The following is a 43,116-nucleotide window of genomic DNA, read 5'->3' as shown; positions in this document are numbered from 1 at the left end:
TGTGGCACGGCTCTCGGTGGGTAATCGCGGACGAGGACGACCTCGCCGCCCGCGTCGCCCGGCTTGCGCTCGGTCAGGCGCGTCACGTCGCTGCCGTCCTGTCGAACATCGACAAGGCACCGCCGGCGACTCGCGCCGATGCCGCGGCGGGCGCGATCAAGCTGCTCGCGGTAGAGGCCGGCAAGCAAGTCTACCATCGCGACGGATGGGTCTTCCAAGCAATCTCCTGGATTGCCGCGCACCGCACGGAGGCTGGTGCAGTCGTCCGAGCGCCACACATGATCCACGCTCACAAGGGCTTCGACGGTTTTCAGCTCAAGCTCGATGCAGCCGGCGAGGAGGTCACCGCGGTCGTGATCTTTGAGGACAAGGCGACCGAGAACCCGCGCAAGATGATCACCGGGGACGTGTGGGACGGCATCAGGGATCTCGAGAGGGGCGGCCGCATGAACGAGCTGATCCCCGAAACCGGAGGGCTGCTCGAAGCGCACCAGCAGCGCTTCCCCGAACTCGACATCGACGAAGCGGTCGAGCGTATCGCCTGGGAGGAGGCGCGGCATTACCGCGTCGCCGTCACTGCCGACGACAGCCATGACGACGACGACGAACGGCAGGCTCTGTTCAAGGGTTTCGACCAAGTCGCGCCGGGTAGCACGCTGCGGCGACAGGCCGAGACGATGGCTATTCCAGAGATGCGGGACTGGATGACGGCGTTCTCGGCCAAGGCAGTGGCCTTGATCGAAAAATGGCGCGACGATGTTTGATCCCGTCACGATCGGGCTCATCGCCGATGCGCCTCCTCTGCAGAACCTGAACCTTGAGGAGCTTCCGCGGCGGTTCACCAACGCGTTCGCCGAGATCGTCGCGGCACGGGTGCGCTTGCGCGGGGCCGCGGGCGCCGAGCAGCGCAGCGAGGCACTGAACACGCTCTTGGCCGAGATGCGCCGGCTGGCGGCCACGCAGGAGCTACTCGTCGCCACCGCGCCCGAGCGCGCCGACCGCGCGGCGGCCGCCTTCGTCGCCGGTACCGCCCAGCAGCTATGCCTGATGGCCGAGATGGTGGTCACGGACGACGGGGAGCGGATTCCCTTCATTGATGCTGTCCACGCCGCTCCCGAAGTCTGCGCGACCTTGCTGTTCCTGATCGCGGACTCGCAGAGCGACGCAGCCGAAATGGCTAAGCGGCTCGATCGCGGCAGAGACGACCTCGGCGCCGAAGCTCGGCTGATCCGCGCGATAGGGGACCTCGCCGCAGGCCGGTTGCGTGCAGTGATCGCCGGCCAGGTCAATCCCGACAGGTCCGAGGGCTACGACGTACCAGCCGACGGTGGCGGCGCAGCGCTCGCGGTGGATGCCTTGTTCCGCCAACTGCACGCCGGCGTGATTCAGCTCGCCCGCGAGCTGCTCCAACGACCGCCTGATGATCCCGAAGCCGTGGCGGACTCAGAGGCTCAGCGCATCTTCGCGCAAGTGTGCGAGCTGTGCATCGCGCCGATCGAGGACGTGTTCGACGAGGGCGGGCCGAGCGTGGTCAGCGTCTTTCCCGGCCCATTGCATGTTGCCAAGTTGCTGCTCGCGGTGTCGCGTGATCTGGCAGACGCGAGCCTGTGCCAGGTACGCGCGCCTAGCGGCGTCGATGCCGACGATTGGTGGCGGATCGTCCGCCGCGCGGCCTACAAACGCCCCTATCTGTGGCGCAACCACCGCGAAGCCTTGGAGCAAGGCTACCTCGCGAAGGGCGTTTCCGCGACGGTCAGTTTCCCGACCGGCGGCGGCAAGTCCACGCTCGCCGAACTCAAGATCGCCGCGGCCTTGCTCAGCGGAGGGACGGTGGTGGTACTCGCGCCGACGCTCGCGCTGGTCGATCAGACCGCATTCACGCTCGACAGGGCGTTCGCCGACTTCAACGTCGTAGGCGACCTCGACGACGAGATCACCTTCGCCGACCTGCTGGTGCTGCCCGAGATCATCGTCACCACGCCTGAGCGCTGTCTTGTGCTGCAATCGCTCCAGCCGGAGGCATTTGCGGCGGTCTCACTCGTCGTGTTCGACGAATGCCACCTCCTGCATCCCCGCGAGTCCGACCGCAGCCGCCGGGCCGTCGACGCGATGCTGTGCGTGCTGAACCTCACCCAGTCGGCCCCCGACGCGGATCTCCTGCTGATCTCCGCAATGATGCAGAACGCAGACGAGATGGCCGGCTGGATCGCGGAGCTGACCGGCCGCCCATGCCTCCCGCTCGATCTGGCCTGGAAGCCGACTCGCCAAGCGCGCGGTTGCGTCGCTTACGGTGCCGAGCGCATCACCGAGTTGGAGGACCTGTTGAGGGCCGAGCAACTCACCGCGACCACCAGCGGCGTGCCGAAGGCTCTGGCCAGCCGCCTTCACGCTCGGCCGCTCGCCTTTTTCTGCCTTCGTCAGACTTGGGCGACCCGAAACCGCGAGGACTATGCGCTGATGGCGCTCCTCGACGACGACGTGCCTTTCGCGTCGAGCAAGGCGAAATTTACGGGCGAATGGTATCTCACGCCGAACGGCAACGTCGTCGCGGGTACGATCGCGGCCGCAGCGGCGCAAGACGGGCTGAAAACGTTGACGTTCGTCCAGAGCACGACGGCGGCCGAGTCCACCGTCCGGCACTTCCGAAAGCTGCTTCCCGATCGCCGTGTCGCGCTCACCGAGGACGAAAAGGCGTGGCGCAAGCTCGTCGAGGAGGAGCTGGGCGGACCGCAATATTGCTACCTTCAGCTCGACGCCGACGGCCAGGTGGATGGGAGCGCGACAAGCCATCACGCGCAATTGCTCAAGCCCGAGCGCGCGCTCCACGAATCGCTGTTCAAGCGTCGCGACGGTCTCGACGCTTTGTTCGCCACGTCCACGCTTGCCCAAGGCATGAACCTACCGAGCGACATCGTGCTGATCGCCGGCGATAGTCGCTGGGACGTGTCCGACGACAAGTTCAAGCAGCTTGACGCGCATGAACTCCTCAACGCCGCCGGGCGCGCCGGCCGAGCGGGCGAAGGTGGGCAAGGCTTCGTGCTGGTCGTGCCGAGCAAGATCATCAACATTGACGACGACGAGAACACGATCGCGAGCCACTGGATGTCGCTTCAGGGCATCTTCGCACAGTCCGACCAGTGTCTTACGATCGACGATCCGCTCACCGACCTGCTCGACCGCATCCACATGGGCACGGCCGGGGACAACGAGGACTACCTCCTGGCCCGGCTGCCGGTCGGCGACGACGAGGAGCCCGATGCTCTGGCCTCAACCATGCTTCGCCGGTCGTTCGTCGCTTACCGCAAGCGCCAAGCGGGTCAGGAGGCGTGGATCGAGAGTCGGATTGACGCCGCGCTCGCGCGTCGCGAGGAGCTGGCACCGGAAGAGGAACGGACCTGGCTCGAGCGCGTCGCGGCCGCGGCAGGCATTCCGTACGCGGTGGCGGAGAGCCTCGCGGCGCTCGTCGAGACAGGAGCCTTCGGCGGCTCCAGCACCGAATGCATGGACGTAATCTTCGACTGGATCGAAGCGCATCCCGCCTGGCTGATGTACCTGATCCGGCCTAGCGACATCGAGGGCCTGTTCGGGAAGGACTATCGCGCGCTCGACGGCAGCGTCGAGAAGGCGAAGGTCGCGCTGCCCCAGATGCGGCCGCTACTCGCAGCGTGGATGGCGGCCAAGCCGCTGTGCGAACTCGAGCGCGCCATCGGCACCAAGGAACACTTGATAAAGACTTGCGAGACCGCGCGGCACTTCGCCGTCCGGCTGGTGCCCGACATCGCGTTCGTCGCCGGCCTTCCCGCGCGCATCATGGCCGCCAAAGCCGTGGCCGACGGCACCGATCCCGTAATCCCGACCCTGGTGCAGACGCTCAGCGGAGTCGTTCGGAAAGGCTGCGCCAGTCCGGAGCTCCTCGCGAACGCCGTGCACCTGAAGGATCACTCGCGTCCCGCCGCGCGCGCGGCTTTCGAGGAGGTCGAGCATCTTATCGGCGTCGGCGATTCCGTCGAGAGCTTCGACGACGTGCTCGCGCGGGTGCGGCAGGCCCATGCGGTCGCGATGTTCGAAGACGATTGATCGGGGATTGCTCCGGACAGCTCGACCAGCATCTCCGCCCGTGAAGCCGGATCGACGCACGCCAGTGCTGTCGGGCCGCAGAGGAGCGCGTCCCGACTAGCGCAAATGGAACCCCGCCGCGCTGTTCTCGCCGTTGTCGAAGCGATCGCGGCCGGCGAGCACGTTCTCCAGCTCGCCCAGGTCACCCGCGATCGCGTCGCCGGCTTCGACGGCGAGTTCCTGCAGCAGCTCGGGCATGCTTTCGAACAGCGCGGCGGTCGCCTTTTCGATGCACTCGACGTCGGCAGACGTGAACTCGAGGTCGGCTCCGATGCCGAGCTCGTGCAAGTCGATGTCGCTGTCCTCTTGCGCCATGAGGGCGTTCGCGAGACGATCGGCGACCGCGTCGTCAACGGTCCCGATCGCCTTCAACTTTTCGTCGACCAGCCGCCTCATCGAGAGCAGCGGCAGCCCTTCGAGGCTCCGGTCGAAACTGTCCAGGAGGTCGCCCATTTCGGGACGCTAACACCGCCGACGCGGTCTCACCACAAATCGCCGCCCTTGTGGCGCGGCGGCCGATGTACCCCGCAATTTCCGACCGGCTCTCGCCGTCGGCAGGACGGCGCATGCTCCCCGTATCGCTCCGGCTACCGGCTCGAGCCGCGGGAACGGGCGTGTGCCGCCGCCAGTGCGGCTTGTCGCTCGTGTTCTTCGCGCTCGCGGTCCAAGGCGCTCTGCCGGTAGCCCAATCCCTCCAGCAGCTCTCGCTCCCGCCGCTCGAGGCCCGGTACGCCGATCCGGCAGATTACGAGCGAGCGGGCGAGCCGCTCGGTGTGTTCGGCACCGCCGACACGGCGTGGCGCACCCAGCGCCATGATGGCGTCGGCGGACGAGGCGTAAGATACGCCGCGCTGCGGCAGCACGAATCCCATAAAGGTCGGGAAGTCGGTCGCGTCGTCCACCACCCGCACCCGGCAGTGGCCAGGGTCTAGTTCGTCCGGACTTACCGTCTGAGCGGCCCGAGAAAGCCGCCGCCAGATGGCTTTCGCCGCAACGACCGTGACCGGTAAACCGGTCTCCGGGTCCTCGTTGTGGAACAGATAGTAGCCCAGATCCGGGATGCTCAGCAGCGCACGGAGCTGGTCGTTGCGCGAGCGCGTGACCGAACCGCCCTTGGTCTTGGCCGGCGTATGGACGGAGGCCAAGCCGCGACCCTGGCGCTTGGCCTGTAGCAGCGCCGCCCGAACCGTCCGTGTGCCGTCCTCCGCCCTGTGGTCGAGGACGATGCCGATGTCGGCGCCGACCTCCGGCTCGACGACGTACTTGTCGACGTCGAAGGTCCCGACCCAGCATGCCGCCTCTGGACCATAGCCGAGGTCGATGAACAACTCGCGCCCGAGCGACCTTAGTTGCTGGCCCAACGCCTGGGTGAGGAGCTCGCTGTCTTTCTCTTCCGGCCTATGAGCGGGCCGGCTCTCGATGTTGTCCGCCTCGGCCGCCAGCGCCGCCCAGTGAAGCAGAAAGCCGAGTGCAGGGTCCTCCTCGGCCGGCCTTACCAGCCTGGCAAGGTACTCGGCGTGCGGGTCGGCCCCGCCGGACGTGACGGTCCCGCCCAGCTCGCCCCGCAGCACGGCGACGTTGGCGGCGACCAGCGGTTCTCGATCGGGCGAGGCCTGGAACAGGCCGAGTCCGGCACTACGCCAGCGGTCGACCACCGCCGTCGCGCGGCCCTGGAAGCCAGACAGGGCCGCGTCGTCCGGAAGCCGTCTGATCGGCCAGCAGGCGACCTCGGCCCGGAACGTGTCGTCATTCGTTGCGTCGGCCAGACTACGCAGCTTGTCGAGCCCGATCAGGGTTTGCGGATGAAGCGCGTCCGCGTCGGACAGCCACGTCCTGCCTCGCAGGTTCGCGAGCAGGATCGACAGTCGCCGCAGGACAGGCTCGGCCGCGAGCACCGCGTCGAATTTCTCGATCCGACGCGCTTCTGCGGCGCGGGCCTCGGCGCATTGGCGCGCATGTCGGAGACGCCGGCTCCTTGCAAGAGATTTTCTAGGCGAGCGACGTAAACCTGTTTGGTCGCGGTCACGTCCTCCTCGGCGCATCGCAAGGCGGCCGCCCTCTTCCGGACGCCTTCCTCAAGCGCCTTGGCTTCGCTCCTCCGCCAGAGACGCGTCCACATTGGTAAGCGCTTGAACGCCTCGAGCGAGCGTCCAGCTTGGCCGAGAGCCCCGCTCGCTTGGTCGAAGCGCAATAGGGCGGATTGGTGGGCGGCATGCTCCGCGACCACCATGTGGCCGGCGACCCGGTCCTTCGAGGGTTCCGCGACCGGCGTGCGGAACTCGCCCTTGCGCGCGACGACCGCATAGAGACGCTGCTCCTGCGCTTCCAGTAGGGATTTTAAGTTCGCAAAGGTCGGCATACCACGCCAGCTTAGAGGCCTTCCCGCCCGTAACAACCGTTCGCGGCTCTATGTGCCGCGCTGCGCTCCGGCAGGATCGGGCCCGTTAGGCGAGACCCAGACATGACGCTCTGGCCCTTCCACGACATATCGCGGCGAAGGACGATCCGCCCGTCGCGGGTGGCGCCGCTCGACCCGGCCGGTATCCCGGAGTGGAATTTCGCGGGAACCACATCCGACTTCATCGGTCACGTGGAGCGCCGAACAACTCGATTCTTATCTCAGAGTCGCGCGCAAGTTATGGGACGAGTGGTGAGCTCCTGCATGTCCGGATCCAGCCAACCGGTTTGTCCAAAGTACCACCCGCGCTAGTCATCGTCCTTGGACGTCTCTTCGAGCCCTACCTGTGCCCGCATTGATCGCGCCGCCGTGCCCCAAAGCGCGTTGAGGTAGTTGGGCATTACCGACCAGCGCCCGCCCTCGGCGCCGCGCACCATCAAATCGTATTTGGCGTCGCCGTAAATAAGCCGCATCATCTGCTCGCCCGACCAGGCTGTTTCGCCATGCATGCCGCTGACGAGCGTCGTCACAACGCTGATCGCTGCGGCCTCGTCACGCACCCCGGTGATCTGCCAGGAGGTGAGCTTAAGATCACCCAGTTCTTCGCGATGCCTTCCGGCGCGGAAGCCTATAGACCGGCACGGATAATCGATCGTCGCTTTTGCAGTTTCTCCGAAGTTGCGGGCCATGATCGCCGCTAGATAGGACGCCGCAATGCCCTCCGGGCTATCTGGAACGAGGTGGTGCACGCCTTCGGACGTGGCGAGCGTCTCGCCCGCACGCTCCGGCCGTGCCTGCCAAGCATCGATCCGACGACCCATTTCGCGCGTGTTAGCCGTCTTGGTGGCGAGTTCCGACCAAGAGGCGGGGCGCTGCTCGGCTGCCGCCTTAGCGATGCGTGCTTCTTCGTCCTCACAACGATCAAAGTAGTCGACACTCGCCTGGAGAAGGTTGAACGCCTTCGCTGCAACAAGCGCATTGCCGAAATTTGGGTTCAGGCCGTGAAGGATGCCGTGCCGGTAGGGACTGCGGATCGGCTCCGGATCGAGCTTGCGGCGGGTTGCGCCAAGTATGGCCAGCCCCTCGGCTATTCCGGCCGGGCCGGAGGTTTGACTGTCGAACACCGGCGCGTCGGCACCGCCGGAGAAGGGATGTTTTCCCGTCTTGGTGGTGCAGATGCCGTCGATGACGATCAGTACCAGCGGCACGGCCGAGAGATAATCTTCGGCCAGTGCCCGCTCGACCGCGCGTTCGTAGAGCGCCTGCCAGGCTTCAAAGCGGGTGACGTGAAAGCGATAACTCAGGAACTGCAGCGTGTCGGGATCAAGATGATGGGCGGCGAGCAAGTGCTCAGCCGCGTCATCGTTTGTTTCTGCAACCGCGCGCGCGACGGAATCAACCGAAAGCCGGTCATAGTTGGTCCAGCCAAGCGGCCCGAACCGGGCGGCAAACGCTTCGCGCTCGCGGTGCATACGCTGGACATTTTCGAACTGCTCATTCAACGCCTTGGCCTGATGCGCAAGTTCGCGGCTAAATAGACCGGCCACCTTCAGAAGTGGCCGCATCTGCCGGTACTGCTTCATTACGTGCGCGGAGGTGGGAAGCGGGAGCTCTTCATCGTTCATGACAGGCCCACAAATCGGAACGAGCAAGCCGCTCGGCAACCCTTCAGTTTCGACGGAGCGCTTCGTTTGCCGAGGTTCACATATCCCGCTGATTCCGTTCGGTCAGCTTGCGGGGCACGAACAACTCCGAATTGTCATGAAGGAAGGGCGGCTTTTTCAGCTCGATGCTAGCACCCCCGATGTACAGCTCCCGCTTAGTCACCCGAGCTGCAGCTGCAACAATCTTCAGGGTGCTGCGGTATCGGGAAAAACCGTCAGCGATCGAGATGTGCTGCCCTCCGCCGTAGCGCCACTCCGCCATCTTCTGCCAATTGGGAATGTTCGACAGGAACGGGCGCTTGAAGGGCGGAGGACCGGGTATCCGGTCGTAGAGGTGGTAGAGATCGTGCGTGACCTCGAACGAACCTGCCCGCTGCTCGGCCACCAGCTTCAGCGAAAGCTCGCACGCCATCTGCATATCCCAATGAGCATGCTTTAAGTCCTCAGGACGCGCGCGAGCGATCTGAACCGCCGCACGATCTAGGTGCGGCAGGATGGCACCGCCGAACTCACCGACGCGATCGGACGTTCTCTCGATGGTGGCGAGCGACGTGTAGATCGCGCGGATCGCGCCGGCGACCTCGTTGGCCAGCCGCCGCGCCTTCATACCTTCCGCGCGGTTCAATGATGCAACGTTAGGTCCCTTCTTAAGCCAGGTGAGCGCGTCTTCGTCCCCCTCGACCTCTTTGGGAAAGTGGATCCACATCGTGTCACCCGGCTTGCCGGGACGGTGGGTGACCACAGGAATTTGGAGCACGAAGGGAGTGTCCAAAATCAACACGCAGCCGGCGACCTCACGCTCCGAGTTCCCGTCCAGCGCCTCTCCGTAGCGCCCGCGATACCAGGCCGAGGTTCGTGCAAAGATGAACTTGAACCACTCGCTCGCGAAATAGTCGAGGAACTTACCTGGCTTGGACTCGACGTCGCCGATGCGGATTTGCTTGATGGCGAAGCGCACGAATTGGCACGCTGCATCGAGCGGCCGGGTCGTCAGGGCCGTGCCGTCCAGAGCGAGATTGCGATCAATAACCTGTAGCCAGTCGTCCAGCATGTCTTCGAACTCTGGGTTGGCTATCATCGATTGTAAGCGCTCCACTTCTATCTTCGTTTCCTGTGTCGGCCAGCATGCTTCCTGCGGCGAAGAAGCGCTACCCCGCTTCATCCAGCCGCCTAGCTTTGCGCAGTTGCCGGACGATGCCGTTGAACGCGGCGGTCGTGCCCTGTGCCCGGCCGACGTCGTTCTCCTGGGCCGCAGCGTCCCAGAACATGATGAGCGGCCACCACTCGGGGCAGGAGCGCAGAAGGCAGCGCAGGGAGAGCTGCACCTCGCGCGTGTCCACTCGACTCGGTCACGGCCCAGGAGGCCAGGTGCATCGGGCGCTGGCGGCAAACCGTTAGTCCGGAGCGGAGACATGCGGACGAAAGACACAGCGCACCCGGCCTCGGCGACCATGCTCGTCCCTGGCTTGACAGATGCTCTGCTTGGACGCGAGATCGACCGCGGCTCGGACCCTGCTACTGTGGCGCAAGTCGATGGAGTTCGGCGGTGAAGGTCAGCGCGAAGGGCATGTGGCCGCTGCCCGACATAGCGAGCAGGCTCGCGGCATTCTTCGAGAGCATGTCGGCCAGCGGCATAGACGGGCTAACCAGCACGACGCTCTACGTGACGCCGTACAGCATGGGCAAGCCGACCCATTTCCTCGATGAGCGAAGAACAGCGATCGAGGCGCTCGACATCATGCCCACCCGGCGCATGGTGAAGAAAACTTTCATCTGGCAGGACCACCTGAAGGACGAGCTGGACGTGATCAAGTACCAAGCCAAGCTTCGGAAGGATTTCGACTGAGTTACGAACATCTTGTCCGAGACGGACGGTCACGACGTCTAGTCATGATCGTCGGTCTCGGCCGACCTCTCAATATAGCGTACGTTTCCGCACCAAGCGCAGAGTCTCCAGGACCCCTGGCGCCCGCTCCCGGAACTTGCCCGGCTTGATGCCCAGCTCGGCGTGGGCCGTCAGTGTCGCGAGTTGCTCTTCCGGGTTGGCGTGCAGATACGTCTCGATGCTCTTATAGCCTACGTGGCGGAGGTGGCGTGCCGCTTTTCGTGGATCCTTGGTCGCTTTCAGGACGGCCATCGCGCAGGAGTGGCGAAGGACGTGCGGGGTGACGCGCTTTCTCGCGATGGAAGGCATGACGCGCGCCGCGATGCCGGCGTACCTGGTGAGCAGGTAGGCGAAGCCGTCGCGGGTCAACGGCTCGCCGCCCCGGTTGACGAAGACGAGCTGGGACGCCGTCTGTGGCCTGGCGTCGAGCCATGCCCTGAGCACGTCCACATGCTCAGGCAGGAGCTCCATCACGTCCTTCGTGCCGCCCTTGCCCAGGATCGTCATGTTGGGATTGCGGCCGAGCCATAAGTCGCCAATTCCAAGCCGCAACGCTTCCGACACGCGCAAGCCGTTGGCGTAGGTGATGAGGAGCATGGCCCTATCTCTGAGCCCAAAGCGCGAGTTGGGATCGGGAGCATTGAGGACCGCCGTGACCTCCTCAGGGGTCAGGTAGGCGACGACTCCCTTGCTGTACCGCTTGCCCGCGATCGCCTTGACCCTGGAAACTTGGTCGAGGAGCGCCGGGTTCTTGAAAGCCGCATAGCCGAAGAACGATTTCAGGGCGGACAGACGCAGGTTACGCGAGCGCGCCGTGTTGCCGCGTTCCTCCTCCAGGTAGTTAAGGAACGTGAGCACCGTGTCGGGGTCCAGATCGCTGAAGAGCAGGCGATCCGGAGCCGTGCCCTTCTCCCTGGAGGCGTACTGCAAGAAGAGCAGCAGGGAATCCGCATAGACCTCCTGCGTTCTCGGGCTGAGGCCTCGCACGCGACCGAGGTGTTGGTCGAGGTAGCCCGACACAAGGGTCGGTACGTCGTTAGGCATGCGATTGCGCATGACGCATATCCTCTATGGCTCTGGCGATGGCGAGCTTGGTTTTGGGCAGGAGGCGCAGGTACCAGTAGGTGCTCCTCACGCCGACATGACCGAGGTAGGTGCTGAGCGCCACGATGTGGTTGGCGACGAGCTCCTCATCGTGCGCGCACGCGGCGAGCGAGTTGATGGCGAAGGTATGCCGCAGATCGTGGATGCGGGGCAGCCCGCTCCCATCCCGGCCCTTCATACCGAGGAGGTTTGTGCATCGACGGAATACCTGGTCCATCTGGACTATGCTGGGTGTGCGGTTCGTCCAGATCACGAACAGTTTGGGGGCGTCGAGTTTGGGGGGTCTGAGCGCCAGATAGTCACTCAGCGCACGCACGGTGCTGTCGTCCACGAAGACGAGCCGATCCTTTTTGAACTTTGACTGGCGCACGAAGAGTTCGGCGCCGTTCATGTCCGCGAGCCTGAGGTTCAACGCCTCGCTCAGCCTCATGCCCGTCGCCGCGATCAGCCCGATGATCGCACGATAGGTGGACGCATCGTATGGATGTCTTAGTCCCAACGACCCGAACCCGTCCATGATGCGCAGGATTTCCTCCTCGCAGTACACAAAGGGGGTGAGCCGGTTGCGGCGTCCCAGCCGCGACGTATAGTCCGGCGGCAGGATCTCGTGCCTGTCGTCCTCGGCGCGCAGGAACACGCCTAGATTCGCCAGCCAATCGAGGTGTGTACGCCGGGAGTTGGCACTGCCCAAAGATTCCGTCCAGGCGAGGACGTCATGGTTGCGGAGATGGCTCGCACCCCGCGCGGCGGCGAAGGCGGCGAACTTGCGGAGCCTGACCCGGAGGTCGGCGTCCTGGTACCCGAGCTGCTTGCGCAGCTCGAGATAGCCCTCCACGGCGGCGATCATCGCCCCGCTCCCGGCCAGGGGCAGGCGATGCCCTTGAGACCTGTCTCGTCCACTTTTGCGTAGAGCATGGTGGTGTCGAGCGACTCGTGACGGAGCACGCCGGAGATCGCCGGAAGACCGCTGCCTTCCTTCAGAAGTTTCCTCGCGAGGCCGTGCCGGAACAGGTGGGCGCCGCCGGCGCCGACCAGACCCGCCCTCGCGAGCGCACTGCGCACGACATTGGTTACAGAACCATGATGCGCCAGGCTGATATGCGGCACGCGCAGCCTCACGAACACGGAGTCGTCGTCAGTGGCGGGCCGCGCCCGCTCGAGCCAATCCAGGATAGCATCGCCGCTCGCCTGAGGCAGCGGCATCGCCGACGCTCGGCCGCCCTTGCCACGTACGACGATCTCGGCCCGATCCCAGTCGATGTCGCCAAGTTGGAGCCGGGCCACCTCGATGCTCCGCATGCCGGTCTCGAGCAACAAGGTCATGATCGCGCGGTCGCGGATGCCAGCCGGCTTATTCTGGTCGCAGCACGCAGCCACCATCCTCAGCGTCTCGAACGGCAGGCTACGCGGCACGGTGCCGAGGCTGTAGGTCGGGCGGGAAATCAGCGCGTCGGCCACCGCCGGCGAGCACTCGCCGCGACCCGCTCTGAAACGCAGGTAGCTCCTGACGACCGTGATGAGACGGCTCTGACCCGCGGGCGAACGTCCTTCAAGATGCTTGCGCGCAAGCGAGCGGATCCGTGCTGCCGTATAGGTTCCGGCGTCGTCGCCGAGTTCCGCTTGCCACTTCACGAGTTCGTTCATGTACGAGGTAATCGTCGACAACGCCAAGCCGCGATGCCGGATCAGCCAATCGCGGTACGCGGCTGCGCCCGCCGATAGCTTTCGCTTCGCGTGCCCGGTGACCCGGACCGAGACGCCATTCACCAGGAGGGCACTTCCGCCGTCCGCGAACCTGAGGAGGCGGACGGCTGCCCGCCTGCGTGATTGAACGTGCACCCGGTACATGTGACCGTCGTCGTTGACGAGACCGCAGCAACAGCGGTGCTCGGCGAAGCGTGCGATCGCGGAGGGGTCGATGGCCGTCCGATCCAGGCCATGAAGACGCGCCCAGACGATAAGGTGCGCTCCATGCAGCGCTTGCGAGTTGGCGTAGTTCAGGTGCAGACCGGCTGCGACTAGCGCATCTCGAAAACGGATGCACAGATCGGCGTCCTCGCCGCTCCAGCCATGGGAAGGGCTGAAACCCTGATATTGAAGGTAGAGGAGCAGGCGGGCGAGGTGGACCATACTCCGCGCACGATATTTGTTCGGGTGAGCGGAACGGGTGAACAGGCTGACGAAGTGAGCGCGGAAGCGTTCCAGCATGTCCGCGTCCGCCGCGAGCACAGCCGCAGGTTCGTCGCCAAGCCACCGGGCAAAGTGGTTTACGGCCGGCCTGACATACGGGAGGGATCGCCAACATCCACTCGCGTCAGCGAACGAGCGGAGGAAGAACCCAGACGTGATTGGAAGTTGCGGGCGTGTCGAAGGTTCGATTGCGGCGTAACGCTTCATGAGCCGGACGACCGACTCGAAACCTCTTCTGTTGATCTGATTAGAATGATCGATGGACATGGCATATTCTCGGCATGGCGCATCACCGGGCGGCGCGCGTGCGCCGTCCGCGATTGACAAAAGGATCGAAATGCCGGAGATAGGTCCTTAGCTGAGAGACTATCTTCACGAGCCCCGGGCGTTAGAGCGCTTCGGGGCTCGCTGCATTTCAGGCGAGTGAAGGTTGGTCGTTAGGTCATGGCTCGCCTCCTTTCGCCTGGGTGCGAAGATCATGCAGCCAGTCGGCTACGTCGCAGGTGTATGCGAAGTGGCCCTTGCGCGCGGGCGCCACGAACACGGGCACGCCGACGCGCTTCTGGCGCTTGGCCTGGCGAAGCGCCTCCATGCTGTCGAAGCCCAGCGCGCGGACGAGCTCCTTGCCTCTCAGCACGGGACCGAAGGCGGCGAGCATCGTGCTGCGCACCTCCGCCCGCTCCGGCGTAATCCCTTCGGCATCTACAACGTCGGTCACCAGCGCACCTTTTCAAGCCGTGATCACAAGCCGTTGCGCTACTCGGGCACGACAATACACAGGCAACATACATTTATTGTTTTGTGGAGAGCGTCATGGTCGACCGCCGGCGGAAGCATCCTGTTGATGAGATGAAGATCAGGGCGGTGGCGAGGCTCTTGCACTCGGTGTCGGGCGCTTGGAGAACGGGTCTTGGGCCGACCGGTCGACCACTCCGGTTCCGGCTTCTCAAGAAGTACGAAGCAGGCGACCATATCCCGCGTGATATTCCGGGCGGCGTCATCGACCAAATGGATCAGGTGGTGCCGGGCATCGCCGCCTTGTTCCGAAACCTTGTGTGGGCGATCCTGAAAGGGCTGCCGCCCGAGGTGTCCGTCCTTCGTGCACGACTCGGGCTGAACACTTTCGACCCTGTGCAACCGAGCGCCGCAGCGAGCACCTTCGCGGACCTGGAGGCGCTACTGACCTGGGTGGAGTTGGCGAGGGCGGAAGGACGGCACGACGCCTTCGCCCGCGCAGTAACGGCGGTGGAGCGGGCGATGCCGCAGGTCCGCTTCATCGTCGAGGTGGCGCAAGAGGCGGACGCGTTCTCGGCCTTTCTCGCCGACCGGCTGCTTGTCTGGCGGGCGGACGTCGAAGAACGACGAGTACAAGGTCTGCTGAGCTCCCCGGCTCACCCTCAGGCTGGCACGGACCCGGCGAGCCGGAAGGACGGCGGCCACATCGTCGCTCAACCAGGCTCACAATGGAAGCACGCCTTGGCAGGCTTTGTGTTCCTGACGATCAGCGCGCTTACGCGGGACCAGTTCTCGTGCGTCGCCGCTATGACGATGTGCGCCGCCTTCACGGCGTGCGCCTACTCGGCGGCGACGAGTCGCTCTCAAGGGCTAGTTGCGACTTGATGCTCACGATGTCCGCTGCTTCATAATCGCCGCAACACGCCTCGACCGGAATGGGAATCGCGGCCAGCGTCAGGGCAGCGTGTGGGAGTATAACCCGCGCTCCACCCTTGTCGTCCGCCTCCAGAACGGAACGTTGCACCACTATTGGGAATGAAAGCACGAGGGCCGCGCCCACTCCAGGTGGGGATGACTGCGTGCGGACCTAAAGAGGCGGTGCAGGAGGTCCGCTTTCAGCATGAAATCACACCTACCCCACGGGGGCGCGGACCCTTCCACAGACCTCCTCTAGGTGCCGACGAATGGCATTGTTATGCCAAGCGATCGGGTGGGCAGAGGCGCGGCTTTGAGCGATTTCGCGAGGACGGTCCGCTTAATCCCGGACTTGGCATAAGATCTTTTCGCGTGCGGTCTGAATCGTCGCTTGAATATCGCGGATGCCCGTGTCCTGATCGAACTGACCCATCAGTTCGAGTGCTTGCTGCATCTGATCGGCCACGTCCGGATCCAACTGGATACCGGGGCGGATACGCCAGAAGAGGTCAGGCGCGATCGCCAGATAGCCCGCTTTGGCCAAGGCATCGCACTTGCTGCGAATACCTGCGTTCACCCCGAAGATTTCCTGAATCACCACGATTGCTGCACGGGGCGTTTGCGCAGGTTCAGCGGAATAAGCGTCGAAGTGCGCATCGCCGTCCAATGTTTTGACCGTTATCATTCCCGTCATGGCCAGCATCTCCTTCGGTTTGGTCGTTGCGGTCGCGTGACACCCGCGGCCATATGTCCCTATGCGCCGCCGGAGCGGTCATGCTCAAGTCGGCGCGACTAGGGAGACAGGTGCAATGAAGGTGAATGTGGAAATCGAATGCACCCCTGAAGAGGCGCGCCGTGCGATGGGCCTGCCGGACCTGACGCCGATCCATGACCGATACACGCAGTTGATGCTGGAGACGATGGAGTCGGGCATCAAGCCCGAGATGATGGAATCGATGATGCGCAACTGGGCGCCGATGGGAGAGGCTGGCGTAACCTTCTGGCGCCGGTTGTTCGAGACGGCACAGCGCTGAACGCCATGGCGACCCCTTCAACGATCTTCGCCGTGTCCAGTGGCCAGCCCCCCGCAGCCATTGCCGTCATCCGGGTGAGCGGGCAGGGAGCCATGTCGGCTGCGATGCAATTGGCAGGTAGGTTGCCGCCTCCGCGTGAAGCACGCATGCGCACCCTGCGAGATCGCCGCGGCGGAATACTGGATCGCGCGCTCGTTCTGATATTTCCAGGCCCGGCGACTGCAACCGGCGAGGATCTGGTAGAGGTGCATTGCCACGGTGGACGTGCCGTGGTCGCGGCCGTGGAAGCGGCGCTGGCTGATCTTCCCGATATGCGCCGTGCTGAACCTGGTGAGTTCACCCGTCGTGCACTGGCACATGGCCGGATCGATCTGGCCGAAGCCGAGGGATTGGCCGATCTGTTGGAGGCGCAGACGGAGCGGCAGCGGGTTGCGGCCTTGGGTGCGGTCGAGGGGAGGGTCAGTGCCAGGGTGCGCAACTGGCTGGATCGTGCGACGGATATGGCTGCACGGGCAGAGGCGATGCTCGACTTTGCCGAAGAAGATGATGTGCCGGTCGATGCCGTATCGCTGGATCGGTTGAAGGCGGACATGGATGTGTTGGCGGTCGAGATGCTGGAGGAGGTCGAGCGGCCGCCGGTTGATCGGCTGTATGACGGCTTGCGCATCGTCCTGGGGGGGCCTCCGAATAGCGGCAAGTCGACGCTGCTTAACCTGTTGTGCGAGCGGGAGGCAGCGATCGTATCGCCCATCGCCGGTACGACCCGCGACAGGATCGAAGCGACCATCGTTCGTGGCGGCGTGGCCTATATCCTGGTGGACACGGCGGGACTCGCTGCGGCCACCGATGACGCGATTGAGGCGATCGGTATCGGCCGCGCGGAAGAAGCTATAGCAGCGGCGGACATTCTGCTGTGGCTGGCCGACACGCCGCCGCCGCGGGATGATGCGATATGGCTGCATACACGCGCGGATCTCGATGGGCGCACAATCTTGCCGTCCGGCAAGAATGTGGCGGTTAGCCAGGATGATGCTGGAAGCATTGCCGCCGTTTGGCGGTTGATCGCCTCACATGCGGAGTCCCTTCTGCCTAGGGCCGATGCCATTGCGTTGAAACGCCATCAGCAGGAGGAGTGCCGTGCGGCGGCGGTAGCGTTATCGTTGGCTCCCGCCTCTGATCTGTTGCTCCTTGCCGAGCATCTTCGTGTGACGCGTGCATGTCTCAGCGGTCTGTTGGGAGTGAGTGCTACGGAGACGATGCTGGACGCGTTGTTCGGGCGCTTTTGCCTCGGAAAATAGCAGCAGCGTTTCACGTGGAACATTCGGCAGATGCTTTCGCGGATGCGCAAGTTGCACTAAAGCGGCGGGATGTTCGATGTTGTGGTAATCGGCGGTGGGCACGCCGGAACCGAAGCGGCTGCCGCTTCGGCACGTCGTGGTGCAAAAACCGCGCTTCTCTCCTTTGATCGCCGAACAGTCGGCGCCATGTCCTGCAACCCAGCGATCGGGGGATTGGGCAAGGGGCATATCGTGCGGGAGGTGGACGCATTCGATGGATTGATGGGCCGTGCCGCGGATGCCGCTGCGATCCATTATCGGATGCTCAACCGTAGCAAGGGAACGGCCGTTCAAGGGCCACGGGTCCAAGCCGATCGGAGACGTTACGCCGCGGCGATACGACAGATGCTGGCGGCGCAATCCAACCTGAGCATCGTCGAGGGCGAGGCGGCGGCGCTGCATATTGAGCGAGACCGCATCGCGGGAGTCCGGCTGGCAGATGGCACTATCATCGCATGCCGCGCGGTCGTTCTGGCGACAGGTACGTTCCTGGGCGGTCGACTGTTTCGTGGAGACGAGCGTGATGCAGGAGGCAGGATAGGGGAAAGGTCTGCCAGTCGGATGGCGGAGCAACTCCGTTCGCTGAACCTGCCCATGGCACGGATGAAGACAGGCACCCCGCCCCGATTGGACGGGCGGACGATCAATTGGGCCGTCCTGCCCGAGCAGCCATCGGACAGCGAGCCATGGACGATGTCACCCATGACGCGTTTCCGTCCGCTTCCGCAAATTGCCTGCGCGATCACCCGAACAACGTCACAAACCCACGCCATCATTGCTGAGGCGTTCGATCGATCCCCATTGTTCACTGGAGCAATTGAGGCCAACGGACCCCGATATTGTCCGTCGATCGAGGATAAGATAAAGCGTTTTGCCGATCGCGACAGCCATCAGATTTTTCTGGAGCCGGAGGGTCTGGATGACGCGCTGGTTTATCCTAACGGGTTGTCCACTTCTCTGCCGACGGACGTGCAGGAGGCCATGATCGCGAGCATGCCAGGGCTGGAAAGTGCCCGCATCACCGTGCCCGGATATGCGGTGGAATATGATCATATCGATCCTCGCGCACTGGACGCACGCCTGGCCTTGAGCGCGATCGATGGTGTATTCTGTGCCGGACAGATCAATGGTACGACGGGGTATGAGGAGGCCGCGGGTCAAGGCTTGGTTGCCGGTCTCAATGCAGCAGCGCATGCCTGTACGATGGCACCGGTAATCCTGGACCGTGCGTCCAGCTATACCGGAGTGATGATCGACGATCTCGTGTTGCAGGGCGTAACTGAGCCCTATCGAATGCTCACTGCTCGGGCGGAATACCGTTTATCCCTTCGCGCCGATAACGCCGAATCCCGGCTGGGGCCGATCGCACAAACCGCAGGATGTTTGAGTGCCGAGCGGTTGGCGCATCAAGAGGTCCGATCGCAGCAGCGGGAGCGATTGCGCGATCAACTATCCGCGATGCGCACGGCAGCCGATGTATCGCGACGCGGTGCCAGCGTCGCACAAGATGGTACACGACGTGCGGCTTATGAGTGGTTGCGGTTTGAGGGTGTAACCTTGGATCATGTGATCGAAGCCGGCGCGGCCACGCAATTCGAGGCAGCGGTCGTGACAGAAATGCTGGAGGATGCGCGCTATGCTCCATATGTGGAACGGCAGGCGGATGAGGTGGCGCGGTTGCGCGCTGACGAAGCAATCATGCTGCCAAACGATATGGTCTATGCGACGGTACCGGGACTGTCACAGGAGATGATCGATCGGCTCTCCCTTGCACGACCTGCGTCCCTCGCCGCGGCATCCCGTATCCGCGGCATCACGCCGGCTGCTTTGTCGGCGGTATTGCTGCATGCCCGGAAGCGTGCCGCGTGACGGAGCAGGACGCGAAGGCGTGGATTGCAGCGCGCCATGGGGAGACCGCGGTCGACCATATCAGCGCCTTTCTTGCCATGGTTGCCGATGAGAATGGTCGCCAAAACCTGATATCTCCCTCTACCATCGAGACGATCTGGTCGCGTCACGCATTGGACTCGGTGCAGCTGCTATCTTTTCTGCCCGGCGGCGCGGAGCATTGGATCGATATCGGAACGGGTGGTGGCTTTCCGGGAATGGTCGTCGCACTCGCGTGGGAAGGTAGGGTCAGCTTGGTGGAGCCTCGCAAGCGCCGCGCGGCCTTTCTGGCGGAATGCGTGGAGCAACTCGGTATCAGCGACCGGGTTATGGTGCACGCCAGCAAGATCGAAGCGGTTCGCGACCAGGCGGATGTAATTTCCGCTCGCGCTGTCGCAACCGTAGAAAACCTTTTGCGCGCCGCTGCGCACTGCGGCAAACAGGGTACGCGGTGGCTGCTACCTCGCGGCCGCTTTAACGAACGCGACCTGGACGGGCTTCGCCATCATTGGCAGTTCGTGTTTCACGTGGAACATAGCGTCACGTCGACAGACTCGTCGATCGTGATCCTCGATCGAGTACGCGCCAAATGATCTGTGTCGCTGTGGCCAATCAAAAAGGGGGAGTGGGTAAAACCACCTCTGCGATCAACCTGGGAACGGCATTAGCTGCAACAGGTCTGCACGTCCTGCTGATCGATTTCGATCCGCAGGGCAATGCTTCAACCGGATTGGGCGTAAGCCATGGCGAGCGAAGCTGGTCCAGCTACCATGTGCTAATGGGTGAAGTTGGCGTCGATCAGGCAGTGATGCACAGCCGGGTGCCGCGGCTCGATCTGCTTCCGGCTACGGTCGATCTGTCAGGAGCCGAGATTGAGTTGGTCGATTTCGAAGAGCGTACCCACCGACTGGATCGCGCCATGCGGGCATCGTCGGGGCAATGGGACATCGTACTGATCGATTGCCCGCCCTCATTGGGCTTGCTGACGATCAATGCCATGGTCGCATCCCATGCCTTATTCGTGCCACTGCAATGCGAATTCTTTGCACTGGAGGGCCTGTCCCAACTGCTGACGACGGTGGAGCGTATCCGTGCCAGGTTCAATCCGGGGTTATCGATCATGGGGGTGGCACTGACCATGTATGATCGCCGGAACCGTCTGACAGATCATGTGGCGGCGGATGTGCGGGCAGTATTGGGGGGTGTGGTGTTCGAAACGGTGATCCCACGCAACGTGCGGCTTTCCGAGGCGCCGAGTCACGGATTGCCGGCGCTGATCTATGACCATCGCTGCGTGGGAAGTCAGGCCTACATTGCCTTGGCCCGCGAGCTCATTTCGCGGTTGCCCGCTGCTGCAAAGGCTGCAGCATGAGCACCGAGGCGGCCAAGCGTCCGCGGCCTGGTTTAGGGCGCGGCCTGAATGCCTTGCTGGGTGAGATCGCGCGAGAGGCACCGGTCAAGCCGGGCATGGATCAGTCTCAGTCGGGCGTTCGCATGTTGCCTGTCGGTGCGTTGTCACCGCATCCGGATCAGCCACGCCGTCGGTTCGATGAATCAGCCCTGGATGAACTCGCCGGATCGATTGCAGCGCGCGGTCTGATTCAGCCGATCGTCGTGCGACCGCATGGCAAGGAATATCAGATCGTCGCAGGCGAACGACGCTGGCGGGCGGCGCAGCGTGCCAGGCTGCATGAAGTGCCTGTCGTCGTGCGCGAGTTCAACGATGCCGAAACGCTCGAAATCGCGCTTGTCGAGAATATTCAACGGCAGGATCTGAACGCGATCGAAGAAGCGCAAGCCTATCAGCGTCTGGCCGGAGAGTTCGGCCATACCCAGGACGCACTCGCCAAGATCGTCCACAAATCGCGCAGCCATGTCGCCAATCTGTTGCGCCTGCTGGAGCTGCCCGCAGGCGTGCAGGCGCAGGTCGTGGACGGATCGCTGTCCATGGGCCATGCGCGTGCGCTGCTCGGCGCGCAGGATGTGGAGGGCTTGGCCGATCAGGTGGTGAGCCGTGGCCTGTCGGTTCGTGAGACCGAAAAGCTGACGCGCGAAGCAAAAGGGCGAGCGTCGCCCGAAGACGGCCATCGGGATGCAAGCGGCTCTGCGCGCAACGCCGGTACCAACAGCGGCACGGCCATGGACTCGCCCGATGCGGATATCGCGGCACTGGAAAATCAGCTTGCAGACCTGCTTGGGCTATCGGTGCGGATTGCGCATTCGGGAGAAGGCGGGACGTTGACGCTGAACTATTCGACGCTCGATCAACTCGACATGGTGTGTCAGCGATTGACCGGAGAAGGTATCTGACGGAGTCAGCCGCGGCGAGCGATACCCTGCGCGATGACCGTGGCTTCCGCTTCGGCAAGCACTGATCCGGCATTGCCAGGCGCTACGACGGCGCGCTCCGCAGCACGGATGCGGGCAAGCGCACGGGCCAACATCATGGGGGTCCATCGGCGTAACGCGCGGGCCGTCTGGGCTTCATCGCGGAAGAAGACGCGGTGACGCTTCATGACGGCGTCCACCGGCTCGCCAGTCTCGATCTCGGCCCGCATCTCGGCCAGTGCGACCAGGCGGCGGGAGAGGGCGCGTAACCAAGGGATGGGCGATGCGCCTCCCTCGTCCAACAGGGCCAGCTCACCGCCAAGATCGGCAATCCGACCTTCAACGACGGCTTCGACGGCTTGCCCCGTCTCGGCCTCGCCCAGATCCGCGCCTACCGCATCTAGGGCGTCATGATCGAGCTCGCGGACGCGATCCGATGCGGCATCCAGATACAGCGCCAGCTTTTCCAGTTCACGTGTCAGGATGGCCCGGTCTGCAGCGGTGGCGTCGACCAACCGGCGCGCGACACCGGCAGCGGGGCGCATGCCCATTTCGCCGGCCAGCGTCATGACCAGCCGCTCGGCATCGGCTGCACTGGGCATATAGCATCCGAATGCCATGGAGCGAGGCGAGTCGGTCGCCAGCTTGACGATGCGGGCACTCGCCTTGACGTTCGGTGCTATCGCAACAACCGGATTACCGGCACGATCCGCATCAAGCAGTGCGGAGAAGGCCGCCAAGCCTTCCTCACCGATCGCGGCGATGCGCACATAACGCGCCCCGCCGAAGAGCGACAGCGAGGCCGCCTCGTCCGCCAGACGGGCAGGGTCACTCTTCAAGGTCGCAGAGTCGAGATCGATCCGCTCCGCTTCCGGCCCCATCGCTTCGCCAAGGCGCTTGGCGAGATCGGCTGCACCCGCTTCATCGGGGCCGTGCAGGAGATAGAGGCGGATATCAGGGCTGGGTTTGCTCAGCGCCTGCCGGATCTGATTGGCGCTTGCCTTCACTGGGTGCGGGCGTAGGTGGCGAGGCGGGCGACGATCTGGTCGGCGACGATCTCGGAAAGTCGTTCCAGTGCAGTGTTTTCCGCCGCGATCGTGGCGTATTCGGATTGCACCACGTCGATCCCTGCGTCCGACCCTGCGCTTGCGTCGAGGAGCACCGCATTGGTGCCGGTATCGATCAATTGATATCGCGCGCGCAGTGTGCGCCGTTCGCGAGTCACGCTGTCATCCGCACGCACGCCCAGGCCGACGATCTGATCGTCGAGACGGACATCGAGACGATAGCGGGCGGCGCCGCTGCCATCACCGCCGCCACCGACCAGCCGGTCGCGCAGCGCGTTGCCGACCAGCCAGCCCGCCTTGCCCTCGATCGGGGCCACCTCGACCTGCGTGAGCGCGCTGGCGACCGCGCCATTGCTTCCGCCGGCATAGAGGGGCTTCAGCCCACAGCCGGCGAGCATCAGGCTGAGCGTCATCAGGGCGAGGGGGGCCTTCATGCGACGACGTTGACCAGGCGATCGGGCACGACGATGACCTTGCGTGGCGCCTTGCCCTCCAGCAACTGGACGATACGATCCGACGCCAGCGCCGCTTCCTCCAGCCTGTCCTTCGCCATCCCCTTGGCCACGGTCAGCGTATCGCGCAGCTTCCCGTTGATCTGAATGGCGATCGTTACTTCGTCCTCGACCAGCAACGCGGCGTCAACAGATGGCCATGCTGCATCGGCGATCAGGCCACCGGTGCCGATCGTCGCCCAAGCTTCCTCGGCGATGTGCGGGATCATCGGCGCGACGAGCAGCAGCACGGTGCGGATCGCATCGGTGCGGGTAACGCCCGCCGGGGCCTTTTCGATCGCGTTGACCAGCTCATACAGCTTGGCAACCGCCTTGTTGAACGCCAGCGCCTCGATATCCTCGGCAACGCCGGCGATGGTCTGATGCAGCTTGCGGGCAAGTGCCTTGTCCGGCGTATCGCTGCCCACCTCACCGACGCTGTCGAACAGACGCCACAAGCGCTGCACGAAGCGCCACGAGCCCTCGATACCGGCCTCCGACCACGGCAGGTCGCGCTCAGGCGGGCTGTCCGACAGCATGAACCAGCGAACCGCATCCGCGCCGTACTGATCGACGATCGGTTCGGGATCGACCGTGTTCTTCTTGGACTTGGACATCTTCTCGATGCGGCCGACCGTGATCGGCTTGCCACTGGCGATCTCGATGCCATTCTCGACCTCCGCGGGCGACAGCCAGCGATTGTCCCAGGACTTGTACGTCTCGTGCGTGACCATGCCTTGCGTGAACAGGCCCGCAAAAGGCTCCGCCACGTCGATCAGGCCGATATGCTTCAAGGCGCGCGTCCAGAACCGCGCATAGAGCAGATGGAGAATCGCGTGCTCGACCCCGCCGATATATTGGCCGACGGGCAGCCAGCGCTCCGCCACCGCGCGGTCGAACGGCTTGTCATCGGGCTGGCTGGCGAAGCGGATGAAGTACCAGGACGAATCGACAAAGGTGTCGAGCGTGTCGGTTTCCCGCACCGCATCCTTGCCGCAGGTGGGGCAGGGGACGTGCTTCCACGTCGCATGGCGGTCGAGCGGGTTGCCGGGAACGGCAAAGGACACGTCCTCTGGCAAGGTGACGGGCAACTGGTCCTTGGGGACCGGCACCGCGCCGCACGCGTCGCAGTGGATGATCGGGATCGGCGTGCCCCAGTAACGCTGGCGGCTGACACCCCAGTCGCGCAGGCGGAATACGGTGGAGCCCTGGCCCCAGCCTTCGCCCTCCGCCTGCGCGATCACGGCGCGCTTGGCATCCTCGACGGTCATGCCGTCGAGCAGCGCCGAATTCACGATGGTGCCGGGGCCGGTATAGGCGGTATCGCCCGCGAACACCGGATCGGTGATGTCACCGTCTGCGACAACGCGGCGTACCGACAGGTCGTATTTGCGCGCGAAATCGAGGTCGCGCTGATCGTGCGCGGGCACGCCCATCACCGCGCCGGTGCCGTAATCCATCAGCACGAAGTTGGCGATATAGACGGGCAGCGCCCAGGCAGGATCGAAGGGATGCGCAACGGTATAGCCGGTATCGAAACCCAGCTTCTCCTGCGTTTCAAGTTCGGCGGCGGTGGTGCCGCCTTCCTTGCAACGCTGGATAAAGGCAGCGGCATCCGCGTTGCCGGCGGCGAGCGCCTGCGCAACCGGATGATCGGCGGCGATCGCGACGAAGCTGGCGCCGAAGATCGTGTCGGGGCGGGTCGAATACACCTCGATCGGATCGGCAAGCGGCGCGTTGGGCGCGAAGCGGAAAGTCAGTCCCCGACTGCGGCCGATCCAGTTCTCCTGCATCAGCCGGACCTTGTCAGGCCAGTGATCGAGCGTGGTCAGCCCCTCCAGCAATTCGTCGCCGAACTGCGTGATCTTCAGGAACCACTGGTTCAGCTTGCGCTTCTCGACCAGCGCGCCCGAGCGCCATCCGCGACCGTCGATCACCTGCTCGTTGGCCAGCACGGTCATGTCGACCGGATCCCAGTTGACCGCCGATTCCTTGCGATAGACGAGCCCTGCCGCCAGCAGATCGAGGAACAGCGCCTGTTCGTGGCCGTAATAGTTCGGCTCGCAGGTGGCGAGTTCGCGCGTCCAGTCGAGCGCGAAGCCCAGGCGCTTCAACTGCGCGCGCATCGTCGCGATATTGTCGCGCGTCCAGCCGCCGGGATGCACGCCCTTTTCCATCGCGGCATTCTCGGCCGGCATCCCGAATGCATCCCAGCCCATCGGGTGGAGCACCTCATGCCCCGTCATCCGCCGATAGCGCGCCAGCACGTCGCCCATCGTGTAGTTGCGGACATGGCCCATGTGGATGCGCCCCGAAGGATAGGGAAACATCTCCAGCACATAGCTGCGCGGCTTGGGACTATGGTCGTCCGCGGCAAAAGTACGACGGTCTTCCCAGACGCGCTGCCACGCCGCATCCGCCTTGAGCGCGTTGAAACGCGAAGCCATGATCGCCGCTTAGCCCGAAATGGCGCCGCGGCGCAGGTCGCGCGCCTTGGTCAGGATGATGTCTTCCAGCTTCTGCGTGGTTGCCGCCGCGACAGGGGCCGCCACCCACTGGCCACCGCGGTTCACCTCGCGAAGTGCCGCGACGCGCAGCGCGTCGGCGCGCAGATCCTGATCGAGAATGGTGACGGTCACCTTCATCCGTTCGGTCGGGACCTGTGGGTTGACGTACCAGTCGGTGACGATGACGCCGCCATTGGAGTCGGTCTGCACCAGCGGCATGAAGCTGAGCGCATCCAGGCTGGCGCGCCACAGATAGCTGTTCACGCCGATCGTGGTGACCTTGGACGCCGCCAGATCGCCCGTGGGCCGATCGCCGCCGCCGGCACAGGCGCCCAGCGACAAGGCGGCAAGAACCGCGAACGCGGTGGCTGAACGGCGAAGCATCGGCAACATCCTGAAATAGGAATAAGGGTTGATATGGCCTCTACAGGGGCGCCGTCACCCCGGCAAGCGGTGGCGGCGCCGCGCTGATGGCCATCCATTGTGGGAGTATTGCAACACTCCTACAGATTCGCATGCAAATCGTATAACTCTCCTCTTGAATGGGATCGCTACCGGGGCATTTCGTGTTAGGCGCATCTTCCACAGGGGAGCTGAGGGGTTCGGTCGTGAAGATCGGTCGGGTGATGATTGGGATTGCTGCGGGAGCGCTGGTCGCTGCCGGCGCCCTTGTCGCGCCCGCCTTCGGCGCTACCGAGGTACGCAACAAGCTGCCGCCGAAGCGCGCGAGCTTTTCCTTCCGTGGAGGGGCGGGGTTCACACCGTCTTCAGCCGATCCGCGACTCGCCGCCGTCTTTGCCCGCGGTGGAATCGATGCGGGCGATTTCCGCTTTACCCCTGCCGAGACTCAGCGCGGGAATCGTTCGGTCAGCGTCGCGGTGAAGGCGCAGACCAGCCGATCCTCCGATACCAAGGTCGCTGCGGTCACTTCACCGGTCGTGGGGCTGACGCCGATCTCCTATAATCTGGGCGTCGCAGTGGGCTGGAAGCAGTTCGCGGTGTCCGGCGATGTCAATCGCGTCGATCTGGCCGGCCTGCCCGGCAGCCGTGAGGCGGCCGATGTCGCGGTCAGCTATTCGGGCACGCGCTTCACCGGTCGGGTGAAGGCGATGGCTGACCGGCCGATGCAGAATGGTCCGGCACTGGTCGATGACATGTCCAGCTATGCGCTGGATGTGGGCGGCTCCTATTCGCTGACCCGCAATCTGGATGTGACGGCGGGCGTGCGGTATCGTTCCGATCGTGAGCGCCTGACGCGCGTCGACGAACGCCGCGACAGCCAAGCTGTTTATCTGGGCACCGCTTTCCGGTTCTGATCTGGCCGTTTCTGGTCCGGACGGGGCAGCCAGGCGTCGATCGCCGCCCATCCATGAAATCCGCGTAACCGCCTGAACCTTCGTGCGGTCATCCCGCCCAGGGCGATACGGGGAAGGTTCAGACCTGTGCCGATCCGTGCGGCCTTGCCTGCGCCGAGTGTGCGTTCGCCCGGATGCGAGCGGGTGGCGTGGATCGGTGAGACGAACAGCATGTTGGCCCCGGCACGCCATCCGGCGATCGCCTCGCGTTCGTCATGCGCCGGCCAGGTCGTGAGCCCGCCCGGACAGGTGGCCCCATGACGGCCTTCACCGATCGCGGGACCACGGGCCACCACCAAAACGAGTCGCCTCGCCCGCGTCAGCCGCCATACGCGACGCAGCAGCGCATGGCGGGCGCGGCGCGGGGTGGCATAGTGGCGGAACACGACGCCCGATCCCGGCGGCAGCGCACCGAGCGCACGCCATAGCGCATTGCCCAGCCGTTCGTCGGTCATCAGCCAGGTCACGGGGTATCGGTGGGCCATCGCCCGGCTTATAGCGCGCGGCATGACCGAGGACAGCGCCGGCGCACTCGCCGCCATCACCGACCGTATCGCCCGATCCGCCCGCATCGCCGACCGTCGGCCCGGTGCAGTGACATTGATCGCGATCTCCAAGACGCAAACCCCCGAGGCGATCCTGCCCCTGCTGGCCGCAGGGCACCGCGTGTTCGGCGAGAACCGCGTGCAGGAGGCGCAAACCAAGTGGCCCGCGCTGCGCGACGCGCATCCCGATGTCGTGCTGCATCTGGTCGGGCAACTTCAGTCGAACAAGGCGGCCGACGCCGTGGCGCTGTTCGATGCGATCCATAGCGTTGATCGCCCATCACTGGTGCAGGCGCTGGCCGAGGCGATGGTGCGGCAGGATCGCCGACCGGACTGCTTCATCCAGGTCAACATCGGTGAAGAGGCGCAGAAGGGTGGCTGTGCCATCGCCGATCTGCCGGCCTTGCTGGCCGAGGCGCGGGGAGCGGGGTTGCCGATAAAGGGCCTTATGGCGGTGCCGCCGGCGGGATTGGATGCGGCCCCGTATTTCGCGCTACTCGCCAAACTGGCGCGGGATCATGGGCTGGAGGACCTGAGCATGGGCATGAGCGAGGATTTCGAAACCGCGGTGACGATGGGGGCGACGCATGTCCGCATCGGCAGCGCACTGTTCGGAGCGCGGGCATGAAGTACGACGCGCTCCTGTTCGATTTTGACGGCGTCCTGATCGAGAGCGAATATGAGGGCAACCGCCATCTCGCCGAGTGGCTGAGCGCCAATGGGCACCCGCACACGCCCGAAGAGGCGATGGCGCATTACATGGGACTGGCCGGGCCGGATTTCGTGTCGGCGATAGAGGCACGGATCGGCCGGGCGCTGCCTGACAGCTTCCGCGAGGCGCGCGAGGTGGAGAACCGGCGGGTGATGGAGGCGGGCGTGGATGCGGTGGCCGGGGCGATCGCCTTCGTCCGCTCGCTGCCGGCCAGTCTGCCCAAGGCGATCGTCTCTTCCAGCCATAGCGACTGGATCGACCGGCACCTGCGCCATATCGGGCTGCGCGAACTGTTTGGCGAGCATGTCTATAGCGGGCGCGAGCATGTCGCGCGGGGCAAGCCGGCGCCCGACCTTTACCTTTTTGCTGCCGACCGGCTGGGCGTGCCGATCGATGCCTGCGCGATCCTGGAGGACTCGCCGGTGGGCGCCACGGGCGCGGTGGCGAGTGGCGCGTTCGTCATCGGCCTGTGTGCCGGGCAGCATTGCGGAATCGGCCATGACGCGCGGCTGCGCGCGCTCGGCGTACAAACGATCGCGCATGACTTTGCCGAGGTGCGGGCGGCGCTTGGTCTGGACGACTGATCTCTTGGGGGAGCGGGGGATGGAGGAGGATGAGTTTGAGGGCGATGCGATCGCCGACCTGCTTGTCCGTCCCGGTGCCGCGGCGATCCTGGCCGCGCTGCCGGGATGCAGCGTTTACCGGGACGATCCCGACGCTGCGGTGATCATCCGGTCGTGCGACGGCCAGGCCTTGCAGATCCATGTCGAGGATCGCGCGGGCCATGTCCGCGCCTACCCATTGCGCGGGCGCTACGTCGTCAGCACCGATGGCCGACTGCGGGCAGCGATCGAATCGAATGTCACCGAGGACGACCGTGCGCGCGAAGCGGGGGTGCGGCGGATCGCGACATTCGGCATGGCCGGCCGGATCGAGGCAGGCGATATCGCCGATCTGGCGCAGGCGATCGAGGGCATCGAACGCGGCGTGTTGCCCAAGCTGGCCGATCGGCGGCGAACGACCGCGCTGGCACGCAAATATGGATCGCCACGCATCGTCCTGCGCTTTACCGATCATTGGCGCCGGCTGGCGGGGAGCAGCATCCCGGCCGACATCCTGATCGAGCATGTCGCGTGTTTGCGCGAACTGGGCGAGATCGAGAACGCCCTGGCCGGTACCGAAATCCTGCGCCGCAATGACCATGACCTGGCCCCCTCGGCGCAAGGGGTGCTGTTCACCCAGCGCGCCGCCTTGTGGCTGGACCTGTACGAATTGCGCCGCGATTCCACGCATCTCGATTTGGCGCAACAGGCGGCGGATCGAAGCTGGGCGATCGGGCCGTCCCGCGAATGCCGCGGGGTATATGGCCGCCTGCGCAAGCTGCGCGAGGACGACTGAGCGGCCTACAACTGGTGACCCGTCCGATCGCGCTTGGTGGCGAGATACTGGGCATTGTGCGGATTCGGGGGCAGTTTGTGGGGGACACGCTGCGCCACGGCGATGCCGGCCGCCTCCAGTCCAGCGACCTTGGCGGGGTTGTTGGTCAGCAGCCGCACCTCATTCTGTCCCAATAGCGCCAGCATCCGCGCCGCCACCCCAAAGTCGCGCGCATCGATCGCAAAGCCAAGCCGGGTGTTGGCATCGACGGTGTCGAATCCCTGATCCTGCAACCGGTACGCGCGCAGCTTGTTGACCAGCCCGATGCCGCGCCCCTCCTGCCGTAGATAGAGCAGGATGCCCCAGCCAGCGTCGGCGATAGCGTGGATCGCGGCATGGAGTTGCGGACCGCAATCGCATTTCAGGCTGCCCAGCACGTCACCGGTCAGGCATTCGCTGTGGAGCCGCACCAACGGCGGCACGCCACTCGGTTGGCCGATCAGCAGCGCGATATGCTCGTCCGCGCTCTCCGGGGAACGGAAGGCGACGATCTCGGCATCCTCCGCCCCCGCGACGGGCAGGCGTGCGCGGGTGGCGATGGCGAGCCGCTCGGCATCTTCGTGCAGATCGATATCGGTTGCGGTCAGCGCGACCTCCGGCGCCTGGGTGCCGCCAAGGAAAAAGGCAGGCAGCAGTCCTGCGATGCGGGCAAGGCGTAGGGCCGCACTTGCCGGTCGCGCATCGGGTAGATGCAGCGTGCGATACGGCCCTTTCAGCGGCGTCGCGAGATCGAGCTGCGGATCGGCCAGCGCCGTGGCGGCAGGAAAGTCGATCCACGGCGCGCGCTCGACCAGAACCGGCGAGTCGGGATCGGCCGCTTCCACCTGATTGGCAAGCTTCAGCGTCGCGGCGCGGCCCGACGAGATCAGGATGCCCGCGGCCCCCTCGGTATCGAAAGCCGCCAGCCGCATCGGGTCGGCGGTTTCCACCGCGAGCAGCGTGATGCCGTCGATCGCGATCGGCCAGCCGCGGCGCAGGGCATCGATCGCGCGGGCGGCGGCGCGGGCGTCACTCACCAGTCGAACTCGGTCATGATCGGAATGTGATCGGACGGTTTCAGCCAGCTGCGGCACGCCTCGAACACGGTATGCGCCGTCGCCTGCGCCGCTACGTCGCGTGTCGCCCACATGTGATCGAGGCGGCGACCGCGATCGGAGGCGGCCCAATCCTTCGCGCGGTAGCTCCACCAGGTATAGAGCCGGGTCGGTGCGGGTACGAAATGTCGGCCGAGATCGACCCAGTCGTTCGACGCCTGAAGCCTTGCCAATGTCTCGACCTCGATCGGGGTGTGGCTGACGACATCGAGCAGTTGCTTGTGGCTCCACACGTCCGACTCGAGTGGTGCGATGTTGAAGTCGCCGGTCAAAATCGTCGGGCAATCCAGCGCCTGCGACCAATCGATCATGCGGCCGAGGAAATCGAGCTTCTGCCCGAATTTCGGATTCACGTCGCGATCGGGAACGTCACCACCGGCCGGGATATAGACATTTTCCAGCCGCACGCCGTTCGGCAGGCGTACGCCGACATGCCGCGCCTCGCGATTTGCCTGCCAGTCCAGCCGGTCGTCTTCGACGATCGGCACGCGCGACAGGATCGCGACGCCGTGATGCATGCGCTGGCCGTGGATCACGATATGGCGATAGCCGAGCGCGCGGAACGCATCATGGGGGAAGTCGCCATCGATTACCTTCGTTTCCTGAAGGCACAGGATGTCGGGTTCGACCTCGCGCACAAACTGCTCGACGATGGCGATCCGGAAGCGGACCGAATTGATGTTCCAGGAGACGATCTTCACGCGTCCGCATCTAGGCGGGGGCGGTGGGGCGGGCAAGGTTCCGGCGGAGGGGTTTGAAGCGTGGGAGCACGCCGCAGGCGAAGCCCGCGTCGTCGGAGAGGCTTTGCCCCCGGCCGTGCGAGTGGCTGGGCAGGCTTGCCCGCCAAGGCCACTCGCAGAAAGGCCCCCGCTCCGGGGGCATGGAGCGAGGGCCGACCTAGCGTTCGTCACGCAGGCGGGATGTGGTCAACAATCCGGGCAACAGGGGGGAAATCCCGGACGCTCCACAACCGCAAGACCGGTATTAGGCGTGCCTACCTGTCGCGCGGATGAATGAAACTGTTGGTTTCAGTTCAGTTTTGCCGGCCGCCTCTCCGCGGGTCGTTCCATCGGAACGTACTGTCGCTCACCGGCATGCCGAAGCGCTGATTGGACAGACGAATCGTGGTGCGGTTGTTCTGGCTGTCGAGCGCCACCCAACCTTGCAGCATCAATCCGGCCGGCGCCGCCGAATCGCGCGCGAAGACCAGCGTGATGCGGCCATATTCGGGATGCTTCGGGTCGTTCGCCTCGACGGAGACCAGACGCTGGTCGGTGCTGGGAACGATCTTTGCGTAGCGCGTGATGTCGCGATTGGGATCGAGCAACACGCCCAGCGGCGAGTTGCGGATCGGCCAGCGCTGCACCTGCCGCACCGAATAGTCGATGAAGGTCAGTGCGCCACCCTCCGCGACGATCAGCAGGGGTACGCCCTTTTCATATTGGAAGCGGATCTTGCCCGGCTTCTTCAGCGTCAGCGTACCGGTCAGCACCTTGCCGGCGCGGTCCGTCTGGCTGAAGTCGGCGGTCATCGTCGTCACCGATTGGAGATGCCGCTGCACCGCGGCCAGGTCGCCGGTCGCCTGCGCCGGCAATGCGGTGGGCGCGAACGCCACCGCGGCCGCCACGGGGGCCAGAATGAAACGCGAAACGATCATGCACATCTCCTTCAAGCGTCCACGCCTGCCATGGCGGCGTTGAACCCGCACTGAATTTCATCGGTTCCGAAGGTTACAGCGTGATCGCCGCCTTCATGCCCAATACGCCGACATCGTCGGCAGACGCGACGCCGCCGGGATGATGAATATATTGCAGGTTGGGCCGCATCTCGAGCCAGTCGGCGGGATGGATGCTGTAATAGATCTCTGCCGCATATTCGGCGCCCTGCACCGCCGGGCGGGTGGGATCGAGCCGCTGTCCCGCCGCGACGCGGCCGTTGACGTTGGTCCGTGCCACGCCGAAGCCAAGCACGTCGCCCGGTACGTGCGGCACCAGCCCCTTGTAGAACAGCCCGAGCGAGATCTGATTGTCGGTGACGCTGGTCCTGCGATCCGCCTGGGTGACGTTGGCGAACATCGACAGGCCGTTCATCGCCTTGCCGTCCTTCGACTCGCCGGTCAGTTGCTGCTGCATCGTGAAATACACGCCGTAGCGGCTGTCGCGGCGCAGCGGATCCATGCCGGTGATGACGATCGGGCGGCGGTTGATGTCCAGGAACACATCGTCGCCATTCTCGGTCGCGAGCCAGCCGCCGATCTTGTACGAACCGACCTTGCCTTCGTCGCCACCGCGCGACCAGCCGCCCTCCAGGGGCAGCAGCACGCCCGTGGCACCCTTGAAATGCGCGATGAAAAAGTCGTTGCGAAGATTGCGCGGGTTGATCTCGTAAGCGGCGGTCTGGGCGTAGAAGCCGTTCGCCATGTCGATGCGAATGCGCGCGCCCCATTGGCCGACCGGCCAGTTCTGCCAATAATCGCCGTTCAGGCTGCCCGGCTGCGCCCCGCAGAAACTGAGATTCATGAAGTGGCAGGAGAAGACGGCGAAATCCTCGCCGGGATTGGTGCGGCCCAGCTTGATCTCCACGGCAGAACCGATCTTCTGTTCGTACCAGAGCTGCGTCACGCGCACCGTCTGGCCGCGGCCATACACCTCCTGCACCTGCTGCAGCGTGCCAAGCCCTGCATCCCGGGTGAGATCGAAGCCACGCCGCCATGTCACCGTCGCCTGGAGGGCACCGCCCTTCACCCCGACGATCTTTTCGAGGTCGAGCAACGTGCCGATGTCGAACTGGCCCGTTTCGCGGAACAGCTTCCGCGTGCCGCCGGCGAAGTTGTAGCCGCTTTCCGATGCGTAGCGCGCGGTCAGGCCGATGCCGCGACGGCCGAGACGGGTGCGAATCTCCTGCCAGTCGCCGATGAGGCCCGGTGGTGGTGCGCTCTGCGTGTCGCCGATCAGCGCGGAGGGAGAGGTGTCGCGCTGCCGCGTCGCGCGGCCCGCGCCGGTATTGGGCTGGCGCCGTGTGTCGGCGGTGCTGGGCTCCGGCGGTTGCTGTGCGGATTCGGGTGGGGGCGGGGAGGCGCCGACATCGACCTGCTGCGCCTGCCCGCCACCCGCACATGCCACGACACCGAGCAGCGCCAGCGCCGCGCCGCCCAACGAACTTCGCATTGAAAAGAACCCCCGTCACTCTTTTGTCAGAGTGATAACGATCAAGGGTGCGAAAAGTCGCATGCGTGAAACCGCGAGTGTTCAGCCGATCAGATCGGATGCCCTTCGGTATCGCGCAGCACCTCGCGCCGCCCCACATGGTCGGGGCGGCTGACGACGCCGTCGGTCTCCATCCGCTCGATCAGGCGGGCGGCCGAGTTGTAGCCGACGCGGAGCTGGCGCTGGAGCCAGGAGGTCGATGCCTTCTGGCTTTCGCAGACGAGCTGGATCGCGGCGCGATATTGCTGGTCCTCCGCCGAGTCCTCACCGGTCGGCGCGCCGTCCAGTGCGAAGCTCTCCGCCGGTTCCTCGGTAACCGACGAGATGTAGTCGGGCGACCCTTGCGAGCGCCAGTGATCGGCAACCGCATGCACCTCGTCGTCCGAGACGAAGGGGCCGTGGACGCGGACGATGCCCTTGCCGCCCGGCATGTAGAGCATGTCGCCGCGACCCAGCAGCTGCTCGGCGCCCTGCTCGCCCAGAATGGTGCGCGAATCGATCTTGGAGGTGACATGGAAGGAGATGCGCGTCGGCAGGTTCGCCTTGATGACGCCGGTGATGACGTCGACCGAGGGGCGCTGCGTCGCCATGATCAGGTGGATACCCGCCGCACGCGCCTTTTGCGCCAGGCGCTGGATCAGGAACTCGACCTCCTTGCCTGCGGTCATCATCAGGTCGGCCAGCTCGTCGACGATGACGACGATCTGCGGCAGCACCTGATAGTCGAGCTGCTCCTCCTCGTAGAGCGGCTGGCCGTTCTCGCCGTAACCGGTCTGCACCTTGCGACCGAGCGGCTGACCCTTGGCGCGCGCGGCGCGCACCTTGTCGTTGAAGCTGGCCAGGCTGCGCACGCCGACCGACGACATCTGGCGATAGCGGTCCTCCATCGTCTCCACCGCCCATTTCAGCGCGCGCACCGCCTTGGCGGGGTCGGTGACGACGGGGGAGAGCAGGTGGGGAATGTCGTCATACATGCTGAGTTCCAGCATCTTCGGATCGATCATGATCATCCGGCACTGGTCCGGGGTCAGCCGGTAGAGCAGCGACAGGATCATGCAGTTCAAGCCGACCGATTTGCCCGACCCGGTGGTGCCCGCGACCAGCAGATGCGGCATGGGCGCGAGGTCGGCGACGACAGGATCGCCCGCGATGTTCTTGCCCAGAATGATAGGCAGTTGCGCCGCTTGATCCTCGAACGACTGTGATCCGACCAGTTCCTGCAGGCTGACCGATTCACGCTTGGCGTTGGGCAGTTCGATGCCGATGACGTTGCGGCCCGGGATCACCGCGACACGCGCGGAAATCGCGGACATGTTGCGCGCAATGTCGTCCGCCAACGCGATGACGCGGCTGGCCTTGATGCCGGGCGCAGGCTCCAGCTCGTACATGGTGACGACGGGGCCGGGGCGCACCTCGGTGATCGCGCCCTGTACCTTGAAGTCGTCCAGCACGTTTTCGAGCAGGCGGGCGTTGCGCTCCAGCGCGGCCTTGTCGACCGGACCGGCGGACGATGGCGGTGCCTCCACCAGCAGGTCGAGATCGGGCAGGACGTAGCTGTCGCGGGGTTCCGACGGAGTCTGCGCCTTGGCCTTGGCGGGGGCGGGTGCGATCTGGCGGTCGGCGATGACCGGCGCAGGACGTGGATCGGCATCCGCAGGCGCACGTTGCGGCAAGGCCCGGCGCGCCAGCGTCAGCGGCTCCTCATCGTCCTCCTCGTCGCCCAGCCAGGCGTCTTCACCGGCCAGCGCGTCGGCGCGCGCACGGCGGCGGCGGAAGCGGAAGCGGCGGTCGCCCAGGTCGATCTCCAGACTGCGACCCCAGACAAGGATACCGGCGACAGCCAGCGCCAGCCCGATGCCGCGCGCGATCCACAACGCCGCGACCGGCTCACCGATAAATGCCAGCGCCCAATCGACCGATCCGGCAACGGCCAGACCGATGACGCCGCCCCAGCCCGCGGGCAGCGCCATCACCGACGCGTCGGACACGAAGGCCAGCGCGCTCGCCATCAGCGCAACGCCCAAAGTTGCGCTGCGCAACATGCGCACCCAGCGGCCCAGCGGCAGGTCACGCCACAAGCGCAAACCCAGGATTGGCCCGATCGGCAGCAACAGCGCCACTGCCGGGCCGAACAGGGTCAGCGCGACATCGGCGATCCATGCGCCGGGATGGCCGACCAGGTTGGCGGGCGACGCCCCCGATGCGGTGTTCCATGCGGGGTCGTTGCCGTGATAGCTGGCCAGTGCCAGCGCAAGGATCGCGGTGGTGACGAAGATCGCGATGGCGGTGACCAGCGCGCCACTGCGCACCGCGCCCGCCTTCATCGTCTCGCGCCACAATACGGGCTGCGCGCGGCTCGCCATGGTCGAAAACCCCGGATATCCTGAAGAAACGGCGAAAACCATTGCGCGCGGGGGGAGCGGCGTCAAGGGAGCGGCGTTGTAGCGCAGGGCTGCGGGAGGTAGAGCGAGGCATGAACAGCGACGTCATCATCCTGGGCGGCGGCCTGGTGGGTGCGACCTTGGGGGTCGGACTTGCCGCGCATGGGCTCAACGCGATCATCATCGACCCCGCCGACCCGGCGATCACGCTGGCTCCCGGCTTCGATGGCCGCGCGTCCGCCGTGGCCAGCGCCAGCGGGCGGATGCTGGACGCGATCGGCATCGGCGCACGGCTGGCGGGCAAGGGCTGCGCGATCCGGCACATCCGGGTCAGCGACGGGCTTGAGCCGGGGGCGCTCGATTTCATTCCCGACGCCGATGACGGCGCTTTGGGGACGATGTTCGAGAACAAGCTGCTGCGGACCGCGATTCATGAGGCGGCGGTGGCGTCGGATGGCGTGGATCTGCGCATGAAGACGCGTGCGACCAATGTGGAGCGCGGCCCCGCTGGCGTCATCGTGACGCTGGATACCGGCGAGATGATCCGCGCGCCGCTGCTGATCGCGGCGGAGGGGCGTAATTCGCCGACGCGCGAGGCTGCCGGGATCACGGTGGCGCGCTGGAAATACGATCATGCCGCGATCATCGGCGCGTTCCACCACGAACGCTCCCACGAAAACATCGCGTTCGAGATCTTCTATCCGACCGGCCCCTTCGCACTGCTGCCATTGCCTGATGACGAGATCGGCCATCGGTCGGCGATCGTCTGGTCGGTCAAGGGTGCGGATGGCCCGGCGATGCTGAAACTGTCCGATCGCGCCTTTCTGGCCGAGGCGGAAAAGCAGATGGGCGGGTTTCTGGGCAGGCTCAGCCATGCCTCGCCGCGGGCGAGCTACCCGCTCGGCTTCCATCATGCGGCGCGGGTGGCGGCGGAACGGCTGGTGTTGGTCGGCGACGCGGCACACGGCATCCATCCGATCGCGGGGCAGGGCCTCAACCTTGGCTTCCGCGATGTCGCCGCGCTGGTCGAGGTGCTGGTGGAGGGCAAGCGCACCGGCCTGGACCTGGGCGATGCCGCGCTGCTTGCGCGCTATCAGCAGTGGCGGGGACTGGATACGATGATGGTTGCGGTCGCCACCGACGTGCTCAATCGCCTGTTCGGTGTACCCGGCAAGACGGCGAGCGCAGTGCGGCGTTTCGGCATCTCGGCCGTGAACCGCATCCCGCCACTAAAAGATCGCTTCATGGCTGAAGCACGCGGCGAAAGTGGGGAACTGCCCAAATTGTTGCAGGGCGTGCTCGTCTAAAGCCAGATGACATGAGGTTAACCCGCCATCCGTTCGTCCGGTAGTGGCAAAGCCGCGTGTCGGGACGATGTATCGAGAGACAGGTTGCCCCGCGGGACAGTATCTCGATACGGGCTCTCGATACGCTCCTGCGGCGCTACTCGATCTCTACTCGGCAAGAACGGATCAAGGTAAAGCCATCACAGCCTAGATCTTTCGCGCTTCTTCCACCAGCATCACGGGAATGCCGTCGCGGATTGGATAGGCGAGGCCGGCGGCTTCGCTGACCAGTTCCTGCGCGGCTTCGTCATAACGGAGCGGTTGCCGCGTCGCCGGGCACACCAGGCGTTCGAGCAGCCATGAATCGAGACTCATTGTAACGTCACCCGGTCTTCGCCGTCGTGGCGACCGAAGAATTGCATCAACTGGATGATGAGTTCGGCGCGCGTTTCGATATCGGGCGCCTCGAGCAGCGCCTGTTTGGCGGCGGAATCGAAGGGGGCGATCTGGGCGATGCCGTTGACCAGGCTCATATCGTCCAGCCGGCTGACCGCTTCCCAGTCAACCGCATAGCCCTGAAGATCGGCGAAGCGGCGCGATTCCATTTCCAGCGACGAACGACGGGCGATCGACAGTTGCTCGTCATCCTCGACCGTCAGCAACTCGGCCTCGACCTGGCGGAAGGGGGTGGTGACCTTCAGTTCGCGAACCATCCGGAACAGCGCCACGCCCTCCAGGATGATGTTGTAGCGCCCCTCGTCCAGCGCCTCCACCTCGGCGATCTTGCCGACGCAGCCGAGATTGTAGAGCGGCGGCACGTCGCCCTCGCCCGAAGGCTGGATCATCCCGATGCGTCGGTCCCGCGCCATCGCATCAGAGACCATCGCGCTGTAGCGCGGCTCGAAAATATGCAGCGGCAGGTGCATGCCGGGAAACAGCAGCGCCCCCGGCAGCGGGAAGATCGACAGCCTCGTCATCCGAACAGGATAGCCGACAACCGCCGGCGCTGCTGTGAAACCCAGGGGTCGGTCATTCCCACCACCTCGAACAGCTTCAGGAGTTGCTGGCGCGCGGCATCCTCGTTCCACGTCCGGTCGGCAGCGACGATGTGGAGCAGATTGTCCGCCGCGCCGTCGCGGTCGCCCGCCGCCATCTGCGCATTGGCGAGCGCGAAGCGTTTTTCGTGATCGTCCGGGTTGGCCTGCACCTCGGCCGCCAGCCCGGCATGGTCCGCCGCTGGCGGGGCGGAGCGGGCGAGTGCCAGCGTCGCCTGCGCGCGCTGGATGCCGGCGTCCTTGGCCAGTTCCTCGGGGAGCGCGGCGATTGCCGCTTCCGCCTCGTCGTTGCGGCCTGCCCCGATCAGCGCACGGATGCGACCCGACAGGACGGCGGGATGCTCGGGCGCCATCTCGACCAGCTGGTCGAAGATCGTCAGCGCGCGGTCGGGGTCGCCTTCACCCAGCACTTGCTCGGCCATGGCGATCAGCGGTTCCAGCTCGGCCTCCGCCTCGCCGGCCTCGGACTGGATCGGCAACTGGCGCAGCAACTGGTCCAGCATGGTACGCAATGCGCTTTCGGTGCGCGCGCTGGTCAGGTCGGCGACCAACTGGCCCTGGAACATCGCATAAACGGTGGGGATCGACCGGATCTGGAATTGCGTGGCGATGAACTGGTTCTTGTCGGTATCGACCTTGGCCAGCACCACGCCCTTGTCGGCATAGGCCGCCGCCACTTTTTCCAGGATCGGGGTCAGCGCCTTGCACGGCCCGCACCATTCCGCCCAGAAATCGAGGATCACCAGCTTCGTCATCGACGGTTCGACGACGTCGTGGCGGAACGCGGTGACGGCGTCCTTCTCGGCGGCGGACATTCCCAAGGTGGCCAAGTGCAACTCCTGTTCTTCTTGTGCGCCTATGTGGGCGCTTCGTGCGGTCAATGGAAGTCCCGCGACTTCGGGAGCAGGCGCGCATCGCGGGGATGCCCGGCACGCGGATCGGGGCTGCGGGTATGGACCGGGCGCAACAGGCCGTCCGCACGGGCATCGGACAGGCGGGCAAGCTCGTCGCTGCGATCGTCGACCCGCACCGTCATCAGGTGGATCACCCCCTCCTCGCTACGCTGGATCACCCCGTGCAGCACCATCAGCCGCGCCGCCATCACCGCACGCCGGTTCGCCTCGAAGTCGCGCGCCCACATCAGCGCGTTGACGATCCCCGTCTCATCCTCAACCGTAACAAAAATTGCATTGCCCTTGCCGGGGCGCTGGCGGACCAGGACCACGCCGGCCACCCGGGCGCGGGCGCCGTCGCGCATCGCCTCCGTATCGCGGCAGGATAGTATGCCCTCGGCCGCAAAAAGCGGACGCAGGAACGCCATGGGATGCCCTTTGAGGGACAGGCGGGTAGCGCGATAGTCGTTGGCGACCTGCTCGGACAAGGGCATGGACGGCAGCTTCGCATCAGGTTCGGGAGCCAGTTCGGGCGCGTCCATCGCGGCAAAGAGGGGAAGTTGCCTGGGTGGCGTGCGCCGCGCCTCCCACAGCCCATGGCGCCGGTCGCAGCCTAGCGAGCGATAGGCATCTGCATCTGCCAGCAGGGTCAGCGCACGTTGCGGCAGGTCGGCACGCGCGGCAAGATCCTCAATCGCGGCGTAAGGGGCATGCGCGACGATCTGCGTCGCCCAGCTTTCGCGAAACCCGTCGATCTGGCGGAAACCCAGGCGCAAGGCGAAATCTTCCAGCCTATTGTCCCACGCGCTGGCGTTCACATCGACCGGCTGGACCTTCACGCCGTGCTGGATCGCATCACGCACCAGTTGCGCGGGCGCGTAAAAGCCCATCGGTTGCGAGTTGAGGATCGCACAAGCGAACACCGCCGGATGGAAGCACTTGATCCAGGACGAAACATAGACCAGCCGCGCAAAGGACAAGGCATGGCTTTCGGGAAAGCCGTAGGAGCCGAAACCCTCGATCTGCTTGTAGCAGCGTTCGGCAAAGTCGCGCGGATAGCCGCGGTCGACCATGCCTTCGACCAGCTTGGCCTCGAAATTCTGGATACCTTCGGTCCGTTTGAAGGTCTGCATCGCCTTGCGCAGCAGATTGGCCTCTTCGGGTGTGAATTTCGCCGCGACGATCGCGAGCTTCATCGCCTGCTCCTGAAACAGCGGCACCCCAAAGGTCTTGCCGAGTAGTTGTTCCAGTTCATCCGCCGGGCCGTGATCGGGGTGGGGAGAAGGATAGATCACCGCCTCCTTGCCCGAACGCCGGCGAAGATAGGGGTGCACCATGTCCCCCTCGATCGGCCCCGGCCGGACAATCGCCACCTGGATGACCAGATCGTAAAGTTCCTTGGGCCTCAGGCGCGGCAGCATGTTGATCTGCGCGCGGCTTTCCACCTGGAAGACGCCGATGCTGTCGCCCTTTTGCAGCATCGCATAGACGCGCGGGTCTTCATCCACTGCGATATCGTTCAGTTCGTGGCGCCCGAGACCATGATGCTCCATGAGGTCGAACGCCTTGCGGATGCAGGTCAGCATGCCGAGCGCGAGAATATCGACCTTCATGATCTTCAGTTCGTCGATATCGTCCTTGTCCCATTCGATGAAGGTGCGGTTGTCCATCGCACCGTTGTGGATCGGCACCGTCTCGTCCAGTCGGCCTTGGGTCAGCACGAAGCCGCCGACATGCTGAGACAGATGACGGGGAAAACGCAGCAAGGCATCCACGCTGGCGCGCAGTCGCACAATCTCGGGATTGTCGAGGTCGAAGCCGGTTTCCTTGAATCGCCTCTCCTCGAAATGATCGGCGAAGCTGCCCCAGACGGTGCTGGTCAGCCGCTGGGTCACGTCTTCGGTCAGGCCCAGCGCCTTGCCCGCCTCGCGCACCGCGCTTTTGGGGCGGTAATGGATCACGGTGGCGGCGATGGCGGCGCGATGCCGACCATAGCGACGATAGATATACTGCATCACCTCCTCGCGCCGCTCATGCTCGAAATCGATGTCGATATCGGGCGGCTCATCGCGCTTGCTCGATACAAACCGCGAAAAGAGCAGATCATGCTTCATCGGGTCGACCGAGGTGACGCCGAGCAGCCAGCAAACTGCCGAATTGGCGGCTGATCCGCGGCCTTGGCACAGGATCGGCGGCGTGCATTGCTCGCGAGCGAAATGCACGATGTCATGCACGGTCAGGAAATAATGCGCGTACTGCCGTTTGGCGATCAGCGGCAACTCCTCGTTTAACAAGCGATGGAGTTTGGCTGGAATGCCGTCAGGGAAGCGCGCATGGGCGGCTTGATAGGTGATGTGTTCCAGCCAGCCTTGCGCGCTCCAGCCGTCCGGAACGGGTTCGTGCGGATATTCGTAGGAAAGCTGGTCCAGCGTGAAGTCGATGCGGTCCAGGATCGCCAGGCTTTCGGTCAGTGCTTGTGGCTGGTCGACGAACAGGCGTGCCATTTCGCTCGCAGGCTTCAGGTGGCGCTCGGCATTGGCGGCGAGGCGGCGGCCGGCATGCTGTATGGTGATGCCGTCGCGGATACAGGTCAGGACGTCGTGCAAGGGCCGGTCGCCCGGTTCCGCGTAGAGTGCATCGCTGGTGGCAAGCAGCGGTATTCCCATCGATCCCGCCAATCGCGCCAGTCGCATCAGGCGGCGCCGATCGCTGCCGGCGCGCGGCATGGTGATGCCCAGCCATAGGCTTCCGGGTGTGGCGTCGCGCAGCAGGCGCAGCGTTTGCGCCAGCGCCGGATCGGCGCGGGGCGGGGGCAGCATGACGTCAGGCATCGGCTCGACCGGGCGTGCGCTCGATTGCGGCAGCACGATCAGCAACAGATCGTCCAGATGGCGCATCAGGTCACCGATGCCGAGGATGCATCCGCCTTTGCGCGCGCGCAGATTTCCGGCGGTCAGCAGCCGTGTCAGCCGCGCCCAGCCGGCACGGGTGGCGGGATATGCGACGATGTCCTGCGTTCCATCCGCGAACACCAGTCGCGCGCCGACAACCAGCCGAAAGGGAAGTTCAGGCGCGCCGATTGCAGCGGCACCCTCGCGGGCTTGCCGTATCGCCTTGTGCGCACGCACCACGCCGGCCACGGTGTTGCGATCGGCGATACCCAACCCGTCCAGTTCCAGCGCAACTGCCTGACCCACCATGTCTTCGCCGTGGCTGGCCCCGTCCAGAAAAGAGAAGTTCGTCGCCGCGACCAGTTCGGCAAAGCGGGGCGGGTCGGGTGTCATGCGAACAGGCCGTGGACGTACCAGCGCGGGCGTTCGGTTTCGCTGTAAAGACCGTGCCGGAAGATCCAGAAGCGACGGCCGCGCACATCCTCCACGCGGTAATAGTCGCGCGTGGGGATCGCCTGCTGCCGACGCCACCACTCGCCCGCTATCCGCTCCGGCCCTTCGGCGCGCGCCACATCATGCAAGCGCCGAAGGGCCGGAGCGGAT

39 protein-coding genes and 2 pseudogenes are annotated in these 43,116 nt (G+C 64.9%); 16 read left to right on the top strand and 25 right to left on the bottom strand.

The annotated features are described in order from the left end of the window. Both Q0U08_RS01880 and Q0U08_RS01875 read left to right on the top strand, forming a co-directional pair. The coding region (locus Q0U08_RS01880) for a hypothetical protein (protein WP_298089400.1) at nt 1-764 on the top strand (764 nt) is incomplete at its 5' end. Beyond that, nucleotides 757-4,077: a DEAD/DEAH box helicase gene (locus Q0U08_RS01875; protein ID WP_298089399.1), complete on the top strand. Its 3,321-nt coding sequence runs from the start codon at nt 757-759 to the stop codon at nt 4,075-4,077. The genes Q0U08_RS01880 and Q0U08_RS01875, both read left to right, overlap by 8 nt. 96 nt (nt 4,078-4,173) lie before the next feature. Here the strand turns inward: Q0U08_RS01875 and Q0U08_RS01870 are convergent, their stop codons facing one another. After that, nucleotides 4,174-4,569, bottom strand: a complete 396-nt coding sequence (locus Q0U08_RS01870; RefSeq protein WP_298089398.1) for a hypothetical protein — start codon at nt 4,567-4,569, stop codon at nt 4,174-4,176. A 134-nt stretch (nt 4,570-4,703) separates the two neighbouring features. Beyond that, the gene (locus Q0U08_RS01865; RefSeq protein ID WP_298089397.1) at nt 4,704-6,011 is read right to left on the bottom strand and encodes a hypothetical protein; all 1,308 of its coding nucleotides are present in this window, start codon (nt 6,009-6,011) and stop codon (nt 4,704-4,706) included. Nucleotides 6,012-6,319: 308 nt separating this feature from the next. Between Q0U08_RS01865 and Q0U08_RS01860 the strand changes: the two genes are divergently transcribed. After that, nucleotides 6,320-6,448 (top strand): hypothetical protein, encoded by a 129-nt coding sequence (locus tag Q0U08_RS01860; RefSeq protein WP_298089396.1) that lies wholly within the window; start codon nt 6,320-6,322, stop codon nt 6,446-6,448. Nucleotides 6,449-6,822: 374 nt separating this feature from the next. On the opposite strand, the gene Q0U08_RS01855 is transcribed toward Q0U08_RS01860, so the two are convergent. The 3 genes from Q0U08_RS01855 to Q0U08_RS01845 all read right to left on the bottom strand — a co-directional run bounded on the left by Q0U08_RS01855 (nt 6,823) and on the right by Q0U08_RS01845 (nt 9,518). Next, entirely contained in the window at nt 6,823-8,139 is a 1,317-nt protein-coding gene (locus Q0U08_RS01855; protein ID WP_298089395.1) for a hypothetical protein, read from the bottom strand. Nucleotides 8,140-8,215: 76 nt separating this feature from the next. Continuing rightward, entirely contained in the window at nt 8,216-9,340 is a 1,125-nt protein-coding gene (locus tag Q0U08_RS01850; RefSeq protein ID WP_298089394.1) for a hypothetical protein, read from the bottom strand. Then, on the bottom strand, nt 9,327-9,518 hold the full coding sequence (locus tag Q0U08_RS01845; protein WP_298089393.1) for a hypothetical protein: 192 nt from the start codon (nt 9,516-9,518) through the stop codon (nt 9,327-9,329). Before Q0U08_RS01845 ends, Q0U08_RS01850 begins: the two co-directional genes overlap by 14 nt. Before the next feature lie 206 nt (nt 9,519-9,724). Between Q0U08_RS01845 and Q0U08_RS01840 the strand changes: the two genes are divergently transcribed. Continuing rightward, nucleotides 9,725-10,024, top strand: coding sequence for a hypothetical protein (locus Q0U08_RS01840; protein ID WP_298089392.1), 300 nt, complete (start codon nt 9,725-9,727; stop codon nt 10,022-10,024). A 69-nt stretch (nt 10,025-10,093) separates the two neighbouring features. On the opposite strand, the gene Q0U08_RS01835 is transcribed toward Q0U08_RS01840, so the two are convergent. The 4 genes from Q0U08_RS01835 to Q0U08_RS01820 form a co-directional block, all read right to left on the bottom strand. Beyond that, nucleotides 10,094-11,119 carry a tyrosine-type recombinase/integrase gene (locus Q0U08_RS01835; RefSeq protein ID WP_298089391.1) on the bottom strand — a complete coding sequence of 342 codons (1,026 nt, stop codon included), beginning with the start codon at nt 11,117-11,119 and terminating at the stop codon, nt 10,094-10,096. Continuing rightward, nucleotides 11,100-12,014 (bottom strand): tyrosine-type recombinase/integrase, encoded by a 915-nt coding sequence (locus Q0U08_RS01830; RefSeq protein WP_298089390.1) that lies wholly within the window; start codon nt 12,012-12,014, stop codon nt 11,100-11,102. The genes Q0U08_RS01835 and Q0U08_RS01830 overlap by 20 nt, the downstream gene beginning before the upstream one ends. Continuing rightward, nucleotides 12,011-13,375 carry a tyrosine-type recombinase/integrase gene (locus Q0U08_RS01825; RefSeq protein WP_298089389.1) on the bottom strand — a complete coding sequence of 455 codons (1,365 nt, stop codon included), beginning with the start codon at nt 13,373-13,375 and terminating at the stop codon, nt 12,011-12,013. The genes Q0U08_RS01830 and Q0U08_RS01825 overlap by 4 nt, the downstream gene beginning before the upstream one ends. A 424-nt stretch (nt 13,376-13,799) precedes the next feature. Continuing rightward, nucleotides 13,800-14,075, bottom strand: coding sequence for a hypothetical protein (locus Q0U08_RS01820; RefSeq protein WP_298089387.1), 276 nt, complete (start codon nt 14,073-14,075; stop codon nt 13,800-13,802). Nucleotides 14,076-14,170: 95 nt separating this feature from the next. Between Q0U08_RS01820 and Q0U08_RS01815 the strand changes: the two genes are divergently transcribed. After that, a complete protein-coding gene (locus Q0U08_RS01815; protein WP_298089386.1) occupies nt 14,171-14,977 on the top strand; it encodes a hypothetical protein in 807 nt (268 codons plus the stop codon). Between the two features lie 400 nt (nt 14,978-15,377). Here Q0U08_RS01815 and Q0U08_RS01810 read toward each other — a convergent pair. Further along, a pseudogene (locus Q0U08_RS01810) lies at nt 15,378-15,701 on the bottom strand (dienelactone hydrolase family protein); the annotation flags it as partial. Between the two features lie 115 nt (nt 15,702-15,816). Here Q0U08_RS01810 and Q0U08_RS01805 point away from each other — a divergent pair. The 6 genes from Q0U08_RS01805 (at nt 15,817) to Q0U08_RS01780 (ending at nt 21,575) form a co-directional block, all read left to right on the top strand. Then, complete coding sequence (locus Q0U08_RS01805; protein WP_298089385.1) at nt 15,817-16,041, top strand: DUF6489 family protein; 225 nt, start codon at nt 15,817-15,819, stop codon at nt 16,039-16,041. A 5-nt stretch (nt 16,042-16,046) separates the two neighbouring features. Then, nucleotides 16,047-17,339, top strand: coding sequence for a tRNA uridine-5-carboxymethylaminomethyl(34) synthesis GTPase MnmE (mnmE, locus tag Q0U08_RS01800; protein ID WP_298089383.1), 1,293 nt, complete (start codon nt 16,047-16,049; stop codon nt 17,337-17,339). A 69-nt stretch (nt 17,340-17,408) separates the two neighbouring features. Next, the gene (gene mnmG, locus Q0U08_RS01795) at nt 17,409-19,247 is read left to right on the top strand and encodes a tRNA uridine-5-carboxymethylaminomethyl(34) synthesis enzyme MnmG (RefSeq protein ID WP_298089382.1); all 1,839 of its coding nucleotides are present in this window, start codon (nt 17,409-17,411) and stop codon (nt 19,245-19,247) included. Beyond that, a complete protein-coding gene (gene rsmG, locus Q0U08_RS01790; protein WP_298089380.1) occupies nt 19,244-19,858 on the top strand; it encodes a 16S rRNA (guanine(527)-N(7))-methyltransferase RsmG in 615 nt (204 codons plus the stop codon). Before mnmG ends, rsmG begins: the two co-directional genes overlap by 4 nt. Continuing rightward, nucleotides 19,855-20,637 carry a ParA family protein gene (locus tag Q0U08_RS01785; RefSeq protein ID WP_298089378.1) on the top strand — a complete coding sequence of 261 codons (783 nt, stop codon included), beginning with the start codon at nt 19,855-19,857 and terminating at the stop codon, nt 20,635-20,637. Before rsmG ends, Q0U08_RS01785 begins: the two co-directional genes overlap by 4 nt. Further along, the gene (locus tag Q0U08_RS01780; RefSeq protein ID WP_298089376.1) at nt 20,634-21,575 is read left to right on the top strand and encodes a ParB/RepB/Spo0J family partition protein; all 942 of its coding nucleotides are present in this window, start codon (nt 20,634-20,636) and stop codon (nt 21,573-21,575) included. Before Q0U08_RS01785 ends, Q0U08_RS01780 begins: the two co-directional genes overlap by 4 nt. A gap of 5 nt (nt 21,576-21,580) precedes the next feature. Here Q0U08_RS01780 and holA read toward each other — a convergent pair whose 3' ends face one another. The 4 genes from holA to Q0U08_RS01760 are packed head-to-tail and all read right to left on the bottom strand — an operon-like array spanning nt 21,581 to nt 26,042. Next, a complete protein-coding gene (gene holA, locus Q0U08_RS01775; RefSeq protein ID WP_298089375.1) occupies nt 21,581-22,600 on the bottom strand; it encodes a DNA polymerase III subunit delta in 1,020 nt (339 codons plus the stop codon). Beyond that, nucleotides 22,597-23,094, bottom strand: coding sequence for an LPS assembly lipoprotein LptE (gene lptE, locus Q0U08_RS01770; protein WP_298089374.1), 498 nt, complete (start codon nt 23,092-23,094; stop codon nt 22,597-22,599). Before lptE ends, holA begins: the two co-directional genes overlap by 4 nt. After that, complete coding sequence (gene leuS / locus Q0U08_RS01765; protein ID WP_298089373.1) at nt 23,091-25,598, bottom strand: leucine--tRNA ligase; 2,508 nt, start codon at nt 25,596-25,598, stop codon at nt 23,091-23,093. Before leuS ends, lptE begins: the two co-directional genes overlap by 4 nt. A 9-nt stretch (nt 25,599-25,607) precedes the next feature. Then, entirely contained in the window at nt 25,608-26,042 is a 435-nt protein-coding gene (locus Q0U08_RS01760) for a DUF3576 domain-containing protein (protein WP_112383938.1), read from the bottom strand. A gap of 224 nt (nt 26,043-26,266) precedes the next feature. Between Q0U08_RS01760 and Q0U08_RS01755 the strand changes: the two genes are divergently transcribed. Next, nucleotides 26,267-26,974, top strand: coding sequence for a porin (locus tag Q0U08_RS01755; RefSeq protein ID WP_298089372.1), 708 nt, complete (start codon nt 26,267-26,269; stop codon nt 26,972-26,974). Here Q0U08_RS01755 and Q0U08_RS01750 read toward each other — a convergent pair. Next, a complete protein-coding gene (locus Q0U08_RS01750) occupies nt 26,947-27,480 on the bottom strand; it encodes a thiamine phosphate synthase (protein WP_367271092.1) in 534 nt (177 codons plus the stop codon). The two genes, Q0U08_RS01755 and Q0U08_RS01750, sit on opposite strands and share 28 nt — an antisense overlap. A gap of 40 nt (nt 27,481-27,520) precedes the next feature. Between Q0U08_RS01750 and Q0U08_RS01745 the strand changes: the two genes are divergently transcribed. From Q0U08_RS01745 to Q0U08_RS01735, 3 genes are read left to right on the top strand one after another with little or no spacing between them, the layout of a single operon-like run. Then, complete coding sequence (locus tag Q0U08_RS01745; protein ID WP_298089370.1) at nt 27,521-28,186, top strand: YggS family pyridoxal phosphate-dependent enzyme; 666 nt, start codon at nt 27,521-27,523, stop codon at nt 28,184-28,186. Further along, nucleotides 28,183-28,854 carry an HAD family phosphatase gene (locus Q0U08_RS01740; RefSeq protein ID WP_298089369.1) on the top strand — a complete coding sequence of 224 codons (672 nt, stop codon included), beginning with the start codon at nt 28,183-28,185 and terminating at the stop codon, nt 28,852-28,854. The genes Q0U08_RS01745 and Q0U08_RS01740 overlap by 4 nt, the downstream gene beginning before the upstream one ends. 19 nt (nt 28,855-28,873) lie before the next feature. After that, nucleotides 28,874-29,668 (top strand): hypothetical protein, encoded by a 795-nt coding sequence (locus Q0U08_RS01735; protein ID WP_298089368.1) that lies wholly within the window; start codon nt 28,874-28,876, stop codon nt 29,666-29,668. 5 nt (nt 29,669-29,673) lie between these two features. On the opposite strand, the gene ribA is transcribed toward Q0U08_RS01735, so the two are convergent. The 5 genes from ribA to Q0U08_RS01710 all read right to left on the bottom strand — a co-directional run bounded on the left by ribA (nt 29,674) and on the right by Q0U08_RS01710 (nt 36,370). Further along, nucleotides 29,674-30,726: a GTP cyclohydrolase II gene (gene ribA, locus Q0U08_RS01730; RefSeq protein WP_298089403.1), complete on the bottom strand. Its 1,053-nt coding sequence runs from the start codon at nt 30,724-30,726 to the stop codon at nt 29,674-29,676. Next, nucleotides 30,720-31,502 carry an exodeoxyribonuclease III gene (locus Q0U08_RS01725; RefSeq protein WP_298089366.1) on the bottom strand — a complete coding sequence of 261 codons (783 nt, stop codon included), beginning with the start codon at nt 31,500-31,502 and terminating at the stop codon, nt 30,720-30,722. Before Q0U08_RS01725 ends, ribA begins: the two co-directional genes overlap by 7 nt. A gap of 332 nt (nt 31,503-31,834) precedes the next feature. Continuing rightward, nucleotides 31,835-32,458 (bottom strand): outer membrane lipoprotein carrier protein LolA, encoded by a 624-nt coding sequence (locus tag Q0U08_RS01720; protein ID WP_298089365.1) that lies wholly within the window; start codon nt 32,456-32,458, stop codon nt 31,835-31,837. A gap of 73 nt (nt 32,459-32,531) precedes the next feature. Further along, entirely contained in the window at nt 32,532-33,968 is a 1,437-nt protein-coding gene (locus Q0U08_RS01715; RefSeq protein WP_298089363.1) for a carbohydrate porin, read from the bottom strand. Between the two features lie 89 nt (nt 33,969-34,057). Further along, a complete protein-coding gene (locus Q0U08_RS01710) occupies nt 34,058-36,370 on the bottom strand; it encodes a DNA translocase FtsK (RefSeq protein ID WP_298089362.1) in 2,313 nt (770 codons plus the stop codon). Nucleotides 36,371-36,480: 110 nt separating this feature from the next. Between Q0U08_RS01710 and Q0U08_RS01705 the strand changes: the two genes are divergently transcribed. After that, nucleotides 36,481-37,695, top strand: a complete 1,215-nt coding sequence (locus Q0U08_RS01705) for a UbiH/UbiF/VisC/COQ6 family ubiquinone biosynthesis hydroxylase (RefSeq protein ID WP_298089360.1) — start codon at nt 36,481-36,483, stop codon at nt 37,693-37,695. 186 nt (nt 37,696-37,881) lie between these two features. Here Q0U08_RS01705 and Q0U08_RS01700 read toward each other — a convergent pair whose 3' ends face one another. The 5 genes and pseudogenes from Q0U08_RS01700 to Q0U08_RS01680 all read right to left on the bottom strand — a co-directional run. Continuing rightward, a complete protein-coding gene (locus tag Q0U08_RS01700; protein WP_298089358.1) occupies nt 37,882-38,049 on the bottom strand; it encodes a Trm112 family protein in 168 nt (55 codons plus the stop codon). After that, nucleotides 38,046-38,651 carry an LON peptidase substrate-binding domain-containing protein gene (locus Q0U08_RS01695; RefSeq protein WP_298089356.1) on the bottom strand — a complete coding sequence of 202 codons (606 nt, stop codon included), beginning with the start codon at nt 38,649-38,651 and terminating at the stop codon, nt 38,046-38,048. The genes Q0U08_RS01700 and Q0U08_RS01695 overlap by 4 nt, the downstream gene beginning before the upstream one ends. After that, nucleotides 38,648-39,544 (bottom strand): tetratricopeptide repeat protein, encoded by an 897-nt coding sequence (locus tag Q0U08_RS01690; RefSeq protein ID WP_298089402.1) that lies wholly within the window; start codon nt 39,542-39,544, stop codon nt 38,648-38,650. Before Q0U08_RS01690 ends, Q0U08_RS01695 begins: the two co-directional genes overlap by 4 nt. A 62-nt stretch (nt 39,545-39,606) precedes the next feature. Next, nucleotides 39,607-42,906 (bottom strand): error-prone DNA polymerase, encoded by a 3,300-nt coding sequence (locus Q0U08_RS01685; RefSeq protein WP_298089354.1) that lies wholly within the window; start codon nt 42,904-42,906, stop codon nt 39,607-39,609. After that, nucleotides 42,903-43,116: pseudogene (locus Q0U08_RS01680) on the bottom strand (DNA polymerase Y family protein); the annotation flags it as partial. The pseudogene Q0U08_RS01680 and the gene Q0U08_RS01685, both read right to left, overlap by 4 nt.

This window comes from uncultured Sphingomonas sp., assembly GCF_946477935.1.
Taxonomy (GTDB): domain Bacteria; phylum Pseudomonadota; class Alphaproteobacteria; order Sphingomonadales; family Sphingomonadaceae; genus Sphingomonas.
Note: the sequence above shows the minus strand (reverse complement) of the source record. Positions and strands in the feature narration are given on the sequence as shown.

What these genes read in the sequence shown, in the direction of transcription:
- Q0U08_RS01715 (WP_298089363.1), bottom strand. Translation starts at nt 33,968, where the DNA reads ATGCGAAGTTCGTTGGGCGGCGCGGCGCTGGCGCTGCTCGGTGTCGTG.
- Q0U08_RS01870 (WP_298089398.1), bottom strand. Translation starts at nt 4,569, where the DNA reads ATGGGCGACCTCCTGGACAGTTTCGACCGGAGCCTCGAAGGGCTGCCG.
- mnmG (WP_298089382.1), top strand. Translation starts at nt 17,409, where the DNA reads ATGTTCGATGTTGTGGTAATCGGCGGTGGGCACGCCGGAACCGAAGCG.
- Q0U08_RS01850 (WP_298089394.1), bottom strand. Translation starts at nt 9,340, where the DNA reads ATGAAGCGGGGTAGCGCTTCTTCGCCGCAGGAAGCATGCTGGCCGACA.
- mnmE (WP_298089383.1), top strand. Translation starts at nt 16,047, where the DNA reads ATGGCGACCCCTTCAACGATCTTCGCCGTGTCCAGTGGCCAGCCCCCC.
- Q0U08_RS01760 (WP_112383938.1), bottom strand. Translation starts at nt 26,042, where the DNA reads ATGCTTCGCCGTTCAGCCACCGCGTTCGCGGTTCTTGCCGCCTTGTCG.
- Q0U08_RS01690 (WP_298089402.1), bottom strand. Translation starts at nt 39,544, where the DNA reads ATGTCCGCCGCCGAGAAGGACGCCGTCACCGCGTTCCGCCACGACGTC.
- leuS (WP_298089373.1), bottom strand. Translation starts at nt 25,598, where the DNA reads ATGGCTTCGCGTTTCAACGCGCTCAAGGCGGATGCGGCGTGGCAGCGC.
- lptE (WP_298089374.1), bottom strand. Translation starts at nt 23,094, where the DNA reads ATGAAGGCCCCCCTCGCCCTGATGACGCTCAGCCTGATGCTCGCCGGC.
- Q0U08_RS01830 (WP_298089390.1), bottom strand. Translation starts at nt 12,014, where the DNA reads ATGATCGCCGCCGTGGAGGGCTATCTCGAGCTGCGCAAGCAGCTCGGG.
- Q0U08_RS01745 (WP_298089370.1), top strand. Translation starts at nt 27,521, where the DNA reads ATGACCGAGGACAGCGCCGGCGCACTCGCCGCCATCACCGACCGTATC.
- Q0U08_RS01805 (WP_298089385.1), top strand. Translation starts at nt 15,817, where the DNA reads ATGAAGGTGAATGTGGAAATCGAATGCACCCCTGAAGAGGCGCGCCGT.
- Q0U08_RS01735 (WP_298089368.1), top strand. Translation starts at nt 28,874, where the DNA reads ATGGAGGAGGATGAGTTTGAGGGCGATGCGATCGCCGACCTGCTTGTC.
- Q0U08_RS01875 (WP_298089399.1), top strand. Translation starts at nt 757, where the DNA reads ATGTTTGATCCCGTCACGATCGGGCTCATCGCCGATGCGCCTCCTCTG.
- Q0U08_RS01855 (WP_298089395.1), bottom strand. Translation starts at nt 8,139, where the DNA reads ATGAACGATGAAGAGCTCCCGCTTCCCACCTCCGCGCACGTAATGAAG.
- Q0U08_RS01740 (WP_298089369.1), top strand. Translation starts at nt 28,183, where the DNA reads ATGAAGTACGACGCGCTCCTGTTCGATTTTGACGGCGTCCTGATCGAG.
- Q0U08_RS01825 (WP_298089389.1), bottom strand. Translation starts at nt 13,375, where the DNA reads ATGCTGGAACGCTTCCGCGCTCACTTCGTCAGCCTGTTCACCCGTTCC.
- Q0U08_RS01815 (WP_298089386.1), top strand. Translation starts at nt 14,171, where the DNA reads ATGGTCGACCGCCGGCGGAAGCATCCTGTTGATGAGATGAAGATCAGG.
- Q0U08_RS01705 (WP_298089360.1), top strand. Translation starts at nt 36,481, where the DNA reads ATGAACAGCGACGTCATCATCCTGGGCGGCGGCCTGGTGGGTGCGACC.
- Q0U08_RS01780 (WP_298089376.1), top strand. Translation starts at nt 20,634, where the DNA reads ATGAGCACCGAGGCGGCCAAGCGTCCGCGGCCTGGTTTAGGGCGCGGC.
- Q0U08_RS01695 (WP_298089356.1), bottom strand. Translation starts at nt 38,651, where the DNA reads ATGACGAGGCTGTCGATCTTCCCGCTGCCGGGGGCGCTGCTGTTTCCC.
- Q0U08_RS01785 (WP_298089378.1), top strand. Translation starts at nt 19,855, where the DNA reads ATGATCTGTGTCGCTGTGGCCAATCAAAAAGGGGGAGTGGGTAAAACC.
- Q0U08_RS01835 (WP_298089391.1), bottom strand. Translation starts at nt 11,119, where the DNA reads ATGCGCAATCGCATGCCTAACGACGTACCGACCCTTGTGTCGGGCTAC.
- Q0U08_RS01685 (WP_298089354.1), bottom strand. Translation starts at nt 42,906, where the DNA reads ATGACACCCGACCCGCCCCGCTTTGCCGAACTGGTCGCGGCGACGAAC.
- Q0U08_RS01710 (WP_298089362.1), bottom strand. Translation starts at nt 36,370, where the DNA reads ATGGCGAGCCGCGCGCAGCCCGTATTGTGGCGCGAGACGATGAAGGCG.
- Q0U08_RS01700 (WP_298089358.1), bottom strand. Translation starts at nt 38,049, where the DNA reads ATGAGTCTCGATTCATGGCTGCTCGAACGCCTGGTGTGCCCGGCGACG.
- Q0U08_RS01720 (WP_298089365.1), bottom strand. Translation starts at nt 32,458, where the DNA reads ATGATCGTTTCGCGTTTCATTCTGGCCCCCGTGGCGGCCGCGGTGGCG.